Here is a 57,671-nt window from a genome sequence, read left to right as displayed (position 1 = left end):
CGGCGTGTCCCAGTGTTCGCCGCGTGGCTCGGTACGGAGAACCAGCGCTCCTGCATCGTCATGGTGAGCGACCGACTGGATCCCGACCCGGCGGCGTCCCCGTACTCAGGCACCGCAGCGCCACAAGAGCGTCACTCGCCTCGCCGGAGACATACAGCCGTACCGGCCTTCCAGCAGAACCACCAATGCCCTGACGAAATACGGAAGGGCGAAGAACTCATCAGACACGAATGTCCCGAGCAGTACCGCGAGAACGGCGACGACTGTTCCGCAGCGGGCCCTCATGCACTACTGGTGATCAGCGGGCGAGGGTGTGTTCTTCACCTTGGCCAGGCCACCGCCCCCCCATCGGAGATCGATAGCCAAGCCCTCGGCCGCGGGCGCCGTGGGTGACGACGGGGCGCGCCGGTGTCACTCCTCTACCACGCCGATCGCGTCGATTCCGGCGTGGCGCAGGGTCCGCGCCACGGTGCGGCGCGCGCCACGGAGAGTGAGCGAGGCGCCGTCGGGGCGCCGGGAGAGGGCGCGCAGAAGAGCGTACGCACAGGCCAGGTCGATGTGCGCCAGCTCATGCATCTCCAGCACCCAGGCATCGGCTTCGCTCAGACGCGGATCGGCGAACCGGGTTTCGAGCGCGCGGAGGGTACCGGCGTGCAGCTCGCCACGGAAGGTGAGCACGACTCGGCGATCATCGACGCTGGTCACGGTCACTGGTGGCGTGGGCATCGGGATGGAGCTGGCCCCGGTTGTCATGGCGACCTCCTGGTGCGTGCGCTCGCGCGGCGGGTAACGCGGTGACCTGGCCGCACCGCGTCCGACGGGCACCGCTTCCGGCACGGCCGTACCGACCGCGCGGCCGGTTTCTGCCAGGAGCCATGGCTTGCCGTGCGTCATGGCCCCGGTCGGCACGCGTCCGCGGAGGCGCTACGCAGTCGCCCCGCCGGGCGCCGGGCGCTGTGCCCGTTGCGTGCGCTCCGGGCAGTCCGGGTTGCGGCAGGGGCCCGGCTTCCAGACGGGGACGCAAATGCCCATCGTCTTGTATCGCGTGAGCACCGCGGGCACGGAGTGATGACAGACATGACAGATGTATCCGGCCTGCGGTCTCGTCGCACGCTCGTCTCTGTTCATAGGACAACGGTAGCCCTCTTTGCCCTTACTTGGTAGAGATTTTCCAAAAAGAGGGAAATGGGGCGCTTGGGACAAACCCCGCATCTGACTCGGTGGGGACACCACCTGGCGCGGCAGGCTTCGGAAACCGCACGCCGGACGTCGGTGGGTCAGCCACCCCGTGGCGGGTCTCCTGGTTTCCGTATCCCCTGCCCCTGCCCCTGCCCCTGCCCCTGCCCCTGCCCCGAGGAGCTTCCCTCCGCCGCCCCTGCGGCGGCACCGTGCCGGTCGGCCGGGTCCGGGAGTCTCACGCTCAAGACGACGGCCACCGCCAGGACGACGACGATGACCACCAGGCTGACCGAAGACGGGATCTCCGGAATGCTGGGGCTGAACAGCTTGTGGGACGCCTGGAGGACCAGCTTCACTCCGATGAAGGCGAGAATGAGCGCCAGCCCCTTGCTGAGGTAGCGGAACCGGTCCAGCAGCCCGGCGAGCAGGAAGTACAAGGCGCGCAGGCCGAGGATGGCGAACGCGTTGCTGGTGTAGACGATGAAGGCGTCATCGCTGACCGCGAGGACGGCGGGCACGCTGTCCACGGCGAAGACCAGGTCGGCCGCCTCGATCGCGGCGACGACCGCGAGCAACGGGGTGGCGATCCGCTTGCCGGCCTCCTTGACGAAGAACTTCATCCCGGCGTACTCGTCCCGAACCGGAACAACCTTGCGCAGCAGCCGCACGGCAACGCTCCGGCCCGGGTCGAAGCTCTCCTCCTCCCCCTTGAGAATCTTGTAGGTGCTGTAGAAGAGGATGGCCGCGAAGGCGAACAGCACCGCGGTGAACCGGCTGACCACAGCCACGCCGGCGGCCAGGAAGACACCTCGGAACACCAGCGCGCCCATGACGCCGAAGAACAGCACACGGTGCTGATAAGCACGCGGCACCCGGAAATAGGCAAAGATCAGCGCGAAGACGAACAGATTGTCGACCGAGAGGCTCTTCTCCAGCAGCCACGCGGTCGTGTACTCCACACCCGGCGCCGCACCGAGCACCAGGAAGACGACGGCGCCGAAGACGACGGCGAGACCGACCCACACCCCGCTCCAGGCAGCGGCCTCCCGAAACCCGATGACATGCGCCTCCCGGTGCGCCAGCAGGTCCACGGCCAGCGACACGATCACGGTGACGACGAACGCCACCCACAGCCAGATCGGCACATCGAGCACGGGGAACCCCTCACGCAACAGGTTGAAAACCTGGCTCTACAAGAAAAGTCTGGCCCACCGACCCCAGCTTGTCGCCCGCACATGGTCGGCACACCCCGCTCTTCCCACCGTCCGCTGGCGCCGGGAGGTGGATTCCGGCAACGCCTGCTGGTGGGGGGTCCCCCGCCCATCCGCTTCCGTCCGTCCCGCCCCGGCGCCGACTGCCCGCGAAACTCCACGGCGACAACTGCTACTCACCCGGCGACGGCGTGGTTCGGCGGCGATAGTAGGCGACGCCGAGAGCGATGGTGATGGGTCCCCACGCGGCGATCGGGGTGACGCAGACCGTCGCAAGCGCATGCCAGGTGCCGTTGGCGTATCCGACGGACTCCACGATGCCGTACAGGGTGAGCCAGCGACCGTCGCCGATCGGGACGTCGGTGAACAGCACGGTGAGGATCAGGCCGCCGAGGACGGCGGGCACGGCGGCGGCCATCGGCCGGATGCGTCTGCCACCGATGACCGGAATCCAGGCGGGTGCCACCTCTCCCCAGCCCCGGACCAGGCCGGTGGTCAAGAGCGCGATCGCTTCCGACAACACGCTGAGCGTGAGGACGTACGGGATGCTCACCCAGTAGGGCGGCATGGCGAGATCCTGGACCTGCCCCATGTCGAAGTGCAGGGCGAAGGGCAGCCGCCACAGGCACGACGGCAGCAGGAGCAGCGGAAGCGCGTAGGCCAGCCGCACGGCCCAGCGTGGGGCGGGCCGCTCGGTGTCACTGACGGACGGGGGCGCGTGAACGATCTTCAGCTTCATGGCTCGATTTTCATGAAGCAGGCACCACCAGGAATCAGCCTCGGGGGCCGGACTGCTCCCCCGAGCGACGGACACCGTACCGAGCAGTGTCAGCCGCAGGAAGGACGCTCGCCGCGTCAGCCTCACGATGATGCGTGAGCGGATACCGGGGTGCTCGCCGACGCCGCGGGATGCGGGAATGGCTGGAAGTCCGAGAACTCCCTTTACGCATAAGGGCTTTTGCCGCTTGATGCCTGTGGTCGCCGGCCGTCCGGCCGGCCCATCGGTCACTGCAGGCACCGACCGGAAGGAGCGCTCATACCGTTGACCGATGTGCTCGCCGCCGTGCTGCGGAGACGGCGTTGACAGCGCTCCAGGCCGCTTGGCACGGGGCCGACGGGAGAGGACAGAGCACTGACGAGACACCTCCGTCTGACGACGCGGGTCCCGTTACGGCGATGTGCCGCCGCCGTGGTCGCCGTCCTGGCCGGGCTGGCGGCACTGGCCACGAACGTGACGGTGGCCGCCCCTGCGGCGCAGGCCGTGAACAACGACGGCACCTCGTCGTTCGCCACGTACAACATGCACGTCTCCGACAACGGCCAGACCTGACGGTCGGAGATCGAGCCGCTGGCCGCGAACCACGCGGTGGTGGCGTTGCAGGAGGTCGGCGCCGGGCCACCCATGCCGGTGAAGGAAAACCGGGACAGTGGACGCGGTCCCTTCTTCGGTTCCGACCACTGCTACATTTCGTGCTCCCACCAGCCGCGCGTGTCGATGTCTGCGGCATCCGCCAGCGCCTCCAATTCCGCGATCTCCTCGTCCGCGAGCTCGATGCCGTGAGCTCGGACCACCCCGTCGATGTGGCCCGCCTTCGTGACCCCGATGATCGGGGTGGTCCCCTTGGCGATGGCCCAGGCAGCGGCGACATCGGCGGCGGACGCGCCCCGGTCCTTGCCGATCGCCCCCATCCGGTCCGTCAGCGACTGAAGCTGGGGCAGGATGCCGTTGTACACGGCCGCCCGATTGCTCCCCTCCGGCAAAGGATTCGCCGGGGTGTACCTGCCGGTCAGCGCTCCTTGTTCGACGACCATGCAGGAGAAGAACTGCACGTCGTGCTCGCGGCAGTGGTCGAGGATGCCCGCGCGCTCAGAGCTCCGGTGCAGGAGGCTGTAGTGGTTCTGGACCGCCTCCACAGTGAACTTCGTCGACAGTTGGTACTCGCTGCGGTGATGGCCCGTCAGTGCCTGGGCGAGGACGGTCTCCGAGCGGCCCATGCCGTACGCCACGGCGGTGTCCCACAAGGTGAGCCCGTTCGACCGGGCCTTCTCGACGACCTCTCGCAGGCCGGACTCGCTCAGCTGACTGCCGAAGTAGCCGTCGCCTGCCTCGCCGCTGTCTCCCCAGGCCCATGTGCCCAACGCCACCGCCGGCACAGTCAGCGCCTTGTTCGTCATGTCGCATCTCCGTTGTCCGTTCTCGGGATCGTGTCGGAACGAGCGAGCCCCAGGAGACCGCGATCGCCACGACCGGAGAAGGTCGTGCCTGTGGGGGGGTATAACCACCCCCCTCGCGCCGTGACCAGCGGCTACCCTCAATGACATGGACCAGCAACCCGGAAACCGCGGCGAGATCCGGGACTTCCTTGCCAGCCGACGCGCCAGGATCACCCCGGCGCAGGCCGGACTGCCGACCAGCGCCCGACGCCGGGTCGCCGGGCTGCGGCGCGAGGAGGTCGCCGTCCTGGCCGGCGTGAGCAGGGAGTGGTACACGCGGTCGGAGAAGGGCCACATCGGTGGCGTGTCCGAAGACGTCCTTGACGCGGTCGCTCGTGCCCTGCGACTGGACGGCGACGAGCGTACCTACCTGTTCGACCTGGCCCGGTCATCGCGGCACGGGAGTCGCACGCCCTCGCGTCGCAGGGACGTCGAGGTCCCGCTCCGGGTCCAGTGGCTGCTCGACTCCATGACGATGTCCTCGGCGTTCGTACGCAACGGCCGTACGGACATCGTCGCCAGCAACCCCTTGGCCCGGGCCTTGCTCGCGCCGATGTTCGACAGCGTCACCATCGACGAGCGCGGCCGCCCCAACATCGCCCGCTACGTCTTCCTCGACCGTGGTGCACATGACTTCTTCGTCGACTGGGACGCCGCCGGTGTCGCCACCGCCGCCCTGCTGCGCGCCGAGGTCGGGCGCGAGCCCCGTGACCGGGCACTGCGCGATCTCGTCGGCGAGCTGTCCACCCTCAGCCCGGAGTTTCGCAGCCAATGGGCCGCGCCCGACGTCCTGATGCGCCACGACGGCGTCAAACGGCTCCAGCACCCCAGCGTCGGCCACCTGGAACTGACCTTCCAGTCCCTCGACCTGCCCCTGCCGGGCCGAGCCGTGCACGACCTGATCATCTACACTGCCGAACCCGGCACCGCGTCCGAGGACCGGCTCAAACTCCTCGCAAGTTGGGCAGCTACGCACTCTCGGGCGGTACAGCCCACCCGCCATTCTCCTCAGCCCGGGCCGCTCTGATCCGTCGCGGTTCCCGCGAGGGTCTGACGGCGTTGCTTCCCTTGGTCGGGCCAGGCGACTCGATCACCGTGTCCACCCCCGACCGGCTTGGGCACCTGCTCCTCGTCGCCGTAGCCCTGCGGCTCCTCGGCCATCCATTCGCACCGACATGGACCGCGCTTCTGCACGTGGGAGCCGACACCACTTTCTCCCATGGCCTTATTCCTTGGGCCAGTAGCCGCGTTCCGCTCGGCACGAGCCTGAGCAGGTCAGCCGGGCCTGTCCGGTAGCACCCCAAGTGCGTGGCGTTCCACAGACGACGCAGCAGTCCGGTTGAAGGCCCCGAGGGATGTCCGCGACCGGCTCATCGGGCGGGGGCCAGGTACGTAAGGGATGTTCACGAGGGCCTCCTGGTCGACGTCGTCCACCTCTGAGGACGGCCGTCGCCGGGCCGGAGTGTGGATCGGTCCGGTTCCCTCCGCCGTACGGGGTGGCTTCACGGTCGGAGTAGGACAGACATGGCGGGACGAAGCCATCGCGTGTCTCCTCGCCGGACAAGCTTTCGCGCTCGGGAGTTTGCGCGGTGGGCTTCCGTGGCCAGGCCCGTATGGGCAGCGCCGCTGCCCCGCCGGGCTCCGCCCTTCGCGTGCTGCGTGAACGGGCAAGTCGTGACCTATCGGTGCGGGGTCTGCGCGGTCCGTACAAGACGGTCGGCGGCGTCGCACTTCGGTCGCGGGCGCACACTCGCCGCGGAAGACTTGATTTGCCGCAAGGCGCCGTATTCAGGATCCCTTCCCGCCCCGCGCTGGAAGTACTCGCCGGCTCGCGTAAGATATCAATCCTTTGGCGTGATTCTTTCGGTGAGCGAATATCTGGCCTATGGGACCGGCAATTGAGTGTGGCTGGCCCCACCGGGTACGGGGCATAGTGGGATAGCGGACGCGAGTAGACGCACCGTACGTTTCCCGTGCCCGGCCGACACCGCCCCACCGCAGGCCGGGCGATTGCACGAGCCGCACGAGCCGCACGAGCCATGCGACATTCCATGAGGGCCGCGAAGGGATACGTCATGTCCGCAGTCATTGAGGTGCAGCATCTCCGCAAGTCCTACGGCGACCTCGTAGCGGTCGACGATGTGTCCTTCAGCGTCGAGGAAGGCGAGGTCTTCGGGATTCTCGGCCCGAGCGGTTCGGGGAAGAGCACGATCGTGGAATGCGTCAAGGGGCTGCGGGACCGGGACGGCGGCGACATCAACGTGCTCGGCCTCGACCCCCACCAGGACCGGGCCGAGGTGACGCGGAAGCTGGACGCCCAACTGCGGGCCGGGTGCTCGCCGGAGCGGATGCGCCTCGGCGAGGCGCTGTCGCTCTACAGCTCCTTCTACCGCGATCCGGCGGACTGGGGGCGCCTGCTGGCCGCGCTGGACCTGGCCCCGGAGGCCGGGCCGGACGAGGCGGCCGGCGGGGTGGCGGAGCTCTCCACCGTGCTGCCCCTGATCGGCAACCCGCAGGTGGCCGTCTTCGACGAGCTGACCACCGAACTGGACCCGCGGTCCCGGCAGGACACCTGGGAGCTGATCGAGAGCGTGCGGGCCAGCGGGCTCACCATCCTGATGGTCACCCGTTTCCTGGAGGAGGCCGTGCGGCTGTGCGACCGGATCGCACTGATCGACCAGGGCCGCATCAAGGCTTCCGGCACCCCGGCCGGGGTGGCCGACCGCATCAGGGCCGAGCGTTCGGCCGGGCCGGACCTGCGCCTTTCTCCGCGATGAGCCGGGTGTCGCGAAAAGGCGGGCCGAGAGTGGTCAACCGCGCCGGCGAAGCGTCCAGCCGGAACATTCCGCCGTCGGCGGGGGCGCGGCCGGGCAGCCGCGGGTGTGACCGGCCGCGGGACGCCTTCCTCGTACCCGGCGACGAGCATCCGTGCGGCGGCCCGCAGCGGCGGTACGTGACCGGCGAGAGGCGCACGGCCGACGAGAGATACGCGACCTGCGCTGGCCGTTGCCGGTCGGCACCCGCCTGTCCGCTGCGCCGCGGCGGTGCCGAAACGCCGGAGGGCGGGACCGGCCGCACGGTGACGGTGCGGCCGCTCCCGCCCTCCGGCCGGCGCCTGTCGGGCCCTCGGCAAGGCGGCCCGGTCGGGCCCGGTCAGTCCGGATTCACGATGCGGGCGCGCCTGTTCAGCTCCTGGGCGAACCCGTCCCAGATCTGCGAGTTGCGCCGGGACAGCTCCACGATCAGCTCGATACAGTGCGAAGGCACCGAGGCACAGATGTCGTTCATCTCGCTGGCCCCCAGCACGTTCTCCCGGAACATCCGCAGCAGCCGCCGGCCCAGCTCGCTCTGACGCAGCGACGGGTCGCGCATGAGCTTGTCGAGTGTGACGGCGGTCGGCGGGGCGGCCGGTACGGGGGGCGGGTCCACCGGCTCGGGCTTGGCAGGTCCCGCCTCGCCCCTGCTGCGGCTCCGCTGGCTGGGGACGGGCTGGTCACCACGTTCCAGCCGGCGCCGTACGTCCAGCGCGGTGGCCGGTGAAACCCCTGCCGACCGGGCCACTTGGCGCAGCGAGGCGTCAGGGTTGTCCCGCATCAGCTCCGCCACCCGCAACCGGCCCTGCGCACCGTCCAGCGGGCGGACCTTGCCGTCCCGTCCGACGCGGAAGTCCGACTGCGGTACGGAGTCGGAGGAACGCCGCAGCTGTGCGACCGTCCGGGCACCCAGACCGGTCGACTTGGCGATGGCCCGGTCGGCCATGGTGGGGTGCGACTTGAGTATGCGCAGCGCTGCCGCCGTGCGATCGGCCTGCGACAGGGGGAGGCCGTGTTCGACGTTTGCCTCGACGCTTTTGAGGAAAGCCTCTTCGCGGCTTCCGTCGAAGAATCTGACATCGATGTCTTTCTGGCCCTTGAGGGAGGCGGCCATCAGGCGGTGCAGGCCGTCGATGACGCACATGGTGCTGCGGTCGACCAGTATGGGGGGCAGCGGGCCCTCTATCGCGGCCAGCCGCAGCACATGCCCTTTGTCCTCACCTGTCAGGCGGGGTGAGTCTCCGGGCAGGACCTGGATGATCGGGACCGAGACAATCTCCGGCTCGCCGCCTCCCCGGCCGGTGACTCCGGCCGCTGTTCCGACTGTCTGTGCGAGACTCACCACTGCTCCCCTGACAACTACGTATCATCATGTGCAGCCAAACGCCAACAGTGGCCTTGTGTACGGAACTTGAGGCGTACCCGGGTCAGTAGCGGTATACCTCGAGAGCCGTCCGGACCTCCCCCGAGTTCACGGTCGCTCACGCTGCTTTTTCAGGTCACCTGACACGGGGTTGAACGCCTTGCATGCCATCGAGGAAGTAAAACCGTCATCAACTCGATAACCCTTTCGCCGATTACCACCAGGTACTTGACGACAATGCGCGGTACGCGCGGGTTACGCCGTCGAAATGGTTCGTGACTCCACGATGAACACCGCACGACAGTCATCACCGCCGTGCGGCGAAAACGCCTGCACGTCCAACCGGATGCCGCGATCCTATCCCGTTCCCCCCGCGTAGTGGAGGTCCGGAGAAGCACCGCGGAGCCCGACGCGACGTGGAGCGCCCTGTCGTCCGCCCTGTTCCGACCCGGAAGACGGTTCCGGCCGCCACCTGGTTCCATGTACAGGGAATCCATCGCGTCTCCGCACCACCGGCCCGGCGGGCGGGCATTGCGCCCGTGGCCGACGGCGGGGGCCACCGGCGCTCGGGGCCGAATGCGAATGACCGAATCCGGTGTTCAACTGCTCCCTCTGTTCAACCGAACTCCGTGAAACGGAGTGTGCGCGAAGGACGCTCAACCGTGCGGCGGGCATCGGTTGAACAGTCGGCCGAGGTCCGGCGAGCATCGATTCGCGACGGGCGCGGACCCGGCGGGCATGCAAAAACGCAGCGAGGCCAGGGCCAGGGCGGTACGGGAACTCGGCCTGGAATCCGGAGCTTCGCTGCGTTCGGGGCAGCCGCCTCGGCGGCTGCGGGCGTCCGGGGACGGGGCGGCGGCCCGTGCCCGCCCTCATGGGCGCCCTTGTCTCGTGCTGGGCCTTCTACTTGCCGACGGGCTCCTTGACCACCTCGCCGACCACCACGTCCCCGTCCTCGGCGGCGGGGGGCTGCGGAACGGCCGGCACGGTGAGGCCGGGCACGGTGAGGTCAGGGACCTTCTTCACCGCCTCCAGGGCGGATTCGATCGCCTCGGCCAGCGTGGGCGTGACCGTGTCGTCGAAGTCGACCTTCGTCACGGTGACCTCGGCGTCGGTGGGAAGCGTGTCGGTCGCGAAAGTCGCGCCGGAGAAACCCGCTTCCTTCAGAAGTTCCCCCTCCTCGTCCGTGATCTCGCGACTCAGGACCAGGGAGAATTTGTGCCCCATGTACGTCACCTCTCAATGTCGCCACGTAATGCGGAACAGTAACCGGGGTCATCGGGACGACACAACAGGCGGCCACGTTCCCTCCTTTATACAAATACCATCGCGGTGCGGCCGTCTTCGCCGTTCAACCGTGCTTTTCCCACAGTTGACCGGGTACCTTCGGCGCCGGGTGCGTGTCCGTGATCGGACGCCTTGCAGGCGCTCCGGCAAGTGGCTACGTTTTCATCTCACTTGACGATTCGGCATGACTACCTTCAGGAGCGGCATGACCCAGCCTTCGCCCGGAGACGAACTGTGGTGCAGGCGTTTTCACCCTGCCGATAAGCCGACCGCCCGGCTGGTGTGCCTTCCGCACGCAGGTGGGTCCGCGCCTTTCTTCCTGCCGGTGGCGGCAGCGCTGAGCCCGGACGTCGACGTCGTCGCGATCCAGTACCCCGGTCGGCAGGACCGCCGCGCGGAGGCGCCCGTCGACGACCTGTCGGTGCTCGTCGACCGTATCCACCAGGTACTGCGGCGCCAGCCCGACCTCCCGCTCACCCTCTTCGGCCACAGCATGGGCGCCGTCATCGGCTTCGAACTGGCTCGCCGCCTGAAGGCCGACGGCCGGCCCCCGGTGCGGCTGCTCGCCTCCGGGCGGCGCGCGCCCGGCACGCACCGGGACGAGACCACGTTCACCAGCGACGAGGCGATCATGGCGGAGGTGCGCCGGCTCAGCGGCACCGCCGCCGCCCTGCTGGACGACGAGGAGATGATGCGGGCCGCGCTGCCCGCACTGCGCGCCGACTACCGGGCGATCGAGGTGTACCGGTGCGGGCCCGACGCCGTCGTGGACACCCCGATCACCGTGCTGACCGGGGACAACGATCCCAAGACCACGCTGGACGAGGCGAAGGCGTGGGACCGGCACACCCGGGGCGGCTGCGATCTGCGGGTGTTCGCCGGCGGCCACTTCTTCATCAGCGAGCGCAGTGCGGAGGTCATGCAGGTCCTGAAGGAGCACTTCCGGCAGGAAGGCGTACGCGGCGTCGGCTGACCGGCGTTCCGTGCCCGGTGCCGCAGCACGAAGGCCCCGCACCTCCCGTCGAAGCGGGTGGTCGCGGGGCCTTCGTGGTGCGGCGGTCCGCCGCCGCGGGCAACGGACAGGGCCGGATGCAACGGGGGATGCACCCGGCCCTGCCCGGTGTGCGGACGTGTTGCCGTCCGCGTGCCCGTCCGCTCCTGGTCCCGGCCGGGCCGGGACCGTCGCGGAGGGCCGGTCGTCAGGCCTTCTTCTTGGCCAGCTTGGGGAAGACGCCGCGCACCGCGGCCCCGCGGGTGAGCACCGCGGCGCCGACCAGGGCCAGGGCGGAGACGCCCTGCATCGCGGCGTACCAGGCCGGGCAGAGCCCGGGGATCAGGTCGACGACGATGATCGCGATCGGCAGGATCACGGTCACCGTGGCCAGCCGGTCGTACTGGCGGGCGTCCCCCTGTGCCGAGCGGGTGGCCATCCGGTGGAAGAGCGGCCAGACGAGCAGCAGGATGGCCCCCCGGATCCACATGAAGGAGCTGGCCTCGTTCCCCGTGATGGCCATGGCGGCCACCGTACCGAGCACGATGACGCTGATCACGCCGTACAGCCCGATGAACTTGTGCACCGTCTTGAAGGTGTCCTGGACGCGGGGGTCCTCGTAAGTCTCAGGGGCCGTCGTGATCGCGGTGCTGTCCGCCATGTCGTTCTCCTCCGTCTCAAGGTGTTCTCCACGCTATGGAGTTGCCGGAAGAGGCGGTATGGGCCTGAGCGTACGGCTGGGTGGGGCCAGCCCCACCGTCGGGAGGGGCCCAGCCGTACGGCGCGTCCTCACGGTGCGCCACCGCGGACAGACATCGCCGCACCGTCCCCGGACTGCGGTGTTCAGCCGCTTCGGAAGGGCGGGCGGCAGCGTCGGTGGCGGGCTGTGCGGGATGCTCGTGACACGGCTGCCGGGCGCGGTGGGGCTAGCCCCACCGGTGGCGGGGCGTAGCGGGATTCCGGCTCCGGTGTGCTCTGCGTACCGTCGGCGGTATCGGTCAGGGGTCCGCTCCCGGCTGACATTATGATCGCCGTGGTGAAGGGAACGAGACGATGAGGATACCTCCGGGAGGCGGCCCGCTGCGTTGGTGTGCCGAGGTCGGCCTCGGGCTGTACCGGTCCGTGGTGCTGGTCGGGCTCACCTGCGTGATGCCGCTCGTCGCGGTGCCCGTCGGGATCGGCGGCGCCCGGCTGGCCGGCTCCTGGACCGCCGGTCTGGAGGCGCCGCTCGCCGTGCGGGTGCTGGCCACCCTCGGGCAGGGGCTGGCGGTGGCCTTCTGGATCGCCGCGGCCCTGTTCGTCGTCTACCCGCTGACCAGCCGTGCCCTGGCCAGGGCCGCCCGCCGGTGCGCCGCGGACTGGCTGGAGGTACGGCACGAGGTGCGCTACCGCGCGGTGCCGCCGGTGACCCGTATGGCCACCGGATTCTGGTGGGACGGGGAGGAGTACCACAAGACCGAGCGGGAGGCCCGCCGACGGGCCGCGGTGCACGCCCGCTTCCACGACCCGCAACTGCACTGGGACGGGCTGTGGGCGGTGGTCGCCTCGGTGACCGTGCTGCCGGTCTCCGCCCTGCCGCTGCTCGCCCTCGGTTACGGCATCTACATGGCGGTGACCCCGGCCCTCGTCGGCTACGGCGTCGCCCTGATCGTGGCGGGCCTGGCCGCCGCCCCATTCGCCTGGCGGATCCTGCGGCCGATGGCGACCCGCCTGCTGGGCCCGGTCCCCCGCACCCGGCTGAGCCGGCGGGTGGAGGAGCTGGAGGCCATCCGGGCCGATCTGACGCAGGCTCAGGCCGCGGAACTGGAGCGGATCGAGCGCGGCCTGCACGACGGGGCCCAGGCCCGGATGGTCGCGATGGGCATGTCGATGGGCGCCGCCGAGCAGTTGGTGGACTCCAACCCGGATGCCGCCAAGGCGGTGCTGGCCGAGGCCCGGGCCACCTCCGCCACCGCCCTGGCCGAACTGCGCACCCTGGTCCGCGGGATCAACCCCCCGGTGCTCGCCGAACGCGGTCTGGTGGACGCCGTCCAGGCGCTCGCGCTGGACGCCGCCGTCGCCGTGGACGTGCTCACCCGGGTGCCCTCCCGGCCGGAGCGCCCGGTGGAGTCGGCGGTCTACTTCGCCGTCGCGGAACTGCTGGCGAACGTGGCCAAGCACGCCGGGGCGGAGCGCGTCACGGTGGAACTCAGTTATGCCACGCGGACGCTGACCGCGACCGTGAAGGACGACGGGGTCGGTGGGGCCGATCCCGCCGGCGGCTCCGGGCTGAGCGGCATCGAACGCCGTATGCACGCGTTCGGCGGTCGTCTGGAGATCGACAGTCCGGCCGGAGGGCCTACCCGTATCACTGTGGCGGTGCCGTGCGAATTGTCGTAGCCGAGGATCTCTTCCTGCTCAGGAACGGGATGGTGCAGCTCGTCGAGGCGTACGGGCACACCGTGGTCGCCGCCGTCGAATCCGGGCCCGCCACCTTGGACGCACTGCTCGAACACCGGCCGGACGTCGCGATCGTGGACGTCCGGCTGCCGCCGACCTTCTCCGACGAGGGGCTGCAGGCCGCACTCGCCGCCCGCCGCGCCGTGCCCGGGTTGCCGGTGCTGATCCTCTCCCAGCACGTCGAGCAGTTGTACGCGCGGGAGTTGCTGGCCGACGGGTACGGCGGCATCGGCTACCAGCTCAAGGACCGGGTGCTGGACGCGGACCAGTTCCTGGACGCCCTGACCCGGGTCGCGGGCGGCGGCACCGCGTTGGATCCCACGGTCGTCTCCAAGCTGCTGGCCCGGCCCACCCGGGCCGATCCGCTCGCCGCCCTCACCGAGCGCGAGCGCTCAGTGCTGGAGCTGATGGCCGAGGGGCTGTCCAACGCGGCCATCGCCGGGCGGCTGTTCTTGAGCGAGGGCGCCATCAGCAAGTACACCACCACGATCTTCGCCAAGCTGGGTCTGGTCAACGACGACGACACCAACCGCAGGGTCCGCGCCGTTCTGGCCTACCTGGAGGCGACCAGCCGCAGCGAGGAGTGATCTCGGCGGTGGGGCGGCCCGGGCGGGCGATGCGGCGCCGGCCGCACCGGCCGCCCGGGCTCGGTCATGTCTGCGGCGCGCCCTCGGCTGCCGTGTCCGTCGCGCGGATGCGGGCGGCCAACTGCCGCGGGGTGGACTGCTCGAAGATCTCGGAGAGGCCCAGCGAGCGGCCGCTGAGGTTCTGGAACTCCTGCATCGCCACGGCGGCCAGCATGGAGTGGCCGCCGGCGGCGAAGAAGTCGGTGTCCGCGTCGGCGTCCTCACGCCGCAGGACGGTGCGCCACACCTGCACCAACTGGTCCGTCAGGGCGTCCACGCCGGCCGCCGTCCCCGGCCGGTCGGCGGCGTCCGGAGCGCCGGTGCCGGAGGGGCTCGGTGCTGTGCGGTGCGTGCGGCGGGCGGTGACGATCCGCTCCAGTTCCCGGTGGTCCACCTTGCCGTTGCCGTTGACCGGCAGCGGATCGACGGTGACGAGGTCGCCGGGGAGCATCGAGCGGGACAGCCGGGCGCGGGCGTGCTCGTGGACGTCGGCGGTGTCCAGTGTGTCGCCGGACGGCTCCAGGCAGCCGATGAGTACGCCGTCGCCGCTCGGGTCGCCGACCATGATCACCGCGGCGGCGGCGACCTGCGGGTGGGCCGTCAGCGTCGCCTCGATCTCGCCCAGCTCGATGCGGTTGCCGCGCAGTTTGACCTGCCGGTCGCTCCGGCCGAACAGGTCGAGCAGACCGTCCGCCCGCCAGCAGGCCACATCGCCGGTGCGGTAGAAGCGGCCGTGCTCGGGGTGGACGCCGAAGCGCTCCGCGTCCAGCTCCGGCCGGCCGTGGTAGCCCAGTGCGACGCCCGTTCCGGAGATGCACAGCTCCCCCCGGACGCCCACCGGCAGGTCACGGCCGTGGGCGTCGCTCACGTGGACACGGGTGTTGCGGATCGGGCGGCCCACGTCCAGCCGGGCGCCGGGGTCCTGCGCGATCACGCGGGAGGTCGACCAGATGGTCGTCTCGGTGGGGCCGTAGGCGTGGTGCAGCTCGCACCCGGCCGCCAGCAGCCGCCGGGCCAGCGGGAGCGGCACCGGCTCCCCGCCGATCAGGACGCTGCGGCCGCGCAGGCAGTCCGCCGCCCGGTCGGCGACCAGCCGCCAGGTCGTCGGGGTCGCCTGGACGAAGCGTACGTCGTGTCGCTCCAGCAGTTCGCGCAGTACCCGGCCGTCGCTCCTGGCCCGGTCCGGGGCCGCCACCACCCGGCCGCCGGAGACCAGCGGCACGAACAGTTCCACCCCGGACATGTCGAAGGCGAAGGTCGTCGTCCACAGCATGGTGTCGCCGGGCGCCGCGGCCAACTGGGCGGCGAAGTGCGCGGCCAGGTTGGCCAGGGCTGCGTGGCCGACCAGTGTCCCCTTCGGACGCCCGGTGGATCCTGAGGTGTACATCAGGTAGGCGCAGGCGGCGGGGTCCGCCACCGGAGCGTCGGGGGCCGGTGTCTGCGGGGCGTGGTCCGCCGGCGGCGCGTGCACCACCGCGGGCCCGTCGGGGTCGGCCAGGGCGGCGGTGTGCTCGTCGGCCACCAGCACCGTGGCGGCGGAGTCGGAGAGCTGGTGGCGGATCCGCTCGCGCGGGTGGGCCGCGTCCACCGGCACGTACGCCGCGCCCGCCAGCCAGGTGCCCAGGACTGCCGCGACCAGTTCGGCGCCGCGTGGCAGGGCGATCGCCACCACGTCCCCCGGCCGTACCCCGGTGTCCTTCAGGCGGGTGGCCATGGCGTGTGCGGCGTTCCACAACTGCCGGTATTCGACGGTGCGTTCACCGTCCACGACGGCCGCCGCGGCGGGCGCGCGCCGGACCTGAAGGCGTACGGCGTCCAGGACGGTGGCCGGCTCGACGGGGCCCGCGGTGTCGTTGGCCGCGCCGATGATTTCGTGGTCCCGTCCGCTCCACCAGGACACGTCGCCGACGGCGCGGTCCGGGTCGGCGGTGAACGCGCGGAGCACCGTCTCGTAGCGGGCCAGCAGGAGTTCGGCCAGCGCGGGGTCGAACAGCTCGGTGCGGTAGCGCAGGCGCAGTGCGGTGGCGCCGTGCGTGTCCTGCGGGGCCGTCGCCGTCAGGTCCAGGTCGAAGCGGGCGGTGCCGCTGGTGGCGGGGAAGGGCCGGGCGGCCAGGCCGCCGAAGGTGAAGGCGACCGGGCTGGTGCCCGTACGGAACTCGAAGGTGTGCCGGAAGGGCAGCGGGAGGCGGCCGGGGGCGGCCGGGGGCAGCAGGCCGGACTGCGCCGCCTCGGCCGCCGCGGCGTGGGCGGTGGCGGCGGCCAGCCGTTCGGCGCTGCGCAGCACCAGGTCGCGGACGCTCTCCTTGTGCTCGGTCCGCAGCCGCAGCGGCACCTGGCCGGTGTGCCGGCCGAGCGCGTGGGCGGCGTGTACGGGGCGGAGGTCGACGGGGAGGCCGACCAGCAGGTCGGGGCCGGCGCCGTGGGTCTCCAGCAGCACGTAGTAGGCGGCCAGCAGGATCGCGGACTGTGGGACACCGAGGTCGTCGGCGAGCCGGCGGAGGCCGGCCGCGGCGGGCGGGGGGAGGGTGCGATCGAGCTGTGCGGCGGCCAGGGTCGGCCGGTCCGGGTCAGGGGCGGTGCAGGACAGCTCCAGGCTGTCGGTGCTCGCGCCGGCCAGCTCCGCCCGCCAGAAGGCCAGGCTCTGCGGGTTCGGCGCCGCGGCGTCCGGGGCGGGCACCGGGCCGGTCTGCGCGGTTCCCGCTGTTGCGGTGCCCCCCGTGGCGCGCTGCTCGTAGGCGGCGGCCAGGTGGTCGCGCGGGCTCGGCGCCGCGGCGTCCGGGGCGGTCTGCGCGGTTCCCGCCGTTCCGGTGTCCTCCGTGGCGCGCTGCTCGTAGGCGGCGGCCAGGTGGTCGCGCGGGCTCGGCGCCGCGGCGTCCGGGGCGGGCACCGGGCCGGTCTGCGCGGTTCCCGCTGTTGCGGTGCCCTCCGTGGCGCGCTGCTCGTAGGCGGCGGCCAGGTGGTCGCGCAGCAGCGGGCCGGAGATCTCGTCCAGGATGAGCCGGTGCGCGGTGACGCAGACGACGTCGGTGTCCGGGGAGCGGAACAGCGCCGCCCGTACGGGTGGGGTGCCGTCCAGCGGGAAGGGGGCGGCGGTCACCGGTGCGAGGTCGGCGGGGGTGGGTTCGCCGGGCAGCTCCGTCTCCGCCACCGGCAGCGGGCACTCGGCCGCCGCCAGCACTCGTTTGACCAGCCGGGAGCCTGCGCCGCGGTAGGCGGTGCGCAGTGCCTGGTGGCGTTCCGCCACGGCGGCCAGCGCAGCGCGGAGCCGTTCGGCGTCGACGTGCCCGGCGACGGCGAAGGCCACCGAGACGTTGTTCACCGGGGTGTCCGGCGCCGACGACTCCAGCCGCCACAGCGTCTCCTCGGCCGGGGAGACGGCGGTCTCCGCCGTGCCGAGGGCGGGTGCCCCGCCGCCCGCCGCCCCGGGCGTGTGATCCTGCGCGAAGTTGTTCACGCCGCTCCTCCGTCGGTGCCCGGCACGATCCCCAGCTCCTTGTCGATGAGGTCGAACATCTCGTCGTCCGTCGCCTCGGTGATGTCCGTGTCGGAGGAGCCGTGGTCCGTCTCGGCGCCGCGGAACTCCTCCATGATGGTCTCGAAACGGCTCATGATCTCCGCCTTGCGGCCGCCCCGTCGGACGATCCCGGTGAGCAGCGACCTGAGCCGGTCCAGCTCGCCGAGCACCGGCCCGTAGTCGATCTCCTGCTCGGCGATCCGCTCCTGGAGGTACTCCGCCAGCTCCTGCGGCGTGGGGTAGTCGAAGACGACCGCGGCCGGCAGCCGCAGGCCGAGCGCGCCGCTGACGCGGTTACGGAATTCGACCGCGGTCAGCGAGTCGAAGCCGAGCTGGCGGAAGTACCGGGCGGGTTCGATGGACTGCGGTCCCGGCCGTCCGAGCACCAGCGCCGCCTGGGTACGCACCAGGTTCATGACGGCGTGGTGGAACTGCTCGGGCGGCAGCGCGGCCAGCTCGTTGGCCAGCTTCCGGCCGGCGTCCTGCCCCGGCCCTCCCGCGGTGCGCCGGCCGGGCCGGACCAGGCCGGTGACCAGGGCCGGTACGGCACTCGCGGTGCGGCGCAGCGCAGCCAGGTCCAGCCGGGTCGTGACCAGCAGCGCGTCCGACCTGCCGAGGGCGGCGTCGAACAGCGCGAGACCGTCGGCCGCGGGCAGTGGCCGCAGTCCCTGGCGGGACATCCGCTGTCGTCCGGCGTCGGTGAGCTGTCCGGCCATCCCGTCCTCCCACGGTCCCCACGCCAGCGATACGGCGGGCAGGCCGTGGTGGCGACGGTGGGCGGCCAGCGCGTCCAGGAAGGCGTTGCCGGCCGCGTAGTTGGCCTGGCCGGGGGTGCCCAGCACACCGGCCACGGAGGAGAACAGGACGAAGGTGTCCAGGTCGAGATGGCGGGTCAGGTCGTGCAGGTGCCAGGCGGCGTCCACCTTGGGCCGCATCACCTGCTCGACACGCTCCGGGGTGAGCGAGGCGAGCACACCGTCGTCCAGCACGCCCGCGGTGTGCACCACCCCGGTCAGCGGCGCCGCGGCCGGCACCCCGGCCAGCACGGCGGAGAGCTGTCGGCGGTCCGCGACGTCGCAGGCCAGGACCTGGGCCGGGCGTCCGGCGGCGGCCAGTTCGGCGGCCAGGCGCGGCATTCCGGGGGCGCCCGCGCCCCGCCGTGAGGTCAGCAGCAGCCGCTCGGCCCGGCCGGTACGGGCCAGGTGCCGTGCCGTCAGGCCGCCGAGCGCCCCCGAGGCGCCGGTCACCAGCACCGTGCCAGGTCTGCCCGCCGCGGCGGGCGGCAGCGTCAGTACCGTCTTGGCCACCGTGGACGCCTCCGGGGCCTGCGTCCGGAAGACCTGTGCGGCCTGGCGAACGTCGCGGCAGGCCACCGGCAGGGGCCGCAGCGCTCCCTTCTCGAACAGCCCGGCCAGCTCAGCGAGGTGGAATTCGAGCTCCTCAGGGCACTGGCCGTCCGGTTCGGCGCCGTCTGCCGACAACGACCGGCCGCCGGGGCGCAGCAGTCGCAGCGCCGCGTCCGCCGCCGCTGTGTCCGGGTTCAGGGCCGGGGCGGGGCTCGGGGTCGGGTTCGGGCTCGGGGCCGCTGTTGTCGAGGGGAAGGTGAGCACGATGTCCATCCCGTGTCCGCCGGTCGCGGTGCGGAATGCCTCCTCGAAGCCTGCCGTCGCGGACGGCGCCAGGTGCTGTTCGTCCAGGCCGAGCCGGTGCAGCACCGGCGCGGCGGACGGCGGCGCCGTGGCGAACACCTCGGCGCCCAGGTGGCGTGCCAGCTGGACGGCGGCCAGGCCCTCGGGGCCGGCGGCGGGGTGGATCAGCACCCGCTCCCCGGGGCGCGGTGCGGCCTGCGTCAGCAGCCGGTACGCGGTCAGGAACGCGACCGGCGCGGCGGCGGCCTGCGCCGCCGACCAGCCGTCCGGCACCGGCATCAGCAGCCGCGCATCGGCCACCGCGGTGGCCGCGAAGGCGCCCGGGAACAGGCCCGTCACCCGTTCTCCGACGGCCGGCCGGGTGACTCCTGGTCCGGTCTCCAGCACCACCCCGGCGCCCTCCCGTCCGAGCGGTCGCGACCATTCGGGGGAATCGCCCAGCACGTGCCGTACGTCCTGCCGGTTCACCGCGGCCGCGTGCACCGCCAACCGGACCTCACCGGCGGCCAGGGGCTGCCGCTCCACCTCGCAGCCCACCGGCCGCACCGGGTCGGCGGCGTCGGGTCCGCAGGCCGCCAGACGCCAGTCCCGGCCGTCCGGCACCGGCAGTTCCTCTCCGGCCGCCCGGACCAGTCGCGGCACCAGCAGCCGGCCGTCGCGCACCGCGAACTGTGGTTCGCCCAGGGCCACCCCGGCCATCACCAGAGGGCCGGAGCCGGCCGGCCGCGCCACGTCCGCCAGCACGATCCGCTCCGGATGCTCGGCAGCCGCCGTCCGCACCAGTCCGACGACGCCGGCGCCCGCCAACCGCAGGTCCGTGCCGGCGTCCGCGTCCAGCCCGCGCTCGACCACCACCACCAGTTGTGATCCGTCCAGCACACCTGCCGCCAGCCACGCGTGGACGGTCTCCAGCACGCGGACCGTGGCAGCGCGCGCCGTCTCGGGCACTGTCGCGTGGTCCGGGTTGGCGGCAGGGTTCGGGATGGCGGCGGGGCTCGGGGTGGCGGCGCGGTCCGGGTTGGCGGCGCGGTCCGGTTCCCCGGCAGGGGCGCTGTCGGACACGCAGCACAGCACCACCGTGTCCGGCACCGGGGCTCCGTCCCGCACCGCGGCGACCAGCTCGGTGACGTCCGGGTACGCCGCCGCGCCGGGCACCTCCAGTCCGCCGTCGTCGCCGAGGACCGCCCACCGGCGCCCCGGCTCCCCGGTCTCCGGCACCTCGTCCACCGGGGACCACCGCACCCGGAAGAGCCCGTCTCGGCCCGCCCCGGCGGCCTGTTCCAGCGCGCCGGGAGCCAGTGGTGCCGGGACCACCGCGCCCGCCGAGGCGATCGGCCGGCCGACCGGGTCGGCCAGCGTCACCGCCACGCCCTCGCCGGACGGGGACGGCACCACCCGTACCCGCGCCGTCGTGGCGCCGGACGCGTACAGCCGCACTCCGCTCCAGGCGAAGGGCAGCAACGGCCCCTCGGAATCCGTCCGGTGCTGCTCCGCCTGTTCCAGGCAGGTCAGGTGGAGGGCGGCGTCGAGCAGGGCCGGGTGCACGCCGAACCCGTCCACCGCCACGTCCTGCGGCAGGGCGATCTCGGCGAACAGTTCCTCGCCCCGGCGCCAGGCCGCCCGCACCCCCTGGAAGGCCGGACCGTAGCCGAGGCCGGTGGCCGCCAACCCGTCGTAGAGCCCCGGCACGTCGGCCGGTACGGCGCCGGACGGCGGCCAGTGCGCGCTCCACGCCGCGTCCGCGGCGGCCTCGTCGTCCGCCGCGGCCGGGGCCAGCGTGCCGCTGGCGTGGCGCGCCCACTCCCCCTCCGGCCGCCGCGCGAACACGGCGATCTCTCGGCGTCCCTCGGCGTCGGCCGTGCCGACGGTCACCTGTACCCGGACGCCGCCGCGCTGCGGGAGCACCAGCGGGGCGTCGACGAGCAGCTCTTCGATGCGGCCGCTGCCGGCCTCGTCGGCCGCGCGCACCACCATGTCCACCAGCGCCGAGGCGGCTACGACCGGACGCCCGGCCACCAGCAGTTGGCCCAGCCAGGGCTGCGTGGACCGGGTCAGCTGTCCGGTCAGCACCACCTCACCGGAGGCAGGCAGCTCGACGGTCGCACCCAGCAGGGGGTGCCCCGGGCGTTCCAGGCCCAGGTCCTCGGCGCGGCTTGTGGAGGCCGGGCTCAGCCAGTAACGCTGCCGCTGGAAGGCGTAAGTGGGCAGGTCCACGCGCTGGGCGCCGGTGCCGGTGTAGAGCGCGTCCCAGGCGACCGGGACGCCGCGGACGAATGCCTTCGCCAACGTGGTCAGCACGGCGCGCGGTTCGTCACGGCCACGGCGCAGCAACGGCAGCCATGCCTCGGAACCCGAATCTATCTCGCTGTCGGTGTCGGTGCGGGTCTGCGGGCCCATGCCGGACAGCACGCCGTCCGGGCCGAGTTCGATGAAGGTGCGTACGCCAGCCTCCCGCATCGCCTCCGTGGCGTCCGCGAAGCGGACCGCCTCACGCACATGCCGCACCCAGTACGACGGATCGGTGACCTCCTCCGAGACGGGACCACCAGTGAGCGCAGAAACCAACGTCACCTGCGGCTTGTGGTACGTGATCCGGGCGACCGCATCGGCGAACCGGCCCAGCATCGGCTCCATCAACGGCGAATGGAACGCATGCGAGACCTGCAAACGCCGCGTCCGCGCCCCCGCCCGCGCCAGCTCCTCCGCCACCGCCAGCACCTCGGCCTCCATGCCGGACACCACGACCGCGCGTGGTCCGTTCACCGCGGCGATCCCCACCCCCGGGCGGCCGGCCAGAGCCTCACGGACCTGCTCCTCAGCGGCCTCCACCGCCACCATCGCCCCACCCTGCGGCAGCTCCTGCATCAGACGCCCCCGGGCCGCCACCACCGCACAGGCATCCTCCAGCGACCACACCCCCGCCACATGCGCCGCCGCCAGCTCACCGATCGAATGACCCGCCACCACCTGCGGCACCACACCCCACGAGACCAGCAGACGGAACAGCGCCACCTCCACCGCGAACAGCGCAGGCTGCGCCCACACCGTCTCGTCAATACAGCCACCGCCCGGCCAGGACGGATCACCCTCACCCCGCACCACCGCCGCCAGCGAACCCCCAAGATGCACATCCAACCCCGCGCACACCTCATCGAACGCCGCCGCGAACACCGGAAACACCTCATAGAGCTGACGGCCCATCCCGGCCCGCTGCGCCCCCTGACCGGTGAAAACAAAACCAACCTTGCCCGCACCACCCGCAACACCGCTCACCACACCGGGCAGATCACGGCCCTCCGCCAACGCACCCAGCCCAGCAACCAACTCCTCACGGCCCGAACCCAGCACCACCGCCCGATGCTCCAGCACCGCACGCGACGACACCAACGACCAGCCCACATCCACCGGACGCACACCCGACCCGTGCCCAACGAACGCGGCCAGCCGCCCCGCCTGACTGGCCAGACCCGCTTCCGAACGACCGGAAACCACCCACGGCACCAAAGGCAACTCCGCACCGGCAACACCATCCGCCGCCCCCGGGGCCGGGGACTGCTCATCAGCGGCCGGGGCCTGCTCGATGATCACGTGGGCATTGGTGCCGGAGAACCCGAAGGAGGAGATGCCGGCGCGGCGCGGACGCTCACCCGTCTCCGGCCACGGCACCGCCTCAGTAACCAGCCGCACCGCCCCCGCATCCCAGTCCACCTGCGAAGACGGCCGCTCGGCGTGCAGGGTTTTGGGGATCTGGCCGTGCTCCAGCGCCAACACCATCTTGATGATTCCGGCGACACCGGCGGCCGCCTGGGCGTGCCCGATGTTGGACTTCACCGACCCCAGCCACAACGGTTGGTCCGCCGGACGGTTCCGGCCGTAGGTGGCCAGCAGGGCCTGTGCCTCGATGGGGTCACCCAGCCGCGTCCCGGTGCCGTGGCCTTCGACCACGTCCACCCCGTCGGCACCGACGCCCGCGTTGGCCAACGCCGCCCGGATCACTCGCTGTTGGGACGGTCCGTTCGGTGCGGTCAGGCCGTTGGAGGCGCCATCCTGATTGATCGCGCTGCCCCGCACCACCGCCAGCACCTTATGGCCATTACGCCGGGCGTCGGAAAGACGTTCCACGACCAGCACGCCGACGCCCTCGCTCCAGGCGGTGCCGTCCGCGTCCTCCGCGTAGGCCTTGCAGCGGCCGTCCGCGGCCAGCCCACGCTGCCGGGAGAAGTCGATGAAGGTGACCGGGGTGGCCATCACGTTGACGCCGCTGACCAGGGCGAGCGTGCTCTCCCCGGACCGCAGGGACTGGGCGGCCAGGTGGAGCGCCACCAGCGAGGAGGAGCAGGCGGTGTCCACGGTCACCGCCGGGCCCTCCAGGCCCAGCGCATAAGCCACCCGTCCGGAGGCCACCGACCCGGTGGCGCCGAGGCCGACGTACCCCTCGGCTTCTTCCGGCAGCGCGGTGGCCGAGAGGTAGTCGTGGTGGAACATGCCGGTGAACACGCCGGACGCGCTGGCCCGGAGCTCGGTCGGGTCGATGCCGGCGTTCTCCAGTGCCTCCCAGGAGGTCTCCAGCAACAGCCGCTGCTGCGGATCCATCGCCAGCGCCTCACGCGGGCTGGTGTCGAAGAACTCCGCGTCGAACTCGGCGGCGTCGTAGAGGAAGCCGCCCTCGCCGACCAAACTCTTGCCCACCGCGTCCGGGTCGGAGTCCACCACGTCGGCGGGCCAGCCACGGTTGTCCGGGAAGGGGCCGATCCCGTCCCCGCCCGAGGCCAGCATCTGCCAGAACTCGGCCGGGGTCGTGGCCCCGCCGGGGAAGCGGCACGCCATTCCGACGATCGCCACCGGGTCGTCGTCCGCGCGGACGTCGTCGGCCGCTGCCGGAGGTGCCGCGTCCGCCGGTACCGCGCCGGAGCCGATCAGCTCGTCCAGGACGAATTCGGCCAGGGCGGCGGGGGTCGGGTAGTCGAAGACCGCCGTGGCCGGCAGCCGCAGGCCGGTCGCCGTGCTGAGCCGGTTGCGCAGCTCGACGGCGGTCAGCGAGTCGAAGCCGACGTCGCGGAACGGACGGTTGCCGTCGAGGCCGCCGGGCCCGGACATGCCCAGCACCAGGGCGGCCTGGCCGATGACGAGGTCCCGCAGCGCCTCCCGGCTCTCCGCGGGGCTCAGCCCGGCCAGGCGGGCTGCCAGCGCGTTCCGGTCCTCGGCGGCCGGCTGTCCGGCCGTCCGGCGAGCGGGCTGCGCGTTCCTGCGGGCCGCGGGGACGAGCGCGGACAGTAGCGGCGGCACCTCGGAGGAGCGGCGCAGCGCACCGAGGTGCACCTCTGCTGCCACCAGCAGCGGTCGGGCGCGGTTCGCGGCGGCGTCCAGCGCGGCGAGACCGCGTGCGTCGGAGAGCGGGCGCAATCCCTGACGGGACATCCGCAGCAGGTCGGCCTCGGCCAACTCGCCGGCCATGCCGTTCTCCCAGGGTCCCCAGGCCAGTGATACGGCGGGCAGGCCGTGCCGGTGACGGTACGCGGCCAGCGCGTCCAGGAACGTGTTACCCGCCGCGTAGTTGGCCTGACCGGCATTACCGATCACCCCCGCGATGGACGAGAACAACACGAACGTGTCCAGCTCCAGGCCCAGGTCACGGGTCAGCTCGTGCAGGTTCCAGGCCGCATCCACCTTCGGCCGCAGCACCGCCTCCAGCCGCTCCGCAGTCAACGAGCCGACCACTCCGTCATCCAGCACACCCGCCGCATGCACCACACCCGTCAGGGGCACGCCCTCAAGAACACTGGCGAGCCCGTCCCGGTCGGCCGCATCGCAGGCCGCCACGGTGACCCGGACACCTGACGTGTCGAGGTCGGCGAGGAGCTCAGGCATTCCCGGGGCGTCGCCGCCGCGACGGGAGAGCAGCACCAGATGCTCCGCCCGGCCCGACCTCGCCAGATGCCGGGCCACCAACCCGCCCAGCACCCCCGAAGCACCGGTCACCAGCACCGTGCCCGGACGGGCGCCAATGTTGGCTTCGGTCTCGGTCTCGGTCTCGGGCCCGGCGGACGGTACCGCCTGGGCCTCAGGTGCCGTGTCCCCGTTGAGCGCCGACGGGTCCGCGAGAGTGGCCCGGGTCAGCCTGGGCACCCGGGTCTGTCCGCCCCGGACCGCCCACTGCGGCTCACCCAGCTCAACCCCGGCCCGCAGCCAGCCGGCCAGTTCCGCACCGGGGACGGACACCTCGTCCACGTCCGCCAGCAGCAGACGCCCCGGGTTCTCCGTCTGCGCCACCCGGACCAGACCCCACACCGAAGCCGCCGCAACCTCCACCGGCACCCCCGCGCCGGCATCGACCGCACGCTCGGTCAACACCAACAACCGCGCACCGGACAGCACATCAGCAGCCAACCACCGCTGCACCAAGCCCAGAACGTCCACGGCGGTACGACGAACAGCATCCGCGGTGCCGCCAGGCCCGGCCGCCGGAAGAACCGGCGCCACCACCGTCCGTGGGACCTCAGCCCCCGCCTCCACCGCCGCCACCAACGCCGCAACATCCGCAAAGGCCACAGCACCAGGCAGCTCCGGCACGACCTCCGGATCACCGAGCACACCCCACCGGCCCAACGCCGCCGGTTCCGAGTCCGGGCCCGCGTCGGATGTGGTGGCCGAGGCAGGCACCCACTCCACCGCGAACAGGGTGTCGTCCGCCGCCTGGCCGCCCGCTGCGAGGTCCTGCGGCGACAGGGTACGCAGGTCCAGTCTGTCGACGGAGGCGATCAGCTGGCCGGACGCGTCGGCCAGCATGACCGTCAGCCCCTCGCCCGAGGCGGCAGGGGTCACCCGGACCCGTGCCGCAACGGCGTCGGAGGCGTGCACCATGACGTTGTTCCAGGCGAACGGCAGCGCCAGGCTGTCGCCTTCGGTGTTCGCGGCCGCCACGTGCAGTACCGCGTCCAGCAGGGCAGGGTGCAGCCCGAAGCCGTTGGCCGTTACGTCCTGCGGCAGGGCGATCTCGGCGAACAGTTCCGCACCCCGGCGCCAGGCAGCCCGCACGCCCTGGAAGGCCGGGCCGTAGCTCAGTCCGCGAGCCGCCAGCTCCGGGTAGAACAGGTCCGGGTCGAGGGTTTGCGCACCGGTCGGCGGCCACTGCCGGAAGCCGTCGGCGCTGTCCTCCGCCACCGCCTCGGCTGGGGAGAGCGCACCGGTTGCGTGCCGGGTCCACTCCCCCTCCGGCGGGACGTCCTCGTCCTGCGCATAGACACTGACCACGCGGCGCCCGGACGCGTCCGGCTCCTCCACCATGACCTGCACCCGCACCCCACCCCGCGCGGGCAGCACCAGCGGAGCCTCAATCAACAGCTCCTCGACCCGCGAGCACCCCACCTCATCACCGGCACGGACCCCCATCTCGACCAACGCCGCGCCCGGCACCACCACCTGGCCCGCCACCACATGATCCGCCAGCCAGGACTGCCCTGAAAGCGAAAGCCGCCCCGTGAGCACCACACCACCACTGGCCGGCAACCCCACCGCCGCCCCCAACAACGGATGCCCCGACGTCGCCAGTCCCAGCCCCTCGGCCCGATTGCCAACGGCCACCTTCAACCAGTAGCGATGACGCTGGAAAGCGTACGTGGGCAGGTCCACGCGCTGGGCGCCGGTGCCGGTGTAGAGCGTCTCCCAGGCAACCGGGACCCCACGGACGAACGCCTTGGCCAGCGCGGTCAGCAGGGCGCGCGGTTCGTCGCGGCCACGACGCAGCACCGGCAGCCACGCCTCAGAACCCGAATCGCCTTCGCCCTCACTGTCGGTGCGGGTCTGCGGGCCCATGCCGGACAGTACGCCGTCCGGACCGAGTTCGATGAAGGTCCCCACCCTGAGCCCGCGCATCGCCTCCGCCGCGTCCGCGAAGCGGACCGCCTCGCGCACGTGCCGGACCCAGTACGAGGGGTCGGTGACCTCCTCCGAAACGGGGCCGCCGGTCAAGGCAGAGACCATCGTTACCGTCGGGGTGTGGTACGTGACGTGGGCGATCGTCTCGGCGAACCGGCCCAGCATCGGCTCCATCAACGGTGAATGGAAGGCGTGCGAGACTTGAAGGCGACGCGTGCGCGATCCGGCCTGCGCCAGTTCCTCCGCCACCGCCAGCACGTCGTCCTCGACACCGGACAGCACGACCGCACGCGGCCCGTTCACCGCGGCGATCCCCACCCCCGGACGACCCGCGATGACTTCGCGGACCCGTTCCTCAGCGGCCTCCACCGCCACCATCGCCCCGCCCTGCGGCAGCTCCTGCATCAGACGCCCCCGGGCCGCCACCACCGCACAGGCATCCTCCAGCGACCACACCCCCGCCACATGCGCCGCCGCCAGCTCACCGATCGAATGACCCGCCACCACCTGCGGCACCACACCCCACGAGACCAGCAGACGGAACAGCGCCACCTCCACCGCGAACAGCGCAGGCTGCGCCCACACTGTCTCATCGATACAGCCACCGCCCGGCCAGGACGGGTCGCCCTCGCCCCGCACCACCGCCGCCAGCGAACCCTCAAGGTGCGCGTCCAGCCCCGCACACACCTCGTCGAACGCCGCCGCAAACGCCGGGAACGCCTCATACAGCTGTCGGCCCATCCCAACCCGCTGCGCGCCCTGCCCGGTGAAGACAAAACCCACCTTGCCCGCACCACCCGCGACACCGCTCACCACACCGGGCAGCTCACGGCCCTCAGCGAGGGCACCCAGAGCGGTGACCAGTTCCTGCCGGTCCGACCCCAGCATCACCGCCCGATGCTCCAACACCGCACGCGACGACGCCAACGACCAGCCCACATCGACCGGCCTCCCAACCGTGTCCTGTCCGACGAACGCGGCCAAACGCCCAGCCTGCCCGGCCAGCCCCGCCTCCGAACGGCCGGAAACCACCCACGGCAACAGAGGCAACTCCGTACCGTCAACACCATCCACGGCCTCGGGCGCCGCCCCCGGGGCAGGGGACTCCTCATCAGTCGCCGGGGCCTGCTCGATGATCACGTGCGCATTGGTCCCGGAGAACCCGAACGAGGAGACACCGGCCCGACGCGGACGCTCACCCGTCTCCGGCCACGCCACCGCCTCAGTGACCAGCCGCACCGCCCCCGCATCCCAGTCCACCTGCGAAGACGGCCGCTCCGCATACAACGTCGCCGGAACCACCCCTCGCTCCATCGCGGCCACCATCTTCACGATGCTCGCCACGCCCGCAGCCGCCTGGGCGTGCCCGATGTTGGACTTCACCGACCCCAGCCACAGCGGTCGCCCTTCCGGGCGGTCCTGACCGTAAGTGGCCAGCAGCGCCTGCGCCTCGATCGGATCACCCAGCCGCGTCCCCGTCCCGTGCCCCTCCACCACATCCACATCGGCCGGCTCCAGGCCCGCGTCGGCCAACGCCGCCCGGATCACCCGCTGCTGTGCCGGACCACTCGGTGCCGTCAGGCCGTTGGAGGCACCATCCTGGTTGATCGCGCTGCCCCGCACCACCGCCAGCACCTTGTGACCGTTGCGCCGGGCATCGGACAGGCGTTCCACGACCAGCACGCCGACGCCCTCGCCCCAGGCAGTACCGTCCGCACCCTCCGCGTACGACTTGCAGCGGCCGTCCAGAGCCACGGCCCGCTGGCGGGAGAAGTCGACGAACGTGTTAGGGGTGGCCATCACCTTCACCCCGCCTGCCAGTGCCAGGGTGCTTTCGCCGGACCGCAGCGACTGGGCAGCCAGGTGCAGCGCCACCAGCGAAGACGAGCAGGCCGTATCCACCGTCACCGCCGGGCCCTCCAGGCCCAGCACGTACGCCACTCGCCCGGAAGCCACCGACGCCGTGGCCCCGACCCCCACGTAGCCTTCGATCTCTTCCGGCATCGGGTGGGTCGGCAGGTAGTCGTGGTAAAAGAGCCCGGTGAACACGCCGGTCGGGCTGCCGCGCAGTGCGGTGGCGTCGATGCCGGCGTGCTCCAACGCCTCCCAGGAAGTCTCCAACAGCAACCGCTGCTGCGGATCCATCGCCAGCGCCTCACGCGGGTTGATGCCGAAGAACTCCGCATCGAACTCGGCGGCGTCATAGAGGAATCCGCCCTCACCGGAGACACTCTTACCCACCGCGTCCGGGTCAGGATCGACCACATCCTCCGGCCAGCCACGGTCCGACGGGAAAGGACCGATCCCGTCACCGCGCGACTCCACCAGCTCCCACAGCCCCTCCGCCGAGGACACCCCGCCAGGGAACCGGCAGGCCATGCCGACAATGGCTATCGGCTCCGGCCGGCGGTCCTCGATCTCCCGCAGACGCTCCCGGGTCTGAGCGAGGTCGGTGGTGACCCGCTTGAGATAGTCGCGAAGCTTCTCTTCGTTCGCCATCCGATTGACGCCTTCCTCAATACGCACGGTGGTACGGCGACGTACTCAGAGCCCGAGCTGGTTGTCGATGAAGTCGAACATGTCGTCGTCGCTGGCCGACTGGATCCGGTCGGCGACCGAGTCGCCGTCGTCGACACCGTCGTCGGTTCCGGCGGTCGCGTTCAGGACGCCGAGCATCTGCTTGAGGCGCTCGCTGACCTGCATGCGTACGGACTCGTCGGCCATCAGCCCGGCGAGCGAGGCTTCGACCCGGTCAAGGCCGGAGTGGGCCGCGAGCACGTCCGGTTGCTCGGGCGCCGAGCCGAGCATCTCCTCCGCGAGGAAGCCGCTCAGCGCCGCCGGGCTCGGATGGTCGAAGACCACTGTGGGTGGCAGCCGCAGCCCGGTGGCAGTGTTCAGCCGGTTACGCAGGTTGACGGCGGTGAGCGAGTCGAAGCCGACATCGCGGAAGGAGCGGTCCGCGTCCAGCCTGTCGGGGCCGGACATGCCCAGTACCAGGGCGGACTGCGCCAGGACGAGTTCCCGCAGGGTGTCCAGGGCCTCGCCCCGGCCCAGTCGGCCCAGCCGCTCGGCGAGTGTCTGCTGTTCCTCGGTACGGTCCAGGACGCTGTGCCGGCCGCCTGCTGTCGGACGGGCGGGCTTACCGGCGCGCGGACCGGGCACCAGCCCGGAGAGCAGCGACGGAATCTCCCCGGTGCGGTGCAGAGCCGCGAGGTCCAGCTCGGCAGCCACCAACAGTGGTTCGGGACGGCTCACGGCGGCGTCCAGCACCGCGAGGCCGCGCGCGTCGGTGAGCGGCAGCAGTCCTTGCTGGGTCAGTCTCTGACGTTCGGCGCCGGTGAGCCGGCCGGCCATGCCGTTCTCCCAGGGCCCCCAGGCGATCGACACGGCGGGCAGGCCCTGCCGGTGACGGTACGCGGCCAGGGCGTCCAGGAAGGTGTTGCCCGCCGCGTAGTTGGCCTGACCGGCATTACCGATCACCCCCGCGATGGACGAGAACAACACGAACGTGTCCAGCTCCAGGCCCAGGTCACGGGTCAGCTCGTGCAGGTTCCAGGCCGCATCCACCTTCGGCCGCAGCACCGCCTCCAGCCGCTCCGCAGTCAGCGAGCCAACCACCCCGTCATCCAGCACACCCGCCGCATGCACCACACCCGTCAGCGCCACACCCTCAAGAACACCGGCAAGCTGATCCCGATCGGCCGCATCGCAGGCCGCCACCGTGACCTTGACACCCATCTCCTGAAGATCGACCACGAGTCCAGGCATCCCGGGGGCCTCGCCGCCGCGACGGGAGAGGAGCACCAAGTGCTCCGCCCGACCCGACCTCGCCAGATGCCGGGCCACCAACCCGCCCAGCACCCCCGAAGCACCGGTCACCAACACTGTGCCCGGGCGGGCCCCAGCACTGGTCTCCGTTGTGGCGCGGGTGAGCCTGGGCACCCGGATCTGTCCGCCGCGGACCGCCCACTGGGACTCGTCCAGCTCTATCCCGTCTCGCAGCCAGCCGGCCAGTTCCGCACCGGGGACGGACACCTCGTCCACGTCCGCCAGCAGCAGCCGTCCCGGGTTCTCCGTCTGCGCCACCCGCACCAGACCCCACACCGAAGCCGCCGCAACCTCCACCGGCACCCCGGGGCCGGCATCGACCGCACGCTCGGTCAACACCAGCAATCGCGCATCAGACAACACGTCAGCAGTCAACCACTGGTGCACCAACCCCAGAACGTCCGTCGTGATCCGACGGGCCGCAGCCGCGACATCTGGCGTGGGCCGCTCAGGCGTGGCCCGCACCACGACGGTCCGCGGGACCTCGGCACCGGCCTCGATCGCCGCCACCAGAGCCGGCAGATCCGGATAGCTCGCGACGCCCAGGACGTCCTCGCCGAGCACGGCCCACGGGCCCTCCGCCGCGCCGGAACCATCCGCCGTCAGCGCGGCGGGTACCCATTCCACCGTGAACAGGCCCTCGGCGGATTGGACGGCGGCAGCGTCGAACGGCCGCAGGGCCAGGGAACCGACGGAAGCGATCAGCGCGCCGTCGGCGTCCGCCAAGCTGAGCGAAACACCCTCGCCATCAGCTCCCGGCACCACCCGGACACGCGCCACCTGAGCACCCGTGGCATACAACTCCACGTCCCGCCAGGCAAACGGCACCTCCAACCCGCCCGCACGCTCCCCTACACCCACAATGACGTGCAACGCAGCATCCAACAACGCAGGATGCAACCCAAACCCGTCCACCACCACACCCGGCGGCAGAGCGACCTCGGCGAACAGCTCCTCACCCAGACGCCACGCCGCCCGCACACCCTGGAAGACCGGACCGTAGCTCAGTCCGTGCTTCGCCGACCCGGAGTAGAAGTCATCCAATGCGACAGACACCGCGCCGGTCGGCGGCCACTGCGCCATCCTGTCGGCGGTAGCGGCTGCCGCTTCGGCCGGGGCGAGAACGCCGGCCGCGTGCCGGGTCCACGCCGCCTCCGGGGGGCTCCCCTCTCTCTGGGCGTGGATGCTGACTGCGCGGCGTCCGGACGCGTCCGGTTCCTCCACCGTGACTTGCACCCGCACGCCGCCCTGCGTGGGCAGCACCAGCGGGGCCTCGCTCAACAGCTCCTCGACCCGCGAGCACCCCACCTCGTCACCGGCACGGACCGCCATCTCCACCAGCACCGCGCCCGGCACCACCGCCTGGCCCGCCACCACGTGATCCGCCAGCCAGGGCTGCCCCGAAAGCGAAAGCCGCCCCGTCAACACCACACCACCACTGGCCGGCAACCCCACCGCCGCCCCCAACAACGGATGACGGGTGGCAGATTGGCCCAGGCCCGCGGCGTCCAGGTGGGCGGGTGCGGTCGGCAGCCAGTAGCGCTGACGCTGGAAGGCGTACGTGGGCAGGTCTACACGCTGGGCTCCGGTGCCCGCATAGACCTCTTCCCAGCGCACCGGGACTCCATGGACGAACACCTTCGCCAGCGCGGTCAGCAGGGCGCGCGGTTCGTCACGGCCACGGCGCAGCAACGGCAGCCAGGATTCGGAACCCGACTCACCCTCGCTATCGGTACGGGTCTGCGGGCCCATGCCGGACAGTACGCCGTCCGGACCGAGTTCGATGAAGGTGCCCACGCCGAGCCCGCGCATCGACTCCACAGCGTCCGCGAAACGGACCGCCTCACGCACATGCCGCACCCAGTACGAGGGGTCGGTGACCTCCTCCGAAACAGGGCCGCCGGTCAGCGCGGAGACCATCGCCACCTGCGGCTTCCTGTACGTGACCTCGGCGATCGCCTGAGCGAACCGGTCCAGCATCGGCTCCATCAACGGCGAATGGAACGCATGCGAGACCTGCAAACGACGCGTGCGCGCTCCTGCCTCCGCCAGTTCCTCCGCCACCACCAGCACGTCGTCCTCGACACCGGACAGCACGACCGCACGCGGCCCGTTCACCGCGGCGATCCCCACCCCCGGACGACCCGCGATGACTTCGCGGACCCGTTCCTCGGCGGCCTCCACCGCCACCATCGCCCCGCCGTGCGGCAGCTCCTGCATCAGACGCCCCCGGGCCGCCACCACAGCGCAAGCATCGTCCAAGGACCACACCCCCGCCACGTGTGCCGCAGCCAGCTCGCCGATCGAGTGGCCCGCCACCGCCTGCGGTGCCACACCCCACGAGGTGAGCAGGCGGAACAGTGCCACCTCCACCGCGAACAGCGCAGGCTGCGCCCACACCGTCTCATCAATACGGCCCCCACCCGGCCACGACGGGTCACCCTTACCCCACACCACCGCGGCCAGCGAACCCTCAAGATGGGCGTCCAGCCCCGCGCACACCTCGTCGAACGCCGCCGCGAACACCGGGAACACCTCGTAGAGCTGTCGGCCCATCCCAACCCGCTGCGCGCCCTGCCCGGTGAAGACAAAACCCACCTTGCCCGCACCACCCGCGACACCACTCACCACACCGGGCAGCTCACGACCCTCAGCGAGGGCACCCAGAGCGGTGACCAACTCCTCCCGGCCCGAGCCCAGCACCACCGCCCGATGCTCCAACACCGCACGCGACGACGCCAACGACCAGCCCACATCCACCGGCCGCACACCAGACACCGACGCCTCGACAAACTCCGCCAGCCGCCCAGCCTGACCTGCAAGCCCCGCCTCCGAACGACCGGAAACCACCCACGGCAACAGAGGCAACTCCGTACCGTCAACACCGTCCACGGCCTCGGGAGCCGCCCCCGGAAGAGACGCGCCCTCCACGCTCGGGGCCTGCTCGATGATCACGTGCGCGTTGGTCCCGGAGAACCCGAACGAGGAGACACCGGCCCGACGCGGGCGCTCGCCCGTCTCCGGCCACGCCACCGCCTCAGTGACCAGCCGCACCGCACCCGTATCCCAGTCCACCTGCGAAGACGGCCGCTCCGCATACAACGTCGCCGGAACCACCCCTCGCTCCATCGCGGCCACCATCTTCACAATGCCCGCCACACCCGCAGCCGCCTGCGCATGCCCGATGTTGGACTTCACCGACCCCAGCCACAACGGCCGATCCTCCGGACGCCCCTGGCCATAGGTGGCAAGCAGCGCCTGCGCCTCGATCGGATCACCCAGCCGCGTCCCCGTCCCGTGTCCCTCCACCACATCCACATCAACCGGCTCCAGCCCCGCATCGGCCAACGCCGCCCGGATCACCCGCCGCTGCGACGGACCATTCGGCGCCGTCAAACCATTGGAAGCACCATCCTGGTTGACCGCACTGCCCCGCACCACCGCCAGCACCCGATGCCCGTTACGCCGTGCATCCGAGAGCCGCTCCACAACCAGCACGCCGACACCCTCACCCCAGGCAGTACCGTCCGCACCCTCCGCATACGACTTGCAGCGGCCGTCCGCGGCCAGCCCACGCTGCCGGGAGAAGTCGATAAAGGTACCGGGGGTGCCCATCACCGTGACTCCACCCGCCAGTGCCAGGGTGCTTTCGCCGGACCGCAGCGACTGGGCGGCCAGGTGCAGCGCCACCAGCGACGAGGAACACGCCGTGTCCACCGTCACCGCCGGGCCTTCCAGGCCCAGCGTATAGGCCACCCGTCCGGAGGCCACCGAGCCCGTGCCACCGGTGCCGAGGTATCCCTCGACCTCTTCCGGGACCGCATGCCAGGGCAGGTAGTCGTGGTAGAAGAGCCCGGCGAATACGCCGGTCGGGCTGCCGCGCAGTGCGGTGGCGTCGATGCCGGCGTGCTCCAACGCCTCCCAAGAAGTCTCCAACAGCAACCGCTGCTGCGGATCCATCGCGACCGCCTCACGCGGGCTGATCCCGAAGAACTCCGCATCGAACTCAGCCGCGTCGTAAAGGAATCCGCCCTCACCGGAGACACTCTTACCCACCGCGTCCGGGTCAGGATCCACCACGTCCTCCGGCCAGCCACGGTCCGACGGGAAGGCACCGATCCCGTTACCGCGCGACTCCACCAGCTCCCACAGCCCCTCCGCCGAGGACACCCCACCAGGGAACCGGCAGGCCATGCCGACAATGACGACCGGGTCGTCGCCCGCACACGGAACATTGGCCGCCGGGACAGTGTCACCCATCGGGTCGGCCTCGTCCTCACCGAGCAGTTCGGCCAGCACATGCGCCGCCAACGCGGCCGGGGTCGGGTGGTCGAAGACGGTCGTGGCGGGCAGCCGCAGGCCCGTCGCCCTGTTCAGTCGGTTGCGCAACTCGACGGCGGTCAGCGAGTCGAAGCCGGTGTCCCGGAACGAGCGGGTGGTTCCGACGGCCTCCGGCCCTGTCATCCCCAGCACCAGCGCGGCCTCTGTCGCGACCAACTGGAGGGCAGTCTCGGTCCGCTCGCCTGGTGCGAGCCCGACGAGCCGTGCAGCCAGCGGGCTCCGGTGGTCGGTGGCCGGTTCGGCAACCGTGCGGCGGGCGGGCTGCGAGTGGCCGCCGCGTGGGTCCGGCAGCAGGCCGGAGAGCAGCGGCGGTACCTCCCCGGAACGACGCAGCGCGGCCAGGTCCAGTCCAGTGGTGACCAGCAGGGGCCGGTCGGTGCGGGCGGCGGTGTCCAGCAGGGCCAGCCCGTCCGGTGCGGACAGCGGGCGCAGTCCCTGGCGGGACATCCGGCGCTGGTCCACCTCGTTCAGGGCACCGGCCATCCCGTCTTCCCAGGGTCCCCAGGCCAGTGATACGGCGGGCAGGCCGTGCCGGTGACGGTACGCGGCCAGCGCGTCCAGGAACGTGTTACCCGCCGCGTAGTTGGCCTGACCGGCGTTACCGACCACCCCCGCAATCGACGAGAACAACACGAAAGTGTCCAGCTCCAGCCCCAGATCGCGGGTGAGCTCGTGCAGATTCCAGGCCGCATCCACCTTCGGCCGCAACACCGACTCCAGCCGCTCCGCAGTCAACGAGCCCACCACCCCGTCGTCCAGCACACCGGCCGCATGCACCACACCCGTCAGCGCCACACCCTCAAGAACAGCGGCAAGCCGGTCCCGGTCGGCCGCATCGCAGGCCGCCACAGTGACCCGAACACCCATCTCCTCAAGCCCAACGACTAGTTCAGACATCCCGGGGGCGTCACCGCCGCGCCGCGAAAGCAGCACCAGATGCTCCGCCCGGCCCGACCCCGCCAGATGCCGGGCCACCAACCCGCCCAGCACCCCCGAAGCACCAGTCACCAACACCGTGCCCGGACGGGTCTCCTCCGCGAGGCGCCGGAACGGCAGGCGCACCAGGCGCGGCACCCGGATCTGACCGCCCCGCACCGCCCACTGCGGCTCCCCCAGCCCCACCCCGGCCCGCAGCCAGCCGGCCAGCTCCACACCGGACACGGACACCTCGTCCACATCCGCCAACAACACCCGACCCGGACTCTCCGACTGCACCACCCGCACCAGACCCCACACCGAAGCCGCCGCAACCTCCACCGGCACCCCCGAACCCGCATCCACCGCACACTCGGTCAACACCAACAACCGCGCACCGGACAACACATCAGCCGCCAACCACCCCTGCACCAACCCCAAAACGTCCGTCGCAGCACGACGGGCCGTTGCTGCGACACCACCAGACCCAACCGCCGGCAGGACCGGCGCCACCACCACCTGCGGAACCCGCGCCCCCGCCTCCACCGCCGCCACCAACGCCGCAACATCCGGAAAGACCTCAGCACCAGGCAGGCCCGGCACAACCGCCGAAGCCCCGAGCACAACCCACCGACCCAACGACTCCGGGTCCGAACCCGAATCGGATGTGACAGCCGCGATGGCCTTGACGGCCGTGGCAGACACCCAATCGATCCCGTACAGGCCGTCTCCTGTACCGGCAGTGGAGGCTGTGAGCGGCCGCAGGGTCAGGGAGCCGACGGAGGCGATCAGCGCACCGTCGGCATCCGCCAGGCCGAGCGAGACACCCTCGCCACCGGCTTCCGGCACCACCCGGACACGGGCCACCTGAGCACCAGTGGCATACACCTCCACGTCCCGCCAGGCGAACGGCACCTCCAACCCACCCGAACGCTCCCCCACACCCACGATCACGTGCAACGCCGCATCCAACAAAGCGGGATGCAACCCAAACCCGTCCACCGCCACACCCTGCGGCAAAGCAACCTCGGCAAACAGCTCCTCACCCCGCCGCCAGGCCGCCTGCACTCCCTGAAAATCCGGACCGTAGCTCAGTCCGTGCTTTGCCAACCCAGGGTAGAAGTCATCCAATGCGACAGACACCGCACCGGTCGGCGGCCACTGCGTCATTCCGTCGGCGGTAGCGGCTGCCGCTTCGGCCGGAGCGAGAACGCCGGTCGCGTGCCGGGTCCACACCGCCTCCGGGATGCTCCCCTCGCTCTGGGCGTGGATGCTGACTGCGCGGCGACCGGACGCGTCCGGCTCCTCCACCATGACCTGCACCCGCACCCCACCCCGCGCAGGCAGCACCAGCGGTGCCTCACTCAGCAGCTCCTCGACCTGGGGACACCCCACCTCATCACCGGCACGGACCACCATCTCCAGCAACGCCGCGCCCGGCACCACCGGCTGGCCCGCCACCACGTGGTCCGCGAGCCAGGGCTGCCCCGAAAGCGAAAGCCGCCCCGTCAACACCACACCACCACTGGCCGGCAACCCCACCGCCGCCCCCAACAACGGATGACGGGTGACGGACTGACCCAGACCCGCCGCATCCAAGGGCACAGACCCGGACGACAGCCAGTAACGATGACGCTGGAAAGCGTAAGTGGGCAGATCCACCCGCTGAGCGCCGGTGCCCGCATAGACCTCTTCCCAGCGCACCGGGACCCCACGGACGAACGCCTTCGCCAACGCGGTCAGCACGGCGCGCGGTTCGTCACGACCACGGCGCAACAACGGCAGCCATGCCTCGGAACCCGAAGCGCCCTCGCTGTCGGTGTCGGTGCGGGTCTGCGGACCCATGCCGGACAGCACGCCGTCCGGGCCGAGCTCGATGAAGGTGCGTACGCCAGCCTCCCGCATCGCCTCCGTGGCGTCTGCGAAGCGGACCGCCTCACGCACATGCCGCACCCAGTACGACGGATCGGTGACCTCCTCCGAGACGGGACCACCAGTGAGCGCAGAAACCAACGTCACCTGCGGCTTGTGGTACGTGATCCGGGCGATCGCATCGGCGAACCGGCCCAGCATCGGCTCCATCAACGGTGAATGGAACGCATGCGAGACCTGCAAACGCCGCGTCCGCGCCCCCGCCCGCGCCAGCTCCTCCGCCACCGCCAGCACCTCGGCCTCCATGCCGGACACCACGACCGCGCGTGGTCCGTTCACCGCGGCGATCCCCACCCCCGGGCGGCCGGCCAGAGCCTCACGGACCTGCTCCTCGGCGGCCTCCACCGCCACCATCGCCCCACCCTGCGGCAGCTCCTGCATCAGACGCCCCCGGGCCGCCACCACCGCACAGGCATCCTCCAGCGACCACACCCCCGCCGCATGCGCCGCCGCCAGCTCACCGATCGAATGACCCGCCACCACCTGCGGCACCACACCCCACGAGGCCAGCAGGCGGAACAGCGCGACCTCCACCGCGAACAGGGCAGGCTGCGCCCACACCGTCTCGTCAATACGGCCCCCGCCCGGCCAGGACGGATCACCCTCACCCCGCACCACCGCGGCCAGCGAACCTTCAAGATGGGCGTCCAGCCCCGCGCACACCTCATCGAACGCCGCCGCGAACACCGGAAACACCTCATAGAGCTGACGGCCCATCCCGGCCCGCTGCGCCCCCTGACCGGTGAAAACAAAACCAACCTTGCCCGCAACACCCGCAACACCGCTCACCACACCGGGCAGATCACGGCCCTCCGCCAACGCACCCAGCCCAGCAACCAACTCCTCACGGCCCGAACCCAGCACCACCGCCCGATGCTCCAGCACCGCACGCGACGACACCAACGACCAGCCCACATCCACCGGACGCACACCCGACCCGTGCCCAACGAACGCGGCCAGCCGCCCCGCCTGACTGGCCAGACCCGCTTCCGAACGACCGGAAACCACCCACGGCACCAAAGGCAACTCCGCACCGGCAACACCATCCGCCGCGCCCGGAGCCGCCCCCGGAAGGAGCGCACCCTCGGCACTCGGGGCCTGCTCGATGATCACATGAGCATTGGTGCCGCTGATGCCGAACGAGGAGACCCCGGCCCGCCGTGGGCGGTCCTCCGTCGACGGCCACGGCACCGCCTCAGTAGCCAGCCGCACCGCCCCCGCATCCCAGTCCACCTGCGAAGACGGCCGCTCGGCGTGCAGGGTCCTCGGCACTTCTCCGTGTTGGAGGGCGAGGACGAGTTTGAGAACGCCCGCCACACCCGCGGCGGACTGGGCGTGCCCGATGTTGGACTTCACCGACCCCAGCCACAACGGCCGATCTGTCGGACGACCCTGGCCATAGGTGGCCAGCAGCGCCTGCGCCTCGATCGGATCACCCAGCCGCGTCCCCGTACCGTGCCCCTCCACCACATCCACATCAACCGGCTCCAGGCCCGCGTCAGCCAACGCCGCCCGGACCACCCGACGCTGCGACGGACCATTCGGCGCAGTCAGACCGTTGGAAGCACCATCTTGATTGACCGCACTGCCCCGCACCACCGCCAGCACCTTGTGGCCATTACGCCGGGCGTCGGACAGGCGTTCCAGCACGAGGAGGCCGGCGCCTTCGCCCATGCCCATCCCGTCGGCCTGGTCGGCGTATGCCTTGCAACGACCGTCGGCGGCCAGTCCCCGCTGGCGGTCGAACCAGTCCAGCCAGGACGTGGTGGCGTGCACGGTGACGCCGCCCGCGAGAGCCAGCTCGCACTCGCCGGACCGCAGCGACCGGACGGCCAGGTGCAGCGCCACCAGCGAGGAGGAGCAGGCGGTGTCCACCGTCAGCGCGGGGCCTTCGAGTCCGAGTGTGTAGGCCACCCGGCCGGAGATCACGCTGGGGGTGATGCCGGGCTGGAGGTGGCCCGTGAGTTCCTCGGGCGCATGGCTGCCGTATCCGGACGGGGACGCGCCGGCGAAGACGCCGGTCGCCGAGCCCCGCAGGCTCCCCGGGTCGATGCCGGCGCGCTCGAAGGCTTCCCAGGAGAGTTCGAGCAGCAGCCGCTGCTGCGGATCCATCGCCAGCGCCTCACGCGGGCTGATCCCGAAGAAGGCGGCGTCGAAGTCCCCTGCGCCGGTGAGGAAACCACCGCCGCGGGTGGACAGCCCGGGGGTGGACGCATCGTGGCTCGCGGAGGCTGTGTCCTCGTCAACCCCGTCGGGGCGGGTGCCGTGCTGTCGGGAGAGGTCCCAGCCGCGGTCGGCGGGGAGTGGGGCCACTGCTTCGCCGCCCGCGGCCAGCAGCTCCCACAGTTGTTCGGGGGTGCTGAGGCCGCCCGGGAGACGGCAGCTCATCGCCACGATGGCAATGGGCTCGTCGTTACCTCCCGCAGGCGCCGGTGCCCGGGTGGAGTCGACGGAACCGGCCGAAGGGGCGTGGCCCTGCGCTTCGCCGTGCAGGAAGTTGGCGAGCGCGAGCGGTGTGGGGTGGTCGAAGATCAGCGTGCTGGGCAGTTGGAGGGCGGCCGAGGTGCTCAGCCGGTTGCGCAGGTCGACCCCGGTCACCGAGTCGAAGCCCAGTTCTTTGAAGGTACGTGCGGGGTCCAGGGCCGCGGGTGCCGGATGGCCGAGTACGGCTGCGGCCTGCGTGGTGACCAGATCCAGTACGAGCTGGTGCTGTTCGGGCTCCGGCCGGCCGGCGAGCTGTCCGCGCAGCCCCCGCCCCGCGGTCGTGCCGGTGGCGGCGGTGAGGTCCGCGGCCTGCGGCTCCGCCGCCGGTTGCGTGGGGGCGTCGGCGTCGAGCCAGTACCGCTCGTGCTGGAACGCGTACGTCGGCAGCTCCACCCGCCGTCCGGCCGGCAGCACCGCCTGCCAGTTCACCGGCGCCCCGTTGACGAACGCCTCCGCCAGCGAAGCCAGCAGGCGCTCGGCACCGCCGTCGTCCCGTCGCAGGGTTCCGCAGACGGCGCCCGGCACCGCGCCAGGACCGGCCTCCTGGGCGAGTGTCTGAAGGGTGTCGTGCATGGCACCGACCAACACCGGGTGCGGCGTCACCTCGACAAACACCTGATGCCCCTGACCAGCCAAAACCCGCACCGCACGGTCGTAATGCACCGTCGCCCGCAAGCTGCTGAACCAGTACCCGGCGTCCAGCTCCTCGCCGGACAGCGTCTCGCCAGTCATCGCCGAGACCATCGGAACCCGGCCCCGGCGCGGGGAGACCCCGGCCAGAACGGTGGTGATCTCCTCCTCCAACCGGTCCACCTGCGCCGAATGCGAGGCATAGTCCACCGCCACCATCCGCGCCCGGCCACCCGCCGCCTCGAACTCCGCCCTCAGCTCCTCCAAAGCCTCCGGCTCGCCCGAGACAACCGTGGCCGACGGCCCGTTGACCGCCGCCAGAGACAGCCGCTCCCCGAACCGGACCAGACGCTCCTCAACCTCCGCCGCCGGACGGCTGACCGACAACATCCCACCCGCACCCGCCAGCACCTTCAGCGCACGCGACCGCAACGCCACCACACGCGCACCGTCCTCAAGCGACAGCATCCCCGCCACCGTCGCCGCAGCAATCTCACCCTGCGAATGACCCACCACAGCATCCGGCACCACACCCGCCGCCTCCCACACAGCGGCCAGCGACACCATCACCGCCCACAACGCAGGCTGGACGACATCCGCCGACTCCAACGCCGGAGCACCCTCCACACCCGCCAGAACATCGCTGAGCGACCAGTCCACATACGGCGCCAACGCCACAGCACACTCATCAAGACGCGCCGCGAACACCGGCGAAACCCCCGCCAGCTCCCGACCCATCCCCACCCACTGCGAACCCTGACCAGCGAAGGCAAACACCGGCCGAACACACGGCCGTGCCACACCGGACACCACCGAACCAGCCGGAACACCCGACGCCACGCTTTCCACGCCACCGAGCAACTCGGCACGCCCCGTGCCCACCACGACAGCCCGGTGCTCGAAGACCGAACGCGTCGCCGCCAGGGACCACGCCACATCAACCGGCCGGACAGCCGGGCGAAGCGAAACCCACTCCCCCAGCCGCCCCGCCTGCGCCGCCAGGCCCGCGGCCGAGCGGCCGGACACCAGCCAGGCACTGACCGTTTCGGCAGCCGACACCACGGGCTGTGCGGCTGCCGGTGCGGGTGCGCTCTGCGTGGTGGACTGTGCCGGACGTCCCGGACGTCCCGGACGTGCTGGACGTGACGGACATGCCGCCGGGCCCTCTTCCAGAAGAAGGTGCACGTTGGTGCCACCGAGGCCGAAGCCGGAGACGCCTGCGCGGCGGGTGCGTGCACCGGCCGGCCACGGTGCCGGAGCGGTCAGCAGCCTTACCCCGCCGGAGGACCAGTCCGCCCCGGGGGTGGGCTCGTGTGCGTGCAGGGTCGCGGGGAGTTCGCCGTGTCGCAGGGCGAGCACCATCTTGATGACGCCCGCGACACCGGCGGCGGCCTGGGTGTGGCCGATGTTGGACTTCACCGAGCCCAGCCACAGCGGCCGACCCTCGGGACGCTCCTGACCGTAGGTGGCCTGCAGCGCCTGCGCCTCGATCGGATCGCCCAGCCGCGTCCCCGTACCGTGCGCCTCCACCGCGTCCACCTGGTCGGCGGTCAGGTGCGCGTCGGCCAGTGCGCGGCGGATGACGGACTGCTGGGCGCTGCCGTTCGGCGCGGTCAGCCCCTCGCCGGCGCCGTCGGAGTTGATGGCCGAACCGCGCAGCACGGCCAGCACGGGGTGGCCGTTGCGGACGGCGTCGGACAGGCGCTCCAGGACGATCAGGCCGACGCCTTCGGACCACACGGTGCCGTCGGCGGCGGCCGAGAAGGGTCGGCAGACCCCGTCGGCCGACAGGGCCCGGAGTCCGCTGAAGGCGATGAAGTTCCCTGGGGTGGACATCACGGACACTCCGCCGGCCAGCGCCAGCGAGCAGTCGCCGGTCCGCAGCGCCTGCACCGCGAGGTGGATGGCGACCAGGGAGCTGGAGGCGGAGGTGTCCACGGTGAGCGACGGGCCGTGCAGTCCCAGCAGGTAGGAGATCCGGCCGGACATCACGCCGGGTGAGGTGCCGGTGAACAGGTGGCCCTTGGCGCTGCCCGGTGCGCTGTGCGGCCGGGGACCGTACTCCCTGGGCTCGGCGCCCACGAACACGCCGGTGCGGGTGCCGCGGATGTCTGCGGGGAGGATGGCGGCGTTCTCCAGCGCCTCCCAGGATGCCTCCAGGAGCAGCCGCTGCTGGGGGTCCATGGTCTGGGCCTCGCGCGGTGGGATGCCGAAGAAGGCGGCGTCGAAACCGGCGGCGTCGTCGAGGAATCCGCCGCGGGTGAGGTAGGTCGTCCCGGTGCCGTCCGGGTCCTGGCCGTGGAGCGGGCCGAGGTTCCAGCCGCGGTCCTGCGGGAAGTCGGAGAGCCCCTGTCCGCCTTCGGCCAGCAGCTTCCACAGGTCCTCGGGTGAACGGACCCCGCCGGGGTAGCGGCAGCTCATACCGACGATCGCCAAAGGCTGTGCGCCGGCTGCGGCGGTGTCCTTCAGGGCCGGCCCATCGGTGTCGTTCACAAGTCCCTCGGCATTCCGGAAGTTGACTGCGGTACCCGCTCGCCGGTCCTTCGGCCGAGAACGGGGCCGAAGGACCGGGCGGCTGCCGCGGGCAGGCTCAGCGAAAGGGGTGGGAGAAAGGCGTCGGGCGCGGCGGGCGTCCGGCCCGTCGTGCCCGGGCGGCGGGCCCGGCGGGCGGGCCGCCGGGCGTTCGGCGCGTCAGCCGACGGGGGTCTTCTCCCCGGTGTCGGGGGCCAGCTCGGGGGCGATCAGGCGCATGGTGGACGGTGCCGCGCGGTGGTCGGCGAGCAGGTGCAGCCGCTGGACGCCCTCTCCGGCGGCGGCTTCGAGCGCGGCGAGGCAGGCGCAGGCGTCGTCGGTGAAGCCGGCGAACCGGTAGGCGATGTCCATCATGCGGTTGCGTTCGGTGCGCCGGAAGTCGGCGGTGAGGTGCGCGTCGGCCCGGGCCGCCTGGTCTATGAGCCAGTTGAGGATCACCGAGCCGGCGCCGAAGCTGACCACCCGGCAGGAGGTGGCCAGCAGCTTGAGGTGCCACAGCCGCGGGTGGCGCTCCAGGAGGAGGACGCCCACCGCGCCGTGCGGGCCGAAGCGGTCGGTGAGGGTGACGGTCAGCACCTCGTGGTCGGGGTCGGCCAGCAGCGCGCGCAGCGCGGCGTCCGGGTAGTGCACGCCGGTGGCGTTCATCTGGCTGGTGCGCAGGGTGAGTTCCTCGACGCGGGAGAGGTCTTCCTCGTCGGCCCGCTTGATGGTCATGACCAGGTCGAGGCTGCGCAGGAAGTCCTCGTCGGGGCCGTTGAAGGTCTCCTTCTCGGCGTCCCGGCGGGCGCCGGCCTGGTACATCTCGCGGCGTCGGCGGGCGTCTACGGTGACGGTCGGCGGGCTGAACTCGGGCAGTCCGGTGAGTGTGGTGGCCTGTTCGGCCGGGTAGCAGCGGACGTCCGGGGCGCCGTAGGTGACCTCGGCGCGCTCGGCGGGCTGGTCGTCGATGAACGCGATGGTTGTCTCGGCGAAGTTCAGCCGCTCGGCTATCTCGCGGACCGCGTCGGACTTGCGGCCCCAGCCGATCCGGGGGTGTACGAAGTACTCGGCCAGGCCCAGCTCCTCCAGCCGCTTCCAGGCCAGGTCGTGGTCGTTCTTGCTGGAGACGGAGTGCAGGATGCCGCGGGAGTCGAGCTCCGCGAGGGTGTCCAGGATGCCGGGGAACGGTTCGACGCTCGAATCCTCCAGCAGGGTGCCGTCCCAGATGGTGTTGTCCAGGTCCCAGACCAGGCACTTCACGAGGGTTGTCTTGTCGGCCACGAGTTCTCCTACGGGCTTCGCTCGCGTGGCCCGCGGACGACGCGGGCCGAGGGGGGAGTCAAAGGGGCGGGGACGGCGGGGGGGCCGGCGGGTCAGCCGGTCTTCGTGGTGGACAGCACGTGGTCGGCGAGGATCAGCCGGCAGATCTCGTTGCTGCCCTCGATCAGTTCCATGAGCTTGGCGTCGCGGAACGCGCGGGCCACCACGTGGCCGTCGGCGGCGCCGGTCGAGCCGAGCAGTTGGACCGCGGTGGCGGCGCTGCGGGCGGCCTGCTGGGCGCTGACGTGCTTGGCCAGGACGGCCATGGTGCCCATGTCCGGGGCCGCGGCGTCCCACTGCCGGCTGGCGTGCTCGCAGGCGCGCAGCGCGACCTGTTCGGCGACCAGCAGGTCGGCGAGGTGCCCGCGTACCAGTTGGTGCTCGGCCAGGGCCACGTCGCCCTGGTGGCGCTGCTGCGCGTGCCGGCCGGCCGCGTCCAGGCAGGCCCGCAGGATGCCGACGCAGCCCCAGCCGATGGACACCCGCCCGTAGGTCAGGGCGGTGGTGAACAGCATGGACAGGGGCTGTCCGCCGCCGCCGAGCACGTGTGAGGCGGGCAGCCGTACCTGGTCCAGCCGGATGTCTGCGTGTCCGGCGGCCCGGCAGCCCATCGGGTGCGGCACCGGCCGGATGTGCACACCGGGCGCGTCGACGGGGACGATCGCGGCGGCGGCGCCGTCCCCGTCGCCGTACCGGCCGATGATCAGCACGAAGTCGGCGTAGCGGGTGCCGGTGACCCACTTCTTCTCGCCGTCGATGACGTATCCGTCGCCGTCGGCCTTGATCCGGGTGAGCATGGCGGCCAGGTCGCTGCCGGCGCCCGGTTCGCTGAAGCCGACGGCGGTGAGTTTGCCGCCGGTCAGCTCGGCGAGCAGCTCGCGCCGCTGGGTGCGGTCGCCGAAGCGCTGGACGGTCCAGGCCACGATGCCCTGTGAGGTCATCACCGAGCGCAGTGAGCTGCACAGGCTGCCGGCGTGGGCGGTGAGTTCGCCGTTGGCGGCGCTGCTCAGGCCGAGGCCGCCGTGGTCGGCGGGAACCTGTGCGCACAGCAGGCCGCGGGCGCTCAGGGTCCGCAGCATCTCGACGGGAAGTTCGCCGGCCACGTCCCAGTCGGCGGCCCGGTCGCCGACGAGCTCGCTGATCACGGCGCGCCCGTCGGCCAGGAGGTCTGTCATCTCAGTGCGCCTCCGCCGTGCCCTGCAGCCGCAGTACCAGGTCGGTCATGGTCTGCACGGTGCGGAAGTTGTCCAGCTTGAGGTCGCCGCCGACGATGGCGATGTCGTACGCCTCCTCCAGGTGGACGACGAGTTGCATGGCGAACATGGAGGAGACCATGCCGGAGGAGAACAGGTCCTGGTCCGGCTCGACGGTGGTCTGGATCCGCTCGGTGAGGAAGTCGAGCAGTTCCTTGTGCACGGTCTCGGCGGTGAGCGTGGCGTTTTCGCCTTCGACGGTCATGATGCGGCCTTTCCGTAGTCGTAGAAGCCCCGGCCGGTCTTCCGGCCCAGGTGGCCGTCCCGCACCTTGGCGAGCAGCAGGTCGCAGGGGCGGCAGCTCTCGTCCCCGCGGCGTTCGTAGAGCACGTTGAGGGAGTCGACCAGGTTCTCCAGGCCGATGAGGTCGCCGGTGCGCAGCGGTCCGGTGGCGTGGCCGAGGCAGCCCTGCAGCAGGTTGTCCACCGTCTCGACGGAGGCCACGCCCTCCTGGACGAGCATGGCCGCGGTGTTGATCAGTGGGTGCAGCAGCCGGTTGATCACGAAGCCCGCGGAGTCCTCGACGACGAGGGATTCCCGGCCCAGGACCGTGAGCAGTGCGGTGGCGCGTTCCAGGGCGGCGGGGGAGGTCCGCGGGCCCCGGATGACCTCGACCATCTTGATCATGTAGGCGGGGTTCATGAAGTGCACGCCCAGGAGGTCTTCGGGGCGTGCCGTCCAGGCGGCCATTTCCTCGATCGGGATGCAGGAGGTGTTGGAGATCAGGGTGGTGCCGGGCGCGACGAGCCGGGAGGCCGCGCCGAGCACCTCCTTCTTGGCCTCGGCGACTTCGGTGACGGCCTCGACGACGGTGTCGGCGTCCGCGATGTCGTCCAGCGCCGCGGTGACGGTCAGCGTGCCCTGCGGGCGGTCCGCGGGCAGTACGTTCATCAGCTGGGCGTGCCGCAGCTTGTGCCGTACGGTGCCGTCCGCCCGGCCGAGGGCGGCCTCGTCGGTCTCGACCAGGACGACGTCGACGCCGTGGCCGAGGGCCAGTGCCGAGATGTTCGTGCCCATCACGCCGGCGCCGATGACGGCGAGCCGGTGCTCATCGAAAGCAGTACTCATGGTCTCTTCCCTGGTCTCTTCCCTGGGTTCGGTGGGCCGGTCGCGGTCGGCCGGTGGTGGCGCGGCCGGCGTCGGCCGGTTCCGGGTCATCGGCGCACCCTGGCGGCCAGGGCGGCGGGGGTCGGGTGCTCGAAGACGTCGCGCAGTTGGAGGGCGATGCCGGTGAGGTCCTCGACCTTCTGCGTCAGTACGGCGGCGAGCAGTGAGTGGCCGCCCGCGTCGAAGAAGTGGGTCTGCGCGGTGACCTCGCAGCTCAGCAGTTGCTGCCAGATCGCGGCGAACTCGCTGACGAGTGGGTCGTCGGCCGCCGCGTCCGGGGCGGTGGGCCCGGCGGCCGTGTCCGTGGCGGGCTGCTCGCGGGGGTGCCAGGCGAGGGTGCCGTCCGGCTGCCACTGGGCGAGCCGTCCGGTCCGGTGGTGGCGCCCGTATCCGGGGCGGTCCGGCAGGGCCGGGCCGTCCGGTGTGTCCAGGGCCGTCCCGGTGCCGGCGAGGCAGAGTTCGCCGCGCACCCCGACGGGCAGCTCCCGTCCGTCGGGGGCGGCGACGAACGCCCGGGTGTTGCCGATCGGGCGGCCCCGGCGGGTGTCCTCGGGGGCGGTGACCCGGCCGGAGAGGGCCCAGCCGGTGGTCTGCGGAGCGCCGTAGCCGCAGTACAGCCGGCAGTCCGCGGCGAGCAGCGCCTTGGCGGTCGGCGCGGACAGCTCGTCACCGGCGACCAGGACGGTCAGTCCGGGCAGTTGGCCGCCCAGCTCCTCCAGCAGCCGGGGCGCGGTGCCCGGCGGTACGGCCAGCACGTCCGCTCCGTGCCGCTCGGCGGTCGCGCGCAGGGTGGCGGCGTCGGTGCGGGCCTTCTGGGGGGCAGGTACGAGCCGACCGCCGACGCCCAGCGCCAGGGCGGCGTCGAAGAGCGCCGCGAAGGTCCCGGGCCGAGCCAGGCTCAGCACACCGGTGCCGGGCCCGACGCCGAGCTCCCGGGCGAAGTGGGCGGCGGTGTCGGCGATACCGGCGTGGCTCAGCACGGCGGCCGGTTGCTCCTCGTCCTCCTCGTCTGCGGGCAGCCGACAGGCGGGCGTGTCTCGTCGGGGTTCGTCGCCGTGCGGGTCCGCGGGCGCGCCGGGCCGCTCGGGGCCGGTGCCGGGGAACGCGGGCAGCGGCAGGGCGGGCGTCAGGTCCGACCCGGCGGGCAGGTGGACTCCGGCTCCGGTGAGCACGGTCTTCACCGCAGCCTGCGTCAGCCGCCTTGTCTGCCGAGCCGGTTCCTCGCCGGGGTCGAGCGGGAGGCAGACGGCGCCGGCCCGCCAGCAGCCGAGGAGCGCGGCGGCCGTCTCGCCCGGCGCCGCCGCGACCGCGACGACCTCTGCAGGCCGCACCCCGGCGTCCGCCAGCAGCTCGCGGACGGTGTCCGCGGCCGCGTCCAGCTCGCCGTAGGTGATGCTCCGGTCGCCGTCCAGCACGGCCACGTCGGCCGGCCGGCTGCGGGCCCAGGAGGTGAACGCCGCCTCCAGCGTGGCCGGTCGGCCGTCCAGCGCGGTGTCGTTGGCCCGGTCGACCGTCTCGCGGTCACGCTCGCTCCAGCCCGCTGTCTCGCCGAGCGGCCGGTCCGGGTCCTGGGCGGCCGTGACGAGCAGCGCCTCGAAGCGGGACAGCAGGGCCTCGGCGTCGGTGCGGGTCAGCGTCCGGGAGTGGCGCAGCATCAGCTCGGCGCGGGCCGGGGAGCCGACCAGTTCCAGGTCGAACTTGCTGTGCGGGTTCTCCACCGTCAGCAGCCGGGCCGGCATCCCGTCCACCCGCAGCTCGCCGACGGGCGCGTCGGGGAGGAAGTTGAACAGGTGCCGGAAGAGCTGGGTCTGCCAGGACGTGCCGATGCCCGGCAGCTCTCCGGCGAGTTCGTCCACCGAGGTGTGCGCGTGCGCCATCGCGCCGAGGAAGGCGTCCCTGGCCTGGCGGGCGAGCGGGCGGAAACCCTCGGCGAGGTCCACCCGGATACGGATGGGGACGACGTTGACGTGGTAGCCGATGGCGCCGGTGCCGGTTCCGCGGACGTCCACCGGGGAGCCGATCACCAGGTCCGGACCGGCACCGTGGGCGGCGAGCAGCGCGGCATAGGCGGCGAGCAGCACCGCGCCCATCGGCGCCCGCGCGGCACGCTGCAGCTCGACCGCGGCCTGCTGGGCCCGGGGGCCGAGCGTCCGCACGGCGCTCTCCCCGGCCAGTACCGGCTGCCGCCCGCGCGGGGTGCCGCACCACAGGTCCAGGCCGGTGGGGTCGAAGCCGTCCAGGGTGCGGCGCCAGTGGTCGAGGTCGGCGGGGCGCGGCGCGGCCTCGGCGAGGGCCGGGACCGGCGCGACGGCCTGCTCGGGCACCGGGCGGCCGGCCGCGACGGCGTCGTAGACCGGGACGAGCGCCTGCAGCAGGACACCGACCGAGACCATGTCGAACACCAGGTGGTGCACGGCCACGCAGAGCACGTCGCCGTCGGCGATGGTAGCGGTGGCGACCCGGATCAAGGGCCGGCCGTCGAGCGGGAAGGGCCGGTCGACGAACGCGGTCAGGTCCTCGGCCAGCGGCCCTCCGGACAGCTCCAGCGGCTCCACCGGGACGGCGAACTCCCCGGCGGGCACGGTCTCCTTGAGCAGGTCGGCGCTGCTCGCGCGGAACACGGTGCGCAGCACCTCGAACCGGCCGGCCACCACGGCCAGGGCCGCGCCGAGCACGTCCGGCCGCAGCCGACCACTCACCTGGAGCGCCAGCCCCAGGTTGTTCACCCCGGTGCCCGGGACCAACTGCTCCAGCAGCCAGAGGGCCTTTTCCTTGTTCGTGGTGGCCGTGCCGTTCGCGGCGGACGTGCCGTGCACGGGAGGCGCGCTGTGCGCGGTGGCGGTGCCGTTCGCAGGGGCGGTGTCGTCATCGGTGGCCGTGTTCGCGGCCGCCGGTCGGGGTGCGGATTCCGGGGCGCGTGCCGAGAGGTCCGGCTGGGAGTTCATGCCGGTCAGAATTCGGTGTTGGCGAGCAGGGCGCGCACGGTCGACGCATCCCGCAGGAGATCGATGTGGCGGGTCTCGACGGGTATGCGCCGGCCGATCGCCGCGGTGGCGGCGTTCACGACGGTGGTGGCGCCGGCCTTCTCCAATTCGGCGTAATCGGCCGAGGTGAGGCCGAGCGCACCGCCCCAGGCAGCGACCGGGTCGATCCGGGAGGAGGCCGAGAGCCAGGTCATGTACGACTCGAAAAGCAGCACCATCTCTTCGCAGCGGGACTCCGACAGGCCGATCCGGCGAAAGCCCGAGGTGGCCAGCTCCCGGTACAGCTCGACCATCTGCTCGGCCGCCTCCGCCATTCCGATCGACGGGGTGGCGACGATCTCGACGGCCCGCTCCCGGCCGTCCTCCGCCTCCTGCTCGCTGAGCACCGCGGCGGCCTGCCCGATCATCTTGTGCATCTCCGAGGCCAGCAGCGGCAGATCGGCGAGCTGCGCGTCGAACAGCACCACCTGGGGCATCCTGCCCTGCACCGCTGCCAGCCGCTCGGCGATCCGGGCCGCGTAGACCGCGCCGACGCAGTAGCCCAGCACCGCCACGACCTCGTACTTCTCCCAGTCGCCCGACCGCATCCAGTGGTCGGTGTAGAAGTCGCCGGACGGCCGGTCGGACAGCCGTACCGGCGGCGGCGAGGTCTGCAGCACCCCGTGTCCGGACCAGGCGGTGCCCATTCCCTTCACCAGGTCGTCGAGGCCCGCCTCGTGACGGCCGGCCGCCGGGAAGTCGACGCCGAGTATCAGGGAATTCGAGGCAGGCTCGGCTATGACGCTCCAGGCGTTCTCGTTCGGCACTTCTCATCCCATCATCGGAGTTGGCTGGCTGGTTTCCCCGCGCCGCAGCCTGCGGAACTGAGCAACGAAATCCGGTCGGGCATCGGCGATTTCCCGGATTTCCGGCAATCTTCTACCGGTCTTCGGGAGTGCCTTCCCGAAGTGCCACCGTCAGCTCGCCGAGCAGGTACTCGGCGATGGCTTCCGGCATATAGAGGTCATAGACGAAGCCCTCCGGCAGTGTAAGACCAGTCAGCTCGTTCATTCGCAGCCGCAGTTGAACGGCCGACATCGAGGTCATGCCGAGTTCGAAGACGTCGCCGTACTGCGGGACGGAGTCCACGGACCCGTATCCGAGCATCGCCGCTATCTCTTCGCGGACCAGTGCGCTCAGCAGCTCCTGCTGCTGTGCCGGGCCGACTTCGGCGAGCCGCTGCCGCCAGCCGGCGCCGGCGCCGTGCGCGCCTTCCTGAGCGGTGCCCTCGCCCGCGCCCGCGGCACCGGCCTCGGCCGCCCCGTCCGGTGCGGTGCGCTCCCGGCGCCACGCGGCGACCTGCGCCAGTACCGCGCCCAGCGGCATGTCCTCACGCAACGGCGCTCCGGTGCCCAGCACTTCGCCCAGCGCGCTCATGTCCTGCTCCGCCAACGCGGACCACAACCGCTGCTCGTCCGGGGACAGGGAGCCGGCCGCGGGTACTTCGGCAGCGGACCGGGCCGGCGGCTGCGGCCAGTACCGCTCCCGCTGGAAGGCGTAGGTGGGCAGATCCACCCGGCGTCCGCCACCCAGCACGGCGGCCCAGTCGACGGTCACGCCCCTCACGTGCAAGGCGGCCAGCGCGGAGGTGAACGCCCGCAGGCCCGGCTCCCCACGGCGCAGGGTCGCGGTGACCACGGGCGCACCGTCACGCTCCGCGCCGCTCCCTTCGGCCGGCAAGGCCTGGGCCAGGACGGTGGCAAGCACCGGCTCCGGGCCGACCTCGACGTACGCGCCGAAGCCGGCTCCGGCCAGGGCCTCGGCCAGTTCCCGTACGGGGACGGCCGGTTCCTGCCCCGGGTACGGCAGCCAGTGGTCGGCGTCCAGGGCCGCACCGTCCACCCAGTCCATGGACCGGGTGGAGAACACCGGCACCGTCCCCGGCCGTGGTTGGACGACGCCCTCACCGGTCGGCGTCCGGTCGCACAGCACGGCCAGCCGGGCCGCGTCCGCCGGCGACAGCACACCGGCCACCTGGGCGGCGGCGATCTCGCCCACCCCGTGTCCGGCCACCGCGGCCGGGTGCACACCGGCGGAGCGCCACAGCGCGGCGAGCGCCACCAGCACCGCCCACAGCACCGGGCGGTGGATCTCGGGGGTGGTGAGCGCCGGGCTGTTTCCGCCGGCCCGCAGCACCTCGGTCACCTTCCAGTCCACGAAGGGCGCCAGGGCCTGTTCGCAGTCGGCGATCCGGTCGGCGAAGACCGGCGACTCCTCCAGCAGTGCGGCTACGGCGTCCAGCCGGACGTCCGGGCCTGGAGCTCCGGGCGATGCGGCCGAGGCCGAGCCTCCGGCCGATGCGACCGAGCCGGGGAAGACGAAGACCGGTTTGCGGCCCGTCCTCACGGTTCCGGTCACCACGTCCCGGGTCTGCACGCCCGCGGCGGCCACCGCGAGGCCCGCCAGCAGCCCGTCCCGGTCCGTGCCCTGCACCACCACCCGGTGGTCGAATGCGGTACGCGTGGTGGCCAGCGAGAACCCGATGTCCACCAGGTCGAGCTCCGGCCGCTCCAGCAGGAACTGGCGCAGCCGTCCCGCCTGGGCCCGCAGCGCCTCCGGGGTCCGCGCGGACAGCAGCCACGGCACCGTCGACGGCGGGACCGAGCCGGCCGCCGGAGCAGTTCCGGCTCCGGGCGGGGGCCCTGCGTGGGTCCCGGGCCCGGCGGGCGACGCGTGGGGCTCGGGCCCGGCGGGCGATACGTGAATCTCGGGCCCGGCGGGTGGCACGTGGGCCCCGGACCCGGTGGGCGACGCGTGGGGCTCGGGCCCGGCGGGCGACGCGGGCGCCTCTTCGAGGATGACGTGCGCGTTGGTGCCGCTGATCCCGAAGGAGGAGACGCCGGCACGGCGGGGCCGGCCGTTCGCCTGCCACGGCACCGGTTCGGTGAGCAACCGCACCTCGCCGCCGGCCCAGTCGACGTGCGGGCTGGGCTCGTCCGCGTGCAGGGTGCGCGGCAGTTGTCCGTGCTGGAGGGCCAGCACCATCTTGATGACGCCGGCGACACCAGCAGCGGCCTGGGTGTGCCCGATGTTGGACTTCACCGACCCCAGCCACAGCGGGTCGCCCTCGCCGCGGTCCTGACCGTAAGTGGCCAGCAGCGCCTGCGCCTCGATCGGGTCACCCAACTTCGTACCGGTACCGTGCGCCTCCACCACATCCACGTCACCGGGCGCCAGACGGGCGTTGGCCAGCGCGGCCCGGATCACCCGCTGCTGCGACGGCCCGTTGGGCGCGGTCAACCCGTTGGACGCACCGTCCTGGTTGGTGGCACTGCCCCGCAGCACCGCCAGCACCGGGTGCCCGTTGCGCCGCGCATCCGAAAGCCGTTCGACGACGAGCAGACCGGCGCCCTCGGCGAAGCCGGTGCCGTCGGCCGCGGCGGCGAATGCCTTGCAGCGGCCGTCCGCGGCCAGCCCGCGCTGGCGGGAGAACTCCACGAACGTGCCCGGGGTGGCCATGACCGTCACACCGCCGGCCAGCGCCAGCGAGCACTCCCCCGACCGCAGCGACTGAGCGGCCAGGTGCAGCGCCACCAGCGCCGACGAGCAGGCCGTGTCGACCGTCACCGCCGGGCCCTCCAGCCCGAAGGTGTAGGCCAGCCGGCCGGACAGGACGCTGGTGGCGATCCCGGTCATCAGGTGCCCCTGGGACTCGGCGCCGCCCTGCGCCAGCACGCTCGCCTCGTAGCCGGAGGTGTAGCCGCCGACGAAGGTGCCGGTCGGGCTGGAGCGCAGGGTGGCCGGGTCGATCCCGGACCGCTCGAACGCCTCCCAGGCAAGCTCCAGCAACAGCCGCTGCTGCGGGTCCATCGCCAGCGCCTCGCGCGGGCTGATCTCGAAGAAGCCGGCGTCGAAGGAGGCGGCGTCCTGCACGAACCCGCCGGCCTGTGTGGTGGCGGTGCCGCTCCGCGCGGCGTCCGGGTCGTGCAGCCCGTCCAGGTCCCAGCCGCGGTCGGTGGGGAAGGCCGAGATCGCGTCCTCGCCGTCGCGCAGCATCCGCCACAGGTCCTCGGGGTCCGCCGTACCGCCGGGGAAGCGGCAGCTCATCCCCACGATGGCGATCGGCTCGTCCGGCGCCCCGGCTCCTGACGTCTCCGCTGCCGCCGGTCCGGTGACGGCCTTCGTGCGCGTCTGCGGCCCGTCGCCGAGCCGCCCGCGCAGGTGGCCGGCGATCGCGGCCGGGTTGGGGTAGTCGAAGACCAGGGTGGCGGGCAGCCGCAGCCCGGTCGCGGTGCTCAGCCGGTTACGCAGTTGTACGGCGGTGAGTGAGTCGAAGCCCAGGTCGGTGAAGGCCCGGCCCGGTTCGACGGCCTCCGCGGAGGCGTGCCCCAGGACCGCGGCGACGTTGGCCCGTACCAGATTCAGCAGCAGCTCGTCGCGCTCGGCGGCGGGCAGTGCGGCCAGTTGCCGGTGCAGAGAGTCCGCGCTCGCGTCGTCCGTCCTTGCGGCGCTGCGCCGCCCGGCAGCGGCACCGACCAAGGCCCGCCACAACGGGGGAACCTCCGCACTGCGCGCCGCCTGGGCCCGCAGCCCGGCCAGGTCCAGCCGGGACGGCACCAGCACCGCCTCACCGCGGGCCAGACACAGGTCCAGCAGCGCCAGCCCCTCCCCCGCACTCAGCGCCATCGCACCACCGCGCGACATCCGGGACCGGTCGGACTCAGCCAACCGCCCGGTCAGCCCGGACACATCAGCCCACAGCCCCCACCCCAGCGAAACCCCCGGAAGACCCGACGCCCGCCGCTCAGCGGCCAGTGCGTCCAGGAATGCGTTGGCCGCCACATAATTGCCCTGCCCCGGCACCCCGAACGCCGCCGCCGAGGAGGAGAACAACACGAAGTCCTCCAGCCCCGGAACCAGGTCCCGGGTCAGCTCGTGCAGGTTCCAGGCACCGTCCGCCTTCGGACGCAGCACCCCCGCCACCCGCTGCGCGGTCAGCGAACCGACCGTACCGTCATCCAGCACACCCGCCGTATGCACCACCGTCCGCAACGGTGCCTGCGCCGGAACCGCCGCCAGCACAGCGGCCAGCCCCTCACGGTCGGCGGCGTCACACGCCACCACCGTCACCGAAGCACCCGAGTGCGCCACCCGCGCGGCCAACGCCGCCACACCGGCCGCACCAGGACCCGAACGACTGGTGAGCACCACATGCTCCGCCCGGCCCGACACCACCAAATGCCCGGCCACCAAACCACCCAACGTACCCGTACCACCCGTGATCAACGCCGAACGGGCACCGGAAGGGTTGGCGGACGGGTCGGTGGGTCGTTCAACTGCCGCCGTGGAGCCGGATGGACGGGTCAGCCGCCGCCCGTGGACCGCGGTGTCGCGGATGGCCACCTCGGGTTCCCCGGTGGCGAGTGCGGCCGGGAGTACGGCGATCTGAGCGGCGGTGTCGGTGGCCGGCAGGTCCACCAGGAGGAGCCGGTCGGGGTTCTCCGACTGAGCCGAGCGCACCAGGCCCGCGAGGGCCGCTGCCGGCAGATCGGCCACCCCCTCACCGGCCGAGACCGCCACCGCACCTCGCGTGAGAACCGCCAGCCGGCTCTCCGCCAGCCGCTCCTCACCCAGCCACTCCTGCACCAAAACCAGGGCCTCACCAGTCACCCGGGCCGCGGCCCGCGCCGGGTCGTTTGCGTCTTGGCTCTCGCTACCGGCGCAGACCAGGACGAAAGCCGGGTCGATCTCCCGGTCCGCTGCGGCAGCGGCCAGCTCCTCCAGACCGGGGGAGCACCGCACCGTGATGCCGGACCGCCCCAGCGCCTCGGCGACATCGAAACGGTCGGCGCCGATCAGCGCCCACTGCTCGGCAACGGGGGCTACGGACTCGGCGTCACTGAGCGGCATCCAGGCGACGGTGAACAAGGCATCCGCAACAGCCGACACGGCACTGCCGAGCTGGCCGGCGTCCACCGGGCGAGTGACCAGCGAGGTTACGGAAATCACCGGCTGGCCTGCCGTATCGGCGGCCGACACCGTCAGCGTGCCCTGCGCATCACAACGCAGCCGGGCGCGCAGCACCGACGCGCCACTGGCATGAAGCTCCACACCAGCCCAGGCGAACGGCAGCCGAACCTCTTCGGTTGCGCCCTCTTCGGCGCCACCCATCAGGAAGGCAGCCTGCAGTACGGCGTCCAGCAGCGCCGGGTGCACACCGAAGGCCGCAGCGTCTTCCGCCACCTCCTCCGGCAGCGCCACCTCGGCAAAAACCTCCTCGCCCCGGCGCCACACCGCCCGCAACCCCTGAAACGCCGGACCATAGCCGTAGGGTCCTTCGGCGGCGGACTGGTAAAGGTTGGAAACGTCCACCGTCGTGGCGTCACGGGGCGGCCATACCGCGAAGTCCTCCTCGGCCGCGGCTACCGGACCGGCGGGGGCGAGCACACCGCCGGCGTGCTGCGTCCACCCCTGCGACTGACCAGCCGCATCCAGCCGGGAGAAGACCTCAACGGCACGCCGCCCCTCGGCATCCGCCCCGGCCAGCACCACCTGGACCTGCACAGCACCACCGTCCTCAGGCAAGACCAGCGGCGCCTGAAGCGTCAACTCCTCCAGCACACCACACCCCGCCTGATCCCCCGCACACACCGCCAGCTCCACAAAACCGGTACCCGGCAGCAGCACCACACCACCCACAGCATGATCAGCCAGCCACGGATGCGTACGCACCGACAACCGGCCCGTACACACCAGGCCCGCACCACCCGCCAGCTCAACCGCCGCACCCAACAACGGATGACCCACCGCACCCAACCCCAACGACACCGCATCACCACCGAAAGCCACAGCGCTCGCCTTCGGCCAGAACCGCTCATGCCGGAACGCATACGTCGGCAGCTCCACCCGCTTCCCCGCGGGCAACACCACCTGCCAGTCCACCGGCGCCCCGTTGACGAACCCCTCCGCCAGTGAGGCCACCAGACGATTCGCACCGCCCTCATCGCGGCGGAGCGTCCCGCAGACGGCCGCCGGGACGATGCCCGGGCCTGTCTCCTGGGCGACCTCTTCCAGGGTGTCGTTCATCGCCCCCATCAGCACCGGATGCGGCGTCACCTCGACAAACAGTTGATGACCACGACCCGCCAGCACCCGCACGGCACGGTCGTAATGCACTGTCGCGCGCAGGCTGCGATACCAGTAGCCGGCGTCCAGCTCCTCGCCGG

General features: G+C 71.9%; 22 protein-coding genes and 1 pseudogene (1 of these 23 only partly in view). 6 read left to right on the top strand and 17 right to left on the bottom strand.

From position 1 onward, the window contains the following. Window positions 1-411 precede the first annotated feature (411 nt). The 3 genes from ACZ4QV_RS30160 to ACZ4QV_RS30150 all read right to left on the bottom strand — a co-directional run bounded on the left by ACZ4QV_RS30160 (window position 412) and on the right by ACZ4QV_RS30150 (window position 3,129). Window positions 412-894: an STAS domain-containing protein gene (locus ACZ4QV_RS30160; RefSeq protein ID WP_361160361.1), complete on the bottom strand. Its 483-nt coding sequence runs from the start codon at window positions 892-894 to the stop codon at window positions 412-414. A 383-nt stretch (window positions 895-1,277) separates the two neighbouring features. Beyond that, window positions 1,278-2,333, bottom strand: coding sequence for a TerC family protein (locus ACZ4QV_RS30155; RefSeq protein ID WP_361639418.1), 1,056 nt, complete (start codon window positions 2,331-2,333; stop codon window positions 1,278-1,280). A gap of 229 nt (window positions 2,334-2,562) precedes the next feature. Further along, window positions 2,563-3,129, bottom strand: coding sequence for a hypothetical protein (locus ACZ4QV_RS30150; RefSeq protein WP_361639415.1), 567 nt, complete (start codon window positions 3,127-3,129; stop codon window positions 2,563-2,565). A 450-nt stretch (window positions 3,130-3,579) separates the two neighbouring features. Here ACZ4QV_RS30150 and ACZ4QV_RS30145 point away from each other — a divergent pair, with 450 nt between their 5' ends. Then, a complete protein-coding gene (locus ACZ4QV_RS30145; RefSeq protein ID WP_467763655.1) occupies window positions 3,580-3,720 on the top strand; it encodes a hypothetical protein in 141 nt (46 codons plus the stop codon). Window positions 3,721-3,851: 131 nt separating this feature from the next. Here the strand turns inward: ACZ4QV_RS30145 and ACZ4QV_RS30140 are convergent, their stop codons facing one another. After that, window positions 3,852-4,565: an aldo/keto reductase gene (locus tag ACZ4QV_RS30140; RefSeq protein ID WP_467763654.1), complete on the bottom strand. Its 714-nt coding sequence runs from the start codon at window positions 4,563-4,565 to the stop codon at window positions 3,852-3,854. A 145-nt stretch (window positions 4,566-4,710) separates the two neighbouring features. On the opposite strand from ACZ4QV_RS30140, the gene ACZ4QV_RS30135 reads away from it, so the two are divergent. Together ACZ4QV_RS30135 and ACZ4QV_RS30130 are read left to right on the top strand one after the other, a co-directional pair. Then, window positions 4,711-5,631: a helix-turn-helix transcriptional regulator gene (locus ACZ4QV_RS30135; RefSeq protein WP_467763653.1), complete on the top strand. Its 921-nt coding sequence runs from the start codon at window positions 4,711-4,713 to the stop codon at window positions 5,629-5,631. A 1,048-nt stretch (window positions 5,632-6,679) separates the two neighbouring features. Further along, window positions 6,680-7,381: an ABC transporter ATP-binding protein gene (locus ACZ4QV_RS30130; protein ID WP_361160377.1), complete on the top strand. Its 702-nt coding sequence runs from the start codon at window positions 6,680-6,682 to the stop codon at window positions 7,379-7,381. Window positions 7,382-7,757: 376 nt separating this feature from the next. Here the strand turns inward: ACZ4QV_RS30130 and ACZ4QV_RS30125 are convergent, their stop codons facing one another. Beyond that, window positions 7,758-8,759, bottom strand: coding sequence for a ParB/RepB/Spo0J family partition protein (locus tag ACZ4QV_RS30125; protein WP_361591155.1), 1,002 nt, complete (start codon window positions 8,757-8,759; stop codon window positions 7,758-7,760). Between the two features lie 924 nt (window positions 8,760-9,683). Then, window positions 9,684-10,007 (bottom strand): hypothetical protein, encoded by a 324-nt coding sequence (locus ACZ4QV_RS30120; protein ID WP_361619547.1) that lies wholly within the window; start codon window positions 10,005-10,007, stop codon window positions 9,684-9,686. A 244-nt stretch (window positions 10,008-10,251) separates the two neighbouring features. Here ACZ4QV_RS30120 and ACZ4QV_RS30115 point away from each other — a divergent pair, with 244 nt between their 5' ends. After that, window positions 10,252-11,040, top strand: a complete 789-nt coding sequence (locus tag ACZ4QV_RS30115) for a thioesterase II family protein (protein WP_467763652.1) — start codon at window positions 10,252-10,254, stop codon at window positions 11,038-11,040. Window positions 11,041-11,266: 226 nt separating this feature from the next. Here the strand turns inward: ACZ4QV_RS30115 and ACZ4QV_RS30110 are convergent, their stop codons facing one another. Further along, a complete protein-coding gene (locus ACZ4QV_RS30110) occupies window positions 11,267-11,719 on the bottom strand; it encodes a hypothetical protein (protein ID WP_467763651.1) in 453 nt (150 codons plus the stop codon). Between the two features lie 392 nt (window positions 11,720-12,111). Here ACZ4QV_RS30110 and ACZ4QV_RS30105 point away from each other — a divergent pair, with 392 nt between their 5' ends. Together ACZ4QV_RS30105 and ACZ4QV_RS30100 are read left to right on the top strand one after the other, a co-directional pair. Further along, window positions 12,112-13,437 (top strand): sensor histidine kinase, encoded by a 1,326-nt coding sequence (locus ACZ4QV_RS30105; protein WP_361160392.1) that lies wholly within the window; start codon window positions 12,112-12,114, stop codon window positions 13,435-13,437. Next, window positions 13,422-14,084: a response regulator transcription factor gene (locus ACZ4QV_RS30100; protein WP_361160395.1), complete on the top strand. Its 663-nt coding sequence runs from the start codon at window positions 13,422-13,424 to the stop codon at window positions 14,082-14,084. Before ACZ4QV_RS30105 ends, ACZ4QV_RS30100 begins: the two co-directional genes overlap by 16 nt. A gap of 64 nt (window positions 14,085-14,148) precedes the next feature. On the opposite strand, the gene ACZ4QV_RS30095 is transcribed toward ACZ4QV_RS30100, so the two are convergent. From ACZ4QV_RS30095 to ACZ4QV_RS30050, 10 genes and pseudogenes are all read right to left on the bottom strand, one after another. Then, window positions 14,149-17,577, bottom strand: coding sequence for a non-ribosomal peptide synthetase (locus ACZ4QV_RS30095; RefSeq protein WP_467763650.1), 3,429 nt, complete (start codon window positions 17,575-17,577; stop codon window positions 14,149-14,151). Then, window positions 17,574-29,660: an SDR family NAD(P)-dependent oxidoreductase gene (locus ACZ4QV_RS30090; protein ID WP_467763649.1), complete on the bottom strand. Its 12,087-nt coding sequence runs from the start codon at window positions 29,658-29,660 to the stop codon at window positions 17,574-17,576. The genes ACZ4QV_RS30095 and ACZ4QV_RS30090 overlap by 4 nt, the downstream gene beginning before the upstream one ends. 45 nt (window positions 29,661-29,705) lie before the next feature. Beyond that, window positions 29,706-43,718, bottom strand: a pseudogene (locus ACZ4QV_RS30085) (type I polyketide synthase); the annotation flags it as partial. Window positions 43,719-43,982: 264 nt separating this feature from the next. Next, window positions 43,983-45,083: an HAD-IIIC family phosphatase gene (locus ACZ4QV_RS30080; protein ID WP_361591166.1), complete on the bottom strand. Its 1,101-nt coding sequence runs from the start codon at window positions 45,081-45,083 to the stop codon at window positions 43,983-43,985. A gap of 92 nt (window positions 45,084-45,175) precedes the next feature. Further along, a complete protein-coding gene (locus ACZ4QV_RS30075; RefSeq protein ID WP_361591168.1) occupies window positions 45,176-46,297 on the bottom strand; it encodes an acyl-CoA dehydrogenase family protein in 1,122 nt (373 codons plus the stop codon). A gap of 1 nt (window position 46,298) precedes the next feature. Then, window positions 46,299-46,580, bottom strand: coding sequence for an acyl carrier protein (locus ACZ4QV_RS30070; protein WP_361158272.1), 282 nt, complete (start codon window positions 46,578-46,580; stop codon window positions 46,299-46,301). Further along, window positions 46,577-47,443, bottom strand: coding sequence for a 3-hydroxyacyl-CoA dehydrogenase family protein (locus tag ACZ4QV_RS30065; RefSeq protein ID WP_361158270.1), 867 nt, complete (start codon window positions 47,441-47,443; stop codon window positions 46,577-46,579). Before ACZ4QV_RS30065 ends, ACZ4QV_RS30070 begins: the two co-directional genes overlap by 4 nt. 86 nt (window positions 47,444-47,529) lie before the next feature. Then, window positions 47,530-50,427: a condensation domain-containing protein gene (locus ACZ4QV_RS30060; RefSeq protein ID WP_361619350.1), complete on the bottom strand. Its 2,898-nt coding sequence runs from the start codon at window positions 50,425-50,427 to the stop codon at window positions 47,530-47,532. 5 nt (window positions 50,428-50,432) lie between these two features. After that, window positions 50,433-51,272 (bottom strand): hypothetical protein, encoded by an 840-nt coding sequence (locus ACZ4QV_RS30055; RefSeq protein ID WP_361591174.1) that lies wholly within the window; start codon window positions 51,270-51,272, stop codon window positions 50,433-50,435. A 112-nt stretch (window positions 51,273-51,384) separates the two neighbouring features. Continuing rightward, window positions 51,385-57,671, bottom strand: the 3' portion of a protein-coding gene (locus ACZ4QV_RS30050; protein ID WP_467763648.1) for an SDR family NAD(P)-dependent oxidoreductase. Its footprint extends 8,794 nt past the window's final position; the window shows 6,287 of its 15,081 coding nt (coding positions 8,795-15,081); the start codon falls outside the window, past its right edge; its stop codon occupies window positions 51,385-51,387.

The organism is Streptomyces sp. NPDC026394, assembly GCF_055567735.1.
Note: the sequence above shows the minus strand (reverse complement) of the source record. Positions and strands in the feature narration are given on the sequence as shown.

Bases quoted from the DNA above. Each gene is read 5' to 3' on its own strand.
- ACZ4QV_RS30160 (WP_361160361.1), bottom strand. From the start codon at position 894: ATGACGCACGGCAAGCCATGGCTCCTGGCAGAAACCGGCCGCGCGGTC.
- ACZ4QV_RS30150 (WP_361639415.1), bottom strand. From the start codon at position 3,129: ATGAAGCTGAAGATCGTTCACGCGCCCCCGTCCGTCAGTGACACCGAG.
- ACZ4QV_RS30140 (WP_467763654.1), bottom strand. From the start codon at position 4,565: ATGACGAACAAGGCGCTGACTGTGCCGGCGGTGGCGTTGGGCACATGG.
- ACZ4QV_RS30135 (WP_467763653.1), top strand. From the start codon at position 4,711: ATGGACCAGCAACCCGGAAACCGCGGCGAGATCCGGGACTTCCTTGCC.
- ACZ4QV_RS30130 (WP_361160377.1), top strand. From the start codon at position 6,680: ATGTCCGCAGTCATTGAGGTGCAGCATCTCCGCAAGTCCTACGGCGAC.
- ACZ4QV_RS30120 (WP_361619547.1), bottom strand. From the start codon at position 10,007: ATGGGGCACAAATTCTCCCTGGTCCTGAGTCGCGAGATCACGGACGAG.
- ACZ4QV_RS30115 (WP_467763652.1), top strand. From the start codon at position 10,252: ATGACTACCTTCAGGAGCGGCATGACCCAGCCTTCGCCCGGAGACGAA.
- ACZ4QV_RS30110 (WP_467763651.1), bottom strand. From the start codon at position 11,719: ATGGCGGACAGCACCGCGATCACGACGGCCCCTGAGACTTACGAGGAC.
- ACZ4QV_RS30105 (WP_361160392.1), top strand. From the start codon at position 12,112: ATGAGGATACCTCCGGGAGGCGGCCCGCTGCGTTGGTGTGCCGAGGTC.
- ACZ4QV_RS30090 (WP_467763649.1), bottom strand. From the start codon at position 29,660: ATGGCGAACGAAGAGAAGCTTCGCGACTATCTCAAGCGGGTCACCACC.
- ACZ4QV_RS30075 (WP_361591168.1), bottom strand. From the start codon at position 46,297: ATGACAGACCTCCTGGCCGACGGGCGCGCCGTGATCAGCGAGCTCGTC.
- ACZ4QV_RS30070 (WP_361158272.1), bottom strand. From the start codon at position 46,580: ATGACCGTCGAAGGCGAAAACGCCACGCTCACCGCCGAGACCGTGCAC.
- ACZ4QV_RS30065 (WP_361158270.1), bottom strand. From the start codon at position 47,443: ATGAGTACTGCTTTCGATGAGCACCGGCTCGCCGTCATCGGCGCCGGC.
- ACZ4QV_RS30060 (WP_361619350.1), bottom strand. From the start codon at position 50,427: ATGAACTCCCAGCCGGACCTCTCGGCACGCGCCCCGGAATCCGCACCC.